General features: G+C 72.2%; 51 protein-coding genes and 1 pseudogene (1 of these 52 cut by a window edge). 33 read left to right on the top strand and 19 right to left on the bottom strand.

Annotated elements, in window-relative coordinates; all coding sequences use genetic code 11:
• Positions 1–165: 165 nt before the first annotated feature.
• Together IE318_RS24335 and IE318_RS24340 are read left to right on the top strand one after the other, a co-directional pair.
• Positions 166–1,752: a Na+/H+ antiporter gene (locus IE318_RS24335; RefSeq protein ID WP_189903668.1), complete on the top strand. Its 1,587-nt coding sequence runs from the start codon at positions 166–168 to the stop codon at positions 1,750–1,752.
• A 72-nt stretch (positions 1,753–1,824) separates the two neighbouring features.
• The gene (locus tag IE318_RS24340) at positions 1,825–2,565 is read left to right on the top strand and encodes an SDR family NAD(P)-dependent oxidoreductase (RefSeq protein WP_030167718.1); all 741 of its coding nucleotides are present in this window, start codon (positions 1,825–1,827) and stop codon (positions 2,563–2,565) included.
• On the opposite strand, the gene IE318_RS24345 is transcribed toward IE318_RS24340, so the two are convergent.
• Complete coding sequence (locus tag IE318_RS24345; RefSeq protein WP_189903670.1) at positions 2,537–3,625, bottom strand: mechanosensitive ion channel family protein; 1,089 nt, start codon at positions 3,623–3,625, stop codon at positions 2,537–2,539. The two genes, IE318_RS24340 and IE318_RS24345, sit on opposite strands and share 29 nt — an antisense overlap.
• Positions 3,626–3,704: 79 nt before the next feature.
• On the opposite strand from IE318_RS24345, the gene IE318_RS24350 reads away from it, so the two are divergent.
• A complete protein-coding gene (locus IE318_RS24350) occupies positions 3,705–4,274 on the top strand; it encodes a dienelactone hydrolase family protein (protein WP_189903673.1) in 570 nt (189 codons plus the stop codon).
• 23 nt (positions 4,275–4,297) lie between these two features.
• Here the strand turns inward: IE318_RS24350 and IE318_RS24355 are convergent, their stop codons facing one another.
• The 4 genes from IE318_RS24355 to IE318_RS24370 all read right to left on the bottom strand — a co-directional run bounded on the left by IE318_RS24355 (position 4,298) and on the right by IE318_RS24370 (position 9,093).
• Positions 4,298–5,968 (bottom strand): alkaline phosphatase D family protein, encoded by a 1,671-nt coding sequence (locus IE318_RS24355; RefSeq protein WP_189903675.1) that lies wholly within the window; start codon positions 5,966–5,968, stop codon positions 4,298–4,300.
• Between the two features lie 92 nt (positions 5,969–6,060).
• The gene (locus IE318_RS24360) at positions 6,061–6,873 is read right to left on the bottom strand and encodes a DsbA family protein (protein WP_030167708.1); all 813 of its coding nucleotides are present in this window, start codon (positions 6,871–6,873) and stop codon (positions 6,061–6,063) included.
• Positions 6,874–6,969: 96 nt separating this feature from the next.
• The gene (locus IE318_RS24365) at positions 6,970–7,674 is read right to left on the bottom strand and encodes a hypothetical protein (protein ID WP_189903676.1); all 705 of its coding nucleotides are present in this window, start codon (positions 7,672–7,674) and stop codon (positions 6,970–6,972) included.
• 69 nt (positions 7,675–7,743) lie between these two features.
• On the bottom strand, positions 7,744–9,093 hold the full coding sequence (locus IE318_RS24370) for a DUF2252 domain-containing protein (RefSeq protein ID WP_189903677.1): 1,350 nt from the start codon (positions 9,091–9,093) through the stop codon (positions 7,744–7,746).
• A 224-nt stretch (positions 9,094–9,317) separates the two neighbouring features.
• On the opposite strand from IE318_RS24370, the gene dnaE reads away from it, so the two are divergent.
• Entirely contained in the window at positions 9,318–12,857 is a 3,540-nt protein-coding gene (gene dnaE, locus IE318_RS24375) for a DNA polymerase III subunit alpha (RefSeq protein WP_030167702.1), read from the top strand.
• A 162-nt stretch (positions 12,858–13,019) separates the two neighbouring features.
• Here dnaE and IE318_RS24380 read toward each other — a convergent pair whose 3' ends face one another.
• The gene (locus IE318_RS24380; protein ID WP_189903678.1) at positions 13,020–13,193 is read right to left on the bottom strand and encodes a hypothetical protein; all 174 of its coding nucleotides are present in this window, start codon (positions 13,191–13,193) and stop codon (positions 13,020–13,022) included.
• A 261-nt stretch (positions 13,194–13,454) separates the two neighbouring features.
• On the opposite strand from IE318_RS24380, the gene IE318_RS24385 reads away from it, so the two are divergent.
• From IE318_RS24385 to IE318_RS24400, 4 genes are all read left to right on the top strand, one after another.
• Positions 13,455–14,669, top strand: coding sequence for an NYN domain-containing protein (locus tag IE318_RS24385; RefSeq protein ID WP_030167701.1), 1,215 nt, complete (start codon positions 13,455–13,457; stop codon positions 14,667–14,669).
• A gap of 161 nt (positions 14,670–14,830) precedes the next feature.
• Positions 14,831–15,805, top strand: a complete 975-nt coding sequence (locus tag IE318_RS24390; RefSeq protein WP_030167693.1) for an ABC transporter ATP-binding protein — start codon at positions 14,831–14,833, stop codon at positions 15,803–15,805.
• 50 nt (positions 15,806–15,855) lie between these two features.
• On the top strand, positions 15,856–16,704 hold the full coding sequence (locus IE318_RS24395) for an ABC transporter permease (protein WP_373311255.1): 849 nt from the start codon (positions 15,856–15,858) through the stop codon (positions 16,702–16,704).
• Between the two features lie 34 nt (positions 16,705–16,738).
• The gene (locus IE318_RS24400) at positions 16,739–17,434 is read left to right on the top strand and encodes an AAA family ATPase (protein ID WP_189903680.1); all 696 of its coding nucleotides are present in this window, start codon (positions 16,739–16,741) and stop codon (positions 17,432–17,434) included.
• 56 nt (positions 17,435–17,490) lie between these two features.
• Here IE318_RS24400 and ybaK read toward each other — a convergent pair whose 3' ends face one another.
• The 4 genes and pseudogenes from ybaK to IE318_RS24420 all read right to left on the bottom strand — a co-directional run bounded on the left by ybaK (position 17,491) and on the right by IE318_RS24420 (position 21,582).
• Positions 17,491–17,994, bottom strand: a complete 504-nt coding sequence (gene ybaK, locus IE318_RS24405) for a Cys-tRNA(Pro) deacylase (RefSeq protein WP_189903681.1) — start codon at positions 17,992–17,994, stop codon at positions 17,491–17,493.
• A gap of 16 nt (positions 17,995–18,010) precedes the next feature.
• Positions 18,011–18,751, bottom strand: a complete 741-nt coding sequence (locus IE318_RS24410) for an LON peptidase substrate-binding domain-containing protein (RefSeq protein ID WP_189903682.1) — start codon at positions 18,749–18,751, stop codon at positions 18,011–18,013.
• Between the two features lie 11 nt (positions 18,752–18,762).
• Positions 18,763–19,795: pseudogene (locus tag IE318_RS24415) on the bottom strand (hypothetical protein).
• A 212-nt stretch (positions 19,796–20,007) separates the two neighbouring features.
• Positions 20,008–21,582 (bottom strand): oxidoreductase, encoded by a 1,575-nt coding sequence (locus IE318_RS24420; RefSeq protein ID WP_189903684.1) that lies wholly within the window; start codon positions 21,580–21,582, stop codon positions 20,008–20,010.
• Between the two features lie 205 nt (positions 21,583–21,787).
• Between IE318_RS24420 and hisD the strand changes: the two genes are divergently transcribed.
• From hisD to IE318_RS24470, 10 genes are all read left to right on the top strand, one after another.
• A complete protein-coding gene (gene hisD, locus IE318_RS24425; RefSeq protein WP_189903685.1) occupies positions 21,788–23,113 on the top strand; it encodes a histidinol dehydrogenase in 1,326 nt (441 codons plus the stop codon).
• Positions 23,110–24,228, top strand: a complete 1,119-nt coding sequence (locus IE318_RS24430) for a histidinol-phosphate transaminase (protein ID WP_189903686.1) — start codon at positions 23,110–23,112, stop codon at positions 24,226–24,228. The genes hisD and IE318_RS24430 overlap by 4 nt, the downstream gene beginning before the upstream one ends.
• Positions 24,225–24,818 carry an imidazoleglycerol-phosphate dehydratase HisB gene (gene hisB, locus IE318_RS24435; protein WP_030167674.1) on the top strand — a complete coding sequence of 198 codons (594 nt, stop codon included), beginning with the start codon at positions 24,225–24,227 and terminating at the stop codon, positions 24,816–24,818. The genes IE318_RS24430 and hisB overlap by 4 nt, the downstream gene beginning before the upstream one ends.
• Before the next feature lie 3 nt (positions 24,819–24,821).
• A complete protein-coding gene (locus IE318_RS24440) occupies positions 24,822–24,986 on the top strand; it encodes a CG2302 family histidine operon protein (protein ID WP_030167671.1) in 165 nt (54 codons plus the stop codon).
• Entirely contained in the window at positions 24,986–25,627 is a 642-nt protein-coding gene (gene hisH / locus IE318_RS24445) for an imidazole glycerol phosphate synthase subunit HisH (protein ID WP_373311256.1), read from the top strand. Before IE318_RS24440 ends, hisH begins: the two co-directional genes overlap by 1 nt.
• Complete coding sequence (gene priA, locus IE318_RS24450) at positions 25,627–26,352, top strand: bifunctional 1-(5-phosphoribosyl)-5-((5-phosphoribosylamino)methylideneamino)imidazole-4-carboxamide isomerase/phosphoribosylanthranilate isomerase PriA (protein ID WP_030167665.1); 726 nt, start codon at positions 25,627–25,629, stop codon at positions 26,350–26,352. The genes hisH and priA overlap by 1 nt, the downstream gene beginning before the upstream one ends.
• Before the next feature lie 16 nt (positions 26,353–26,368).
• Positions 26,369–26,761 (top strand): RidA family protein, encoded by a 393-nt coding sequence (locus IE318_RS24455; protein ID WP_030167663.1) that lies wholly within the window; start codon positions 26,369–26,371, stop codon positions 26,759–26,761.
• A gap of 58 nt (positions 26,762–26,819) precedes the next feature.
• Complete coding sequence (gene hisF, locus IE318_RS24460; protein WP_189903688.1) at positions 26,820–27,575, top strand: imidazole glycerol phosphate synthase subunit HisF; 756 nt, start codon at positions 26,820–26,822, stop codon at positions 27,573–27,575.
• Between the two features lie 143 nt (positions 27,576–27,718).
• Entirely contained in the window at positions 27,719–28,306 is a 588-nt protein-coding gene (locus IE318_RS24465) for an ArsR/SmtB family transcription factor (RefSeq protein ID WP_189903689.1), read from the top strand.
• A gap of 23 nt (positions 28,307–28,329) precedes the next feature.
• On the top strand, positions 28,330–29,577 hold the full coding sequence (locus IE318_RS24470; RefSeq protein WP_229903727.1) for an MFS transporter: 1,248 nt from the start codon (positions 28,330–28,332) through the stop codon (positions 29,575–29,577).
• Positions 29,578–29,638: 61 nt separating this feature from the next.
• Here IE318_RS24470 and IE318_RS24475 read toward each other — a convergent pair whose 3' ends face one another.
• Entirely contained in the window at positions 29,639–30,274 is a 636-nt protein-coding gene (locus IE318_RS24475) for a TIGR03085 family metal-binding protein (RefSeq protein ID WP_189903691.1), read from the bottom strand.
• 82 nt (positions 30,275–30,356) lie between these two features.
• On the opposite strand from IE318_RS24475, the gene hisI reads away from it, so the two are divergent.
• Both hisI and IE318_RS24485 read left to right on the top strand, forming a co-directional pair.
• Positions 30,357–30,809: a phosphoribosyl-AMP cyclohydrolase gene (gene hisI, locus IE318_RS24480; RefSeq protein ID WP_189903692.1), complete on the top strand. Its 453-nt coding sequence runs from the start codon at positions 30,357–30,359 to the stop codon at positions 30,807–30,809.
• Positions 30,810–30,820: 11 nt separating this feature from the next.
• Positions 30,821–32,311, top strand: coding sequence for an anthranilate synthase component I (locus IE318_RS24485; protein ID WP_189903694.1), 1,491 nt, complete (start codon positions 30,821–30,823; stop codon positions 32,309–32,311).
• Positions 32,312–32,341: 30 nt separating this feature from the next.
• On the opposite strand, the gene IE318_RS24490 is transcribed toward IE318_RS24485, so the two are convergent.
• Positions 32,342–33,619 (bottom strand): S53 family peptidase, encoded by a 1,278-nt coding sequence (locus IE318_RS24490; protein ID WP_373311257.1) that lies wholly within the window; start codon positions 33,617–33,619, stop codon positions 32,342–32,344.
• Positions 33,620–33,875: 256 nt separating this feature from the next.
• On the opposite strand from IE318_RS24490, the gene IE318_RS24495 reads away from it, so the two are divergent.
• From IE318_RS24495 to lgt, 9 genes are all read left to right on the top strand, one after another.
• The gene (locus IE318_RS24495) at positions 33,876–34,523 is read left to right on the top strand and encodes a TIGR02234 family membrane protein (RefSeq protein WP_030167638.1); all 648 of its coding nucleotides are present in this window, start codon (positions 33,876–33,878) and stop codon (positions 34,521–34,523) included.
• 128 nt (positions 34,524–34,651) lie between these two features.
• Positions 34,652–34,879: an HGxxPAAW family protein gene (locus IE318_RS24500; RefSeq protein ID WP_189903698.1), complete on the top strand. Its 228-nt coding sequence runs from the start codon at positions 34,652–34,654 to the stop codon at positions 34,877–34,879.
• Positions 34,880–34,971: 92 nt separating this feature from the next.
• Complete coding sequence (locus IE318_RS24505) at positions 34,972–35,475, top strand: DUF2752 domain-containing protein (RefSeq protein ID WP_189903813.1); 504 nt, start codon at positions 34,972–34,974, stop codon at positions 35,473–35,475.
• A gap of 187 nt (positions 35,476–35,662) precedes the next feature.
• On the top strand, positions 35,663–36,472 hold the full coding sequence (trpC, locus tag IE318_RS24510) for an indole-3-glycerol phosphate synthase TrpC (RefSeq protein WP_030167630.1): 810 nt from the start codon (positions 35,663–35,665) through the stop codon (positions 36,470–36,472).
• A gap of 21 nt (positions 36,473–36,493) precedes the next feature.
• Positions 36,494–36,718, top strand: coding sequence for a tryptophan biosynthesis modulator TrpM (trpM, locus tag IE318_RS24515; protein WP_078916987.1), 225 nt, complete (start codon positions 36,494–36,496; stop codon positions 36,716–36,718).
• Between the two features lie 79 nt (positions 36,719–36,797).
• Positions 36,798–38,081, top strand: a complete 1,284-nt coding sequence (trpB, locus tag IE318_RS24520) for a tryptophan synthase subunit beta (protein ID WP_189903699.1) — start codon at positions 36,798–36,800, stop codon at positions 38,079–38,081.
• On the top strand, positions 38,078–38,896 hold the full coding sequence (trpA, locus tag IE318_RS24525) for a tryptophan synthase subunit alpha (protein WP_189903700.1): 819 nt from the start codon (positions 38,078–38,080) through the stop codon (positions 38,894–38,896). The genes trpB and trpA overlap by 4 nt, the downstream gene beginning before the upstream one ends.
• Before the next feature lie 157 nt (positions 38,897–39,053).
• Entirely contained in the window at positions 39,054–39,827 is a 774-nt protein-coding gene (locus IE318_RS24530; RefSeq protein ID WP_189903701.1) for a DsbA family protein, read from the top strand.
• A gap of 97 nt (positions 39,828–39,924) precedes the next feature.
• A complete protein-coding gene (lgt, locus tag IE318_RS24535; RefSeq protein ID WP_189903702.1) occupies positions 39,925–40,953 on the top strand; it encodes a prolipoprotein diacylglyceryl transferase in 1,029 nt (342 codons plus the stop codon).
• Between the two features lie 97 nt (positions 40,954–41,050).
• Here lgt and IE318_RS24540 read toward each other — a convergent pair whose 3' ends face one another.
• From IE318_RS24540 to IE318_RS24565, 6 genes are all read right to left on the bottom strand, one after another.
• The gene (locus IE318_RS24540; RefSeq protein ID WP_189903703.1) at positions 41,051–41,917 is read right to left on the bottom strand and encodes an HpcH/HpaI aldolase/citrate lyase family protein; all 867 of its coding nucleotides are present in this window, start codon (positions 41,915–41,917) and stop codon (positions 41,051–41,053) included.
• Complete coding sequence (locus IE318_RS24545) at positions 41,914–43,128, bottom strand: CaiB/BaiF CoA transferase family protein (RefSeq protein WP_189903705.1); 1,215 nt, start codon at positions 43,126–43,128, stop codon at positions 41,914–41,916. The genes IE318_RS24540 and IE318_RS24545 overlap by 4 nt, the downstream gene beginning before the upstream one ends.
• A complete protein-coding gene (locus tag IE318_RS24550; RefSeq protein ID WP_189903707.1) occupies positions 43,125–44,489 on the bottom strand; it encodes an ADP-ribosylglycohydrolase family protein in 1,365 nt (454 codons plus the stop codon). The genes IE318_RS24545 and IE318_RS24550 overlap by 4 nt, the downstream gene beginning before the upstream one ends.
• On the bottom strand, positions 44,477–45,667 hold the full coding sequence (locus IE318_RS24555) for an ADP-ribosylglycohydrolase family protein (RefSeq protein WP_189903709.1): 1,191 nt from the start codon (positions 45,665–45,667) through the stop codon (positions 44,477–44,479). Before IE318_RS24555 ends, IE318_RS24550 begins: the two co-directional genes overlap by 13 nt.
• An 8-nt stretch (positions 45,668–45,675) precedes the next feature.
• Positions 45,676–46,797, bottom strand: coding sequence for an ADP-ribosylglycohydrolase family protein (locus IE318_RS24560; protein WP_189903815.1), 1,122 nt, complete (start codon positions 46,795–46,797; stop codon positions 45,676–45,678).
• A 607-nt stretch (positions 46,798–47,404) separates the two neighbouring features.
• Entirely contained in the window at positions 47,405–48,514 is a 1,110-nt protein-coding gene (locus tag IE318_RS24565) for an ADP-ribosylglycohydrolase family protein (protein ID WP_189903711.1), read from the bottom strand.
• A gap of 273 nt (positions 48,515–48,787) precedes the next feature.
• Between IE318_RS24565 and IE318_RS24570 the strand changes: the two genes are divergently transcribed.
• The 4 genes from IE318_RS24570 to IE318_RS24585 all read left to right on the top strand — a co-directional run bounded on the left by IE318_RS24570 (position 48,788) and on the right by IE318_RS24585 (position 56,870).
• On the top strand, positions 48,788–49,519 hold the full coding sequence (locus IE318_RS24570) for a VIT1/CCC1 transporter family protein (protein ID WP_189903713.1): 732 nt from the start codon (positions 48,788–48,790) through the stop codon (positions 49,517–49,519).
• Between the two features lie 476 nt (positions 49,520–49,995).
• Entirely contained in the window at positions 49,996–54,507 is a 4,512-nt protein-coding gene (gene gltB / locus IE318_RS24575; RefSeq protein WP_189903817.1) for a glutamate synthase large subunit, read from the top strand.
• A complete protein-coding gene (locus IE318_RS24580) occupies positions 54,500–55,963 on the top strand; it encodes a glutamate synthase subunit beta (protein ID WP_189903715.1) in 1,464 nt (487 codons plus the stop codon). Before gltB ends, IE318_RS24580 begins: the two co-directional genes overlap by 8 nt.
• Positions 55,964–56,138: 175 nt before the next feature.
• Positions 56,139–56,870, top strand: coding sequence for a VWA domain-containing protein (locus IE318_RS24585; protein WP_189903717.1), 732 nt, complete (start codon positions 56,139–56,141; stop codon positions 56,868–56,870).
• Between the two features lie 4 nt (positions 56,871–56,874).
• On the opposite strand, the gene IE318_RS24590 is transcribed toward IE318_RS24585, so the two are convergent.
• A protein-coding gene (locus tag IE318_RS24590) for a hypothetical protein (protein ID WP_189903719.1) crosses the window boundary here: on the bottom strand, positions 56,875–57,136 show its 3' end. 638 nt of this gene lie beyond the right edge of the window; 262 of the gene's 900 nt are visible here — the last part of the coding sequence; its start codon lies off the right edge, out of view; the stop codon is at positions 56,875–56,877.

Consider the following 57,136-nt stretch of genomic DNA (forward strand, 5'->3'; position numbering starts at 1 on the left):
AGCCCGCCACTACCAAGCCCTGGTCACCCTCGCCTGCCTCCGACTCTGGCTGACCTGACTTTGCGGACACCCCCTAGGGCCGACGGCCGAAGGAACCGGTGGGGAGGATGACATGGCAGGCTTGAGGCCTGCCGTGTGCACGTCCGATCATCCGGAGCGCTGAGCGTGGACCAGTTGGCCCTGCTGTTCATCGTGTTGCTCGGGGCTGTGATCAGCGTCCCGGTCGGGGACCGGCTCGGCCTGCCCGCGCCGGTGCTGATGACGCTCCTCGGGATCGTCCTCGCGGTCCTGGACTTCGTGCCGAACGTCGACATCCCGCCCGAGCTGATCCTGCCCACCCTGCTGCCGCCGCTGCTCTATGCCGCCGTGCGGCGCACCTCCTGGCGGCAGTTCTCGGCGAACAGACGACCGATCTTCCTGCTGGCCGTGGCGCTGGTGTTCGTCACCACCGTCTGCGTCGCCGCCGTCGCCCACACCATCGTGCCGGGGCTGCCGCTCGCCGCCGCCGTGGCGCTCGGCGCGCTCGTCGCACCGCCCGACCCGGTCGCGGCGACCGCCGTCGCCGGGCAGCTCGGCCTGCCGCGCCGTCTGGTGTCGATCCTGGAGGGCGAGGGGCTGTTCAACGACGTCACGGCCATCGTGCTGTACCACGTCGCGATCGCCGCCGCCGTCAGCGGGGAGTTCTCGGCCTGGCACGCCGGTCTCGACCTGGTGCTGTCCGCGGTGGTCGCGGTGGCCGTCGGCATGGCGCTCGGCTGGGGCGCGAACAGGCTGCTGGGCCTGCTGGAGGACGCCACCCTCCAGATCGGGCTGACGCTGCTGGTGCCGTACGCGTCCTACGTCCTGGCCGAGGAGCTGCACGGCTCCGGCGTCCTCGCCGTGCTCACCACCGCGCTGTTCCTGGCCGAGTACGCCGCCGACGCCGACGACGTGATGACCCGGCTGGCCGGGCACACGGTCTGGGACGTGGTCGACACGCTCGTCACCGGGGTGGCCTTCGGGCTGGTCGGCCTGGAGCTGCACAACGCCATCCGGACCGCCTCCAGCCACTGGAGCGAGCTGCTCGCCTGGGCCGGGGTGGTCGTGGCCGTGGTGGTCTTCGTACGGCTGTTGTGGCTGCTGCCGGCGAGCTGGCTGACCAACCGCCTGCACGCGTCGCGGAACTACGAGGAGGACATCCCGACCGGCTGGCGGGAGACCGTCGTCATGTGGTGGTCGGGGATGCGCGGGGTGGCCTCGGTGGCGCTGGCGCTCGCCGTGCCGCTGAAGACGGACAGCGGCGCGCCGTTCCCCAATCGGGACGAGATCGTCTTCATCGCCTTCGGCGTGATCATGGTGACGCTGGTGGTCCAGGGACTCACCCTGCCGTGGCTGGTGAAGCGGCTGGGGGTGCGGGCGGACACCGAGCGGGAGCAGGAGTTCGAGAGGGAGCTGGCCGTGCGGGCGGCCAAGGCGGCCAAGCGGCGGCTGCGCGAGATCGAGTCGGTCGAGGACCTGCCGGACGAGCTGTCCGAGCTGATGCAGCGGCGGGCCTTCGAGATCGGGCTGCGCATCAACCCGCAGATCGGGGACGAGGAGCGCCGGGAGGCCCACGAGTACCGGGTGCGGCGGCTGAAGCGGGTGCGGCGGATCCAGGGCGAGATGCTGAGCGCGGCACGCCACGCGGTGCTGGCCGCGCGCAGCGAGCCCGGCGCCGACCCGGAGATCGTCGACCGGGTGCTGCGCCACCTCGACGTGCGCAGCCTGCGGTGAACTCCTGCCGCCGCGTCCGCCACCGCTTCCTGATCCGGCCTGATCGACGAGACACCCCCTAGGCTCGTGCTCATGACTCGCAATGTGGTGATCAGTGGTGGTGGTACGGGGATCGGGCTGGCCACGGCGCAGGTGTTCGCGGCCCACGGGGACCAGGTCCTGCTGCTCGGACGGCGGGAGGAGGTGCTGCGCAAGGCGGCGGTGCCGGGGGCGCTCACCTGCGCCGCCGACCTCAGCGACGTGGGCGGGGTGCGGCGGGCCGCCCGGTTCGCGGCCGACGAGCTGGGCGCCGTGGACGTGCTGATCCACAGTGCGGGAGGGTCCGGCAGGCTGGAGCCCCGGGTGGAGCGGGAGGACCCGCTCGAACTCGTCGCCGACAACTGGCTGGTCAACTTCCGGATCAACACCCTGACCGCCGTGCTGCTCACCGAGGCACTGAAGGACCACCTGGCCGAGCCGGGCGGGCGCGTGCTGTTCCTGAGCTCCATCGCCGCCTACCGCGGCTCCGGCAGCGGTGCCTACGCCGCCTCCAAGGCCGCCCTGCACCCGTACGTCCACGACCTGGCCCGCGAGTTGGGCCCGCGCGGGATCACGGTGAACGCGGTCGCCCCCGGCTACGTCGAGGACACCGACTTCTTCGGTGAGGCGATGGACGAGGCCCGCCGCGAGCGGCTCGTCGCGGAGACCTCCACCGGACGCCCCGGCACCCCGGGCGACGTCGCCGCCACCCTGCACTGGCTGGCCTCCCCGGCCGCCGGTCACATCACCTCCCAGATCGTCCAGGTCAACGGCGGTGCGGAGCGCGGTCACTGACCGGCGGGGCGATGCGCTGGCGCGGCAGCCCGGCTTCGGCCGTGGTGACGCGCGGCAGGGCGGAGGGGTGTTCCTCGCACAGCCAGCGGATCATCTCCTCGCGCACCGCGACCCGCACCGTCCAGATGTCGTCGGCGTCCTTGGCCGTCATCAGCGCCCGGACCTCGACGGTGGTCGGCGTCGTGTCCGTGATGTGCAGGTTGTAGGCGCGGCCGTCCCAGGCCGGGCACGCGCGCAGGATGTCGCGCAGCTTCTCGCGCATCGCCTCCAGGGGCACGGAGTGGTCGAGGTGCCAGAAGACGGTGCCGGTCATCTGCGGGGTGCCGCGGGACCAGTTCTCGAACGGGTTGGACGTGAAGTACGACACCGGCATCGTGATCCGGCGCTCGTCCCAGGTCCGTACCGTCAGGAAGGTCAGTGTGATCTCCTCGACCGTGCCCCACTCGCCGCCCACGACCACGGTGTCGCCGATGCGCACCATGTCGCCGAAGGCGATCTGCAGCCCGGCGAACAGGTTGCTCAGCGTGGACTGGGCGGCGACGCCGGCGACGATGCCGAGGACGCCGGCCGAGGCCAGCAGCGAGGTACCGGCCGTGCGCATCGCCGGGAAGGTCAGCAGCATGGAGGCCGCCGAGACGACGATGACGACCGCCGAGACCACCCGCATGATCAATTCGACCTGGGTGCGCACCCGCCGCACCCGGGCCGGGTCGCGGTGGGCGCGGGCACTGGCGTAGCGCGAGTAGGAGGTCTCGACGACCGCCGCCGCGATCCGGATGGTCAGCCAGGCCGCCGACCCGATCAGCACCAGGGTCAGCGTCCGTCCCACGCCGACCCGGTGCTCCTCCAGCAGCTCGGCCTGGTCGTAGGAGCCTCTGAGCAGCGCGGTGCACAGCACGAGCTGATAGGGCACGCGGGCCCGGCGCAGCAGTCCCCACAGCGGTGTCTCGTGATGTCGTTCGTCGGCCTTGCGCAACAGAAGGTCGGTGGCCCAGCCGATCACCAGGGTGACGACGACGGAGCCACCGACCACGGTCAGCGGCCGGAGTACGTTCTCCATGTCTGGGAAGTAACCGGCGGCGGCCGTGCCCGAACCTGTGACGTGTGTCGCCCCGGTGCCCGCCTGGCACCATGGGCGCATGAACATCGTGCTCTTCCACTCGACCCATGGCCTCAGACCTGCGGTGCGGGAGGCCGCGGACCGGCTGCGCGCGGCCGGACACGAGGTGTGGACGCCGGATCTCTTCGAGGGCCGTACGTTCGACTCGGTCGAGGAGGGCATGGCCTTCAAGGACGGCATCGGCAAGGACGAGCTGCTCAGGCGGGCCGTGCTGGCCGCCGCGCCCTACTCGGAGCGGGGCCTGGTCTACGCCGGGTTCTCGCTCGGCGCCTCCATCGCCCAGACCCTCGCCCTCGGCGACGACAAGGCCCGCGGGCTGCTGCTTCTGCACGGCACGTCGGACGTGGCGCCGAACGCACGGGTGGACGAGCTGCCGGTGCAGCTGCACGTCGCCGAGCCGGACCCGTTCGAGACGGACGACTGGCTGAGCGCCTGGTATCTGCAGATGCGCCGGGCGGGCGCCGACGTGGAGGTCTACCGCTACGCCGGGGCCGGCCACGTCTACACCGATCCGGAGCTGCCGGACTACGACGCGGAGGCCGCCGAGGCCACCTGGCGGGTGGCGCTCGGCTTCCTCGAAACCCTCTGAGCCCGCCCCGGCCGGAACGCGCCTCAGACCGGGTCGTACGTCCGCTCGACCTTCTGCGTGCCGCTGCGCGTGCAGTACGAACGGGTCCAGGCGGACGTCGCGTTCGGGCTGGTGCGGTCGGACAGGACGTAGTAGTCCAGCTGCGCCCGCTCGGCGGTGATGTCCAGGACGCCGTAGCCGTGCCGGTCGGTGTCGACCCAGTGGACGTGCCGGTTGGCGGCGCGGATCACCGGAGCGGCGATCGCCGAGACCGTGCCCTCGGGGACCTTGACGATGTCGTCGAGGTTGTCGGAGGTCACCGAGGTGACCACGAACTCCGTGGCGGCGGACGGCGACAGCGGGTACGTACCGGCGTCCACCGGCACGTCGTTGGCCCACGCCATGTGGATGTCACCGGTCAGGAAGACGGTGTTGCGGATGGCGTTGGAACGCAGGTGGGCCAGCAGCTCCCGGCGGTCGTCGGTGTAGCCGTCCCACTGGTCGGTGTTGACGGCCAGGCCCTCCTGCGGCAGCCCGAGCAGTTTCGCCAGCGGCTTCAGCAGGTCCGCGGAGAGCGAGCCGACGACGAACGGGGAGATCATCACCGAGTTGCCGACCAGCCGCCAGGTGGTGTCGGACGCCTTCAGCCCGGCCTTCAGCCAGTCGAGTTGGGCGCGCCCGGTGATCGTGCGGTCCGGGTCGTCGACCGAGCCGCTCGCCGTGGAGGCCTGCTGGGAGCGGAAGGAGCGCAGGTCCAGCAGGGACAGGTCGGCGAGCCTGCCGAAGCGCAGCCGGCGGTAGGTGGTGCCCTCGATCGCCGGGCGCACCGGCATCCACTCGAAGTAGGCCTGCTTGGCCGCCGCCTTGCGGGCGCTCCAGGTGCCCTCGGCGCCCTCGGTGTGGTTGACGGCGCCGCCCGACCAGGCGTTGTCGGCGAACTCGTGGTCGTCCCAGATCGCGACGACCGGCGCCGTGTGGTGCAGGGCCTGGAGGTCGGGGTCGGTCTTGTACCGCGCGTGCCGGACGCGGTAGTCGGCGAGGGTGATGATCTCGTTCGCGGGCGCGTGGGGCCTGACGACCTTGTCCCGGGCCGCGTACTCGCCGGACTTGTACTCGTAGATGTAGTCGCCGAGATGCAGCCAGGCGTCCAGGTCGCCGCGGGCCGCGAGATGGCGGTACGCGGTGAAGTAGCCGGCCTCCCAGTTGGCGCAGGAGACCACGCCGAAGCGCAGGCCCGCGACGGCCGCGTCGTGCGCGGGCGCGGTGCGGGTGCGGGCGACGGGGGAGTCGGTGCCGTCGGCCGAGAAGCGGAACCAGTAGTCGGTGGCCGGCTCCAGCCCCCGGATGTCCGCCTTGACGGTGTGGTCGGAGGCGGCCGTGGCGGTGGTGGACCCCTTGGCGACGACGTCCGTGAACGCCTTGTCCCTGGCCACCACCCAGCTCACCGCGGTGTCCGGGCCGAGCCCGGAGCCCGGCACCGCCTCGGCGGTGGGGGTCACCCGGGTCCACAGCAGAATGCCGTCGGGCAGTGGGTCACCGGAGGCGACGCCGTGCAGGAAGGCCGGTGCGTCCGTGGCCGCGCGCGCCGGAAGCGCGGCGGCGAGCGGCCCGGCCAGAACAGCACTCGCCGCCGCGGCCTTGACGACCGTACGGCGGCGGGGCGAAAGGGAGTTGAGGCCCTTGGATGCCTCGGAGGATCTGTGTCGACTGGTCACGACCGATCAGGTTACTGATCGGTATACGGAAGAGTGGGCGAACTCCGAAAGTTCGCCCACTCTTCTGGCGGTGGTCGACGTCCGACGGAGCGTCAGGCCTTGAGGGCCGCGTCGATCGCCTTGTCGAACTCGGCCACCGTCATGGGCGCGTTCTTGCCGTCGGAGCCCGTCAGCGTCTTGCCGTCCATCTTCAGGGTCGGGGTGCCCTGAATCCCGTCCTTGTCGAAGATCTTGGACTCTTCCAGCGCCCACCTGTCGTAGGTGCCGTCCTTCACCGCCTTCTGGAACGCCGCGTTGCCCTTCAGAGCGGGGACCGTGTCGGCGATCTTGATCAGATAGGCGTCGTCCTTGAACTTGTCGTCGGTCTCCTCGGGGTGCCACTTCGCCGAGTACATCGCGGCCTTGTACTCGAGGAACGCTTCAGGGCTGACGTTGAGCGCGGCGCCCAGGGCGCTGAGCGCGTTCTTGGAGCCCTCACCGGGCAGGTTCTTGTCGAGGAACGTGGCACCGACGTACTGGAGCTTGAACTTGCCGTCGTCGATGTCCTTCTTCACCGTCTCGCCGACGGTCTGCTCGAACTGCGCGCAGACCGGGCAGCGCGGGTCCTCGTAGACGACGAGGGTCTTCTTGGCGGTGCTCTTGCCTATGACGACGGTCGTGCCGTCCGCCCCGGTGGTGTTGGCCGGCTTGACCAGCTTCTGGTCCTTCGCGGCCTCCCAGTAACCGGGCTTGTTGGACTGGACAACCGCGTAGCCGATGCCGCCGGCCGCCGCCAGCACGGCGACGACCGAGCAGGCGACGATGATCTGCCGCTTGACCTTGGCGCGCTTGGCCTGGCGCTCGCGCTCGACGCGCAGCCGCTCCCGGGCCGCCGTCTTCGCCTGCTGGCTGTTCCGCTTGCTCATGGTGGTGTTCTCCTGTGGGACACGCGGCCGTGCCGCGCGGGATACGAAAAGGGAGGGACTGCTCGTGCTCGGCGTGCGCCACCGCCCGGCCGTCGCTCAGATGCGGGCGAGGGCGGGGGCGGGTGAGCACGGCGGTCCGCGCCGTCCCAGGGAGTACACGAGGAGGCGGGTGCGCGGGGCGCTGTGGTGGGGCGCGGAGTGGACCGGCCTGCGGGCCGTGCGGGTCCGCCGGACCGTGACCGCCGCGACGGCGATCAGCAGCGGCCGGAACGTGGTCGCGGCCGCCGCGCGCAGCAGCTCGGCCAGGGCCCGCTCGCCGCGGCGCAGCCAGCCGGCCGCGAGGAGGCCGACGCCGACATGGGCGGCGAGCAGCAGCCATGCGGTCGCCGGGTCGGCGTGGGCCAGCAGGGCCGCGAGGCGGTCGGTGTCCGTGCCCGTCATACGGGCCAGCGGGGTGCCGAGGGCCGTGTGGTTGCCGCACAGCACGTCCCAGCCGACCGAGCGCAGCGGCCCGGCGACCGGGCCGCCGGCGGGGCCGTAGCAGACCTGCTGGCCGGTGGTGAAGACGGTGTCGGCGGCCAGCTCCAGCGGGATCAGCAGGGCGGCGATCCGCCCGAAGCCGCGCTCGCGGCCGGAGAGGGCGTAGGCGAGCAGGAACACGGCGGCCGCGACGGCGGCCACCGTGTTCAACGGCAGGGGGACCCGGGACAGCAGCACGTGCGACGTGGTGCTGAGCGTCACGACCACGGCCGTGAACAGCGCCGCGCGCAGGGCTCTGAGCTGGGTCCCGGATATGTCCATAGCGAATGAAGAGTGTGTCACGTGGGCCGGTAAAGGGTCCTTAAAGAGACCCTGTGAGCGGCCTCCTTGTCACAGACCCGGAATCCGACCGTTGCGGAACAGGTCCAGGAAGATCTGGTGATCGGCACGCGCCCGTGCGCCGTAGCCGTGCGCGAAGTCCACGAGCAGCGGTGCGAAGCCCGCCTCGTCGGCCGCGATCGCCGCGTCGATGGCCCGCTCGGTGGAGAACGGCACCAGGGACTCGCCCGAGGTGTCGTCCGCCGCCGCGTGCATGGTGGCGGTGGCCCGGCCGAGGTCGGCGACGACCTGCGCGATCTCCTCCGGGTCGTCGATGTCGCCCCAGTCCAGGTCGACCGCGTACGGCGACACCTCGGCGACCAGCTGCCCGGCGCCGTCCAGCTCGGTCCAGCCCAGCCACGGGTCGGCGTGCGCCTGCAGGGCGCGCTGGGAGATCACCGTGCGGTGGCCCTCGTGCTGGAAGTAGTCGCGGATCGCCGCGTCCGTGATGTGCCGGGAGACGGCCGGGGTCTGGGCCTGCTTGATGTAGATCACGACATCGTTCTCCAGGGCGTCGCTGTGGCCCTCGAGGAGGATGTTGTACGACGGCAGCCCGGCCGAGCCGATGCCGATGCCCCGGCGGCCGACCACGTCCTTCACGCGGTAGGAGTCCGGGCGGGCCAGGGAGGAGTCCGGCAGCGTCTCCAGATAGCCGTCGAAGGCGGCGAGCACCTTGTAGCGGGTGGCCGCGTCCAGCTCGATGGAGCCGCCGCCCGGCGCGAAGCGGCGCTCGAAGTCACGGATCTCCGTCATGGAGTCCAGCAGTCCGAACCGGGTCAGCGAGCGGGCGTCACGCAGCGCGTCCAGCAGCGGACCCTGCGCGGTGTCCAGGGTGAAGGGCGGCACCTCGTCGCTCTTGGCGCCGGTGGCCAGGGCGTGGACGCGCTCCCGGTAGGCGGCGGCGTAGACCGTCACCAGCTCGGTGATCTGGTCGTCGCTCAGGGCCTTGGCGTAGCCGATGAGGGCGATGGAGGCGGCGAAGCGCTTGAGGTCCCAGGTGAAGGGGCCGACGTAGGCCTCGTCGAAGTCGTTGACGTTGAAGACCAGACGGCCGTTCGAATCCATGTACGTGCCGAAGTTCTCCGCGTGCAGGTCGCCGTGGATCCACACCCGCGAGGTGCGCTCGTCCAGGTACGGCCCGCTGATCCCCCTCCCGCCGCCCCACCCGGCGTTCTCGCTGTCCAGGTCGTGGTAGAAGAGGCAGGCCGTGCCCCGGTAGAAGGCGAAGGCCGAGGCCGCCATCTTCCGGAACTTCACGCGGAACGCGGCCGGGTCGGCGGCCAGGAGCTCGCCGAAGGCGGTGTCGAAGACGGAGAGGATCTCCTCGCCGCGCTGCTCGTCGTTGAGCTGGGGGACCGACATCGCTGGGTGCCTCCTGGTACGGGTGGTACGAGACGTATGGACTGATCCTTCGCGGATCCTCCCTCACCCCAACGTCCGGCGGGGCGGGGGAGTGCCCGCGTTTCTCCTCGCACGAAGGTACGCGGCGGACGGCGCCGAGTGTCAGTGCCGGGGCATAGACTTCGACGCTGTCCCCCAGACTGTCCGCAGCCCGTCGCCCAGAGTTCTCCTTGGAGGCCGAAGCCGTGTCGAAGCCGCCGTTCACGCACCTGCACGTCCACACCCAGTACTCGCTGCTGGACGGTGCCGCGCGGCTGAAGGACATGTTCAACGCGTGCAACGAGATGGGCATGACGCACATCGCCATGTCCGACCACGGCAACCTCCACGGTGCGTACGACTTCTTCCACTCCGCGAAGAAGGCCGGAATCACCCCGATCATCGGGATCGAGGCCTATGTCGCCCCGGAGTCCCGGCGCAACAAGCGCAAGATCCAGTGGGGCCAGCCGCACCAGAAGCGGGACGACGTCTCCGGTTCGGGTGGTTACACCCACAAGACGATGTGGGCCGTGAACAGCACCGGCCTGCACAACCTCTTCCGCCTCTCCTCGGACGCGTACGCCGAGGGCTGGCTGCAGAAGTGGCCCCGGATGGACAAGGAGACCATCGCCCAGTGGTCCGAGGGCATCGTCGCCTCCACCGGCTGCCCCTCGGGCGAGGTGCAGACCCGGCTGCGCCTCGGCCAGGAGGAGGAGGCCCTCAAGGCCGCCGCCGACTACCAGGACATCTTCGGCAAGGACAGGTACTTCCTGGAGCTGATGGACCACGGCATCGAGATCGAGCACCGGGTCCGTCAGGGCCTCCTCGACATCGGCAAGAAGCTCGGCATCCCCCCGCTGGTCACCAACGACTCCCACTACACGTACGCGCACGAGGCGGGCGCCCATGACGCCCTGCTGTGCATCCAGACCGGCAAGAACCTCTCCGACCCGGACCGCTTCAAGTTCGACGGCACCGGCTACTACCTGAAGTCCACGGACGAGATGTACGCCATCGACTCCTCGGACGCCTGGCAGGAGGGCTGCGCCAACACGCTCCTCGTCGCCGAGATGGTCGACACCACCGGCATGTTCGAGAAGCGCGACCTCATGCCCAAGTTCGACATCCCCGAGGGCTACACCGAGGTCACCTGGTTCAAGGAGGAGGTCCGCCGCGGCATGGAGCGCCGCTACCCGGGCGGCATTCCCGAGGACCGCCAGAAGCAGGCCGACTACGAGATGGACGTCATCATCTCGATGGGCTTCCCCGGCTACTTCCTCGTGGTCGCCGACTTCATCATGTGGGCCAAGAACAACGGCATCGCGGTCGGCCCCGGCCGTGGCTCGGCCGCCGGTTCGATCGTCGCCTACGCCATGGGCATCACCGACCTCGACCCCATCCCGCACGGCCTGATCTTCGAGCGCTTCCTCAACCCCGAGCGCATCTCCATGCCCGACGTCGACATCGACTTCGACGAGCGTCGGCGCGTCGAGGTGATCAGGTACGTGACCGAGAAGTACGGCGCCGACAAGGTCGCCATGATCGGCACCTACGGCACCATCAAGGCCAAGAACGCGATCAAGGACTCCGCGCGCGTGCTCGGCTACCCGTACGCGATGGGCGACCGGATCACCAAGGCCATGCCCGCCGACGTCCTCGGCAAGGGCATCCCGCTGTCCGGCATCACCGACCCCGAGCACCCCCGGTACTCGGAGGCCGGCGAGGTCCGCGGGATGTACGAGAACGAGCCGGACGTGAAGAAGGTCATCGACACCGCGCGCGGCGTGGAGGGCCTGGTGCGGCAGATGGGCGTGCACGCGGCCGGCGTGATCATGTCCAGCGAGACCATCACCGAGCACGTCCCGGTCTGGGTCAGGCACACCGACGGCGTGACGATCACGCAGTGGGACTACCCGAGCTGTGAGTCGCTCGGCCTGCTGAAGATGGACTTCCTCGGCCTGCGCAACCTCACGATCATGGACGACGCCGTCAAGATGGTGAAGTCCAACAAGGGGATCGACATCGATCTCCTCAGCCTGCCGCTGGACGACCCCACGACCTTCGATCTCCTCCAGCGCGGCGACACCCTCGGCGTCTTCCAGTTCGACGGCGGACCCATGCGCTCCCTGCTGCGCCTGATGAAGCCCGACAACTTCGAGGACATCTCCGCCGTCTCGGCCCTGTACCGGCCGGGCCCGATGGGCATGAACTCCCACACCAACTACGCGCTGCGCAAGAACGGCCAGCAGGAGATCACGCCGATCCACCCCGAGCTGGAGGCACCGCTCAAGGAGGTCCTGGACGTCACCTACGGCCTGATCGTCTACCAGGAGCAGGTGCAGAAGGCCGCCCAGATCATCGCCGGCTACTCGCTCGGCGAGGCCGACATCCTCCGCCGCGTGATGGGCAAGAAGAAGCCCGAGGAACTGGCGAAGAACTTCACCATCTTCCAGGAGGGCGCGCGCAAGAACGGCTACAGCGACGAGGCCATCCAGGCCCTGTGGGACGTGCTGGTCCCCTTCGCCGGCTACGCCTTCAACAAGGCCCACTCCGCCGCGTACGGCCTGGTCTCGTACTGGACGGCCTACCTCAAGGCCAACCACCCCGCCGAGTACATGGCCGCCCTGCTGACCTCCGTCAAGGACGACAAGGACAAGTCGGCGATCTATCTCAACGAGTGCCGCCGCATGGGCATCCGGGTGCTCCCGCCGAACGTCAACGAGTCCGAGTCGAACTTCGCCGCCCAGGGCGACGACGTGATCCTCTTCGGCCTCTCCGCCGTGCGCAACGTCGGCACCAACGTCGTCGAGTCGATCATCAAGTGCCGCAAGGCCAAGGGGAAGTACGCCTCCTTCCCCGACTACCTCGACAAGGTCGAGGCCGTGGTCTGCAACAAGCGCACCACCGAGTCGCTGATCAAGGCCGGCGCCTTCGACACCATGGGCCACACCCGCAAGGGCCTCACCGCGCAGTACGAGCCGATGATCGACAACGTGGTCGCGGTCAAGCGCAAGGAGGCCGAGGGCCAGTTCGACCTCTTCGGCGGGATGGGGGAGGAGACCAGCAGCGAGCCCGGCTTCGGACTCGACGTGGAGTTCTCCGCCGACGAGTGGGACAAGACCTACCTGCTCGCCCAGGAGCGGGAGATGCTCGGCCTGTACGTCTCCGACCACCCGCTCTTCGGTCTGGAGCACGTGCTCGCCGACAAGGCCGACGCCGGCATCGCCCAGCTCACCGGCGGCGAGCACGCCGACGGCGCGGTCGTCACCATCGGCGGCATCATCTCCGGCCTGCAGCGCAAGATGACCAAGCAGGGCAACGCCTGGGCGATCGCCACCGTCGAGGACCTGGCCGGCTCCATCGAGTGCATGTTCTTCCCGGCGACCTACCAGCTGGTGTCCACCCAACTCGTCGAGGACGCGGTCGTGTTCGTCAAGGGCCGCCTCGACAAGCGCGAGGACGTGCCCCGGCTGGTCGCGATGGAGCTGATGGTCCCCGACCTGTCCAACGCGGGCAGCAACGCGCCGGTGATCCTCACCATCCCCGCCCTGAAGGTGACCCCGCCGATGGTCAGCCGCCTCGGCGAGATCCTCAGCCACCACAAGGGCGACAGCGAGGTGCGGATCAAGCTCCAGGGCCCGCGCAAGACGACGGTCCTGCGCCTGGACCGCCACCGGGTGAAGCCCGACCCGGCCCTCTTCGGCGACCTGAAGGTCCTCCTCGGCCCGTCCTGCCTGGCGGGCTGAGGCCTGACAACCGGCGTTCCCTTACGGGCGAGTGAGCCGAAGGGGCTGGAGCGCCCGGAGGTGAACCGAGCCACCAAAAAAGAGGGCGTACCCGTGCGCATCGGGTACGCCCTCTCTTCGTTACCAGGTTCAGGGCTCAGTCAACAGCCCGGACGCCGGGCCTCAGTTGTGGCCGAAGCGCTTCTGACGGCCCTTGCGGGACATGTCCGTCGGATTGACCTGCGGGGCGTGGTGCTCGGGCTGCGACTCCGTCAGGGAGTGCTCCGTCTCCTGCGGGCCGTTCGCGGCCACGGACGCCTTCTGCCGGCTGCGGTCCTGCTTGCGGTTCTTGGCCATGGTGATCAGCCTCCTGTGGGGGATCTAGGGGCCAGGGCCGGGACCAGATTCACATATGCTGACAATGAACGCATGTCGGATAATTACCGTACGTAACAAGGGGCATCGGGCCCCGAGCCCTCGAAACGCCACGCCGAAGATCGAGTTCGGGCCGTTAACCCTGGCGCGGTCGGGCAGACTCGAACCAAGCCCGAACCAAACCCAAGGCAAACCCCGAAGATCCAAGCCCGAAGCAACCTCCCCGGAAAGAGGGTGGAACGCGTGGACCGCTGCATCGTCCTGGTGGACGCCGGGTATCTGCTGGGGGCCGCCGCGAGCCTCCTCGCCGGGGAGCCGTCGCGGTCCCGGATCACCGTCGACCACACCGCGCTCATCCAGGGCCTGCGCGAACAGGCCGAGTCCGACACCGAGCGCCCGCTGCTGCGCATCTACTGGTTCGACGGCGCCCCCGACCGCGTCCCGCAGCCCGAGCACCGCAGGCTCCGCGTGATGCCCCGGGTGACCGTCCGGCTGGGCGCGCTGACCCGCAGCGACGGCCGCTGGGCGCAGAAGGGCGTGGACGCCGCGATGCACGCCGAACTGACCGAGCTGGCCCGCAACCGCGCCTGCTCCGACGTCGTCCTCGTCACCGGCGACGGCGACCTGCTGCCCGGCATGATGGCCGCCAAGGAGCACGGTGTCGCCGTCCATCTGTGGGCCGTCCAGGCCGCCGACGGCGACTACAACCAGTCCGAGGACCTGGTCGCCGAGGCCGACGAGCGGCGCGTCCTGGACCGCACGTGGATCACCAAGGCCGTACAGGCCAAGGAGTTCGGCGGCATCTGCGCGCCGCCGCCCGCGCCCCGCCCCGAGATCGCCGCGATCCTCTCCGCGCCGCTGCCCGAGTCCTCCCTGTCCCAGGCCGCCGAGCGCCCCGCCGAGGAGCGTCCGCACCCGGCCGCCGCGGGCGTGCGGGGCGGCACCGAGGAGCGGATGCCCGCCAAGGGCGTCCCCACCCCCAAGGACCTCGCCGCTCTGCGCGCCCCCGGCGCCCATCCCGCCCAGCACCCCACCACCGCCACCCTGCGCTGGTCCTCCGACAAGGGCTGGGTCGACCGTTCCGGCGTGGCCGCCGAGCCACCCGAGGCCGCCTCCATGCCGACCCTCGCCCAGCTGACCACGGCCGAGCAGCGGTGGGCGGACCGGGAGGAGGACATCACGACCGTCGGCGGTGACCCGTACGAGGTCGGGCAGGTCTTCGCGCGGCGCTGGGTGGAGCGGCTGGGCGACCCGAGCCATCTGCAGAAGCTGTCGTCGATGTACCCGCGCGTCCCGCACCGCATCGACGGCGAGCTGCTGCGCTACGCCGCCCGGTTCGGGCTGCTCGCGCACAAGGACGACCAGATCGACGAGCACGACCGGTACGCCATCCGGGCCGGCTTCTGGCGGGAGATCGACGTACGCACCGGCACCGAGCACGCCCCGGCGGGCGACTGAGCGGGCGACCGGGCCCCGGAACGGCGGTGGTTGGTCGCGGACGGACGCGACGGAGGAACCGGGAGAGGTCGCCCCAAGGGCGAGTAAAGCCCACGGACCCCGTAGTCTCGTCCTTTGTGAGTACGCGCGCGGCACAGGCACTTCGGCACGGGGACGACGTCGTGTGCGCGGTGCGCGGACTGACCAAGACCTACCCGGCGGCCCGCGGTCGGCGCGGCACCCCCGGCACGCCCGAGGTGCGCGCCACCGACGACGTCGCACTCGACGTCCGGCGCGGCGAGATCTTCGGGCTGCTCGGCCCGAACGGCGCCGGCAAGTCCACCCTGGTCCGGCAGCTGACCGGCCTGATGCGCCCCGACCGCGGCACCGTCGAGATCCTCGGCCACGACATCGTGGCGCACCCCGAGCGGGCCGCGCGGATCCTCGCCTACCTCGGGCAGGAGTCCACCGCCCTCGACGAGCTGACCGTCTCGCTGGCCGCCGAGACCACCGGGCGGCTGCGCGGCCTGGACGTCCGGCGGGCGCGGGCCGAGCGGGACGCCGTCCTGGACGAACTGGGCCTCGCACCGATCGCCGGCCGCCCGCTGAAGAAGCTCTCCGGCGGCCAGCGGCGGCTCGCCTGCTTCGCCGCCGCGCTGGTCGGCGAGCGCCCCCTGCTCGTGCTGGACGAGCCGACCACCGGCATGGACCCGGTGGCCCGGCGGGCGGTGTGGTCCGCCGTGGACCGGCGGCGCGCCGAGTACGGCACCACCGTGCTGCTGGTCACCCACAACGTCATCGAGGCCGAGACGGTCCTCGACCGGGTCGCCGTCCTGGACCGCGGGCGGGTCATCGCCTGCGACACCCCGGCGGGGCTCAAGGAACGGGTCTCCGGTGAGGTACGGGTCGAACTGGTGTGGCGGGACAGGGCACCCCTGGAGGTGCCGGAGGTCGCCGCGCTGCGGGACCGGGCCGCGGAGTCCGGGCGCCGCTGGACGCTGCGGCTCGCCCCCGAGGAGGCCCGCGCCGCCGTCGCCACGGTCACCGGTGGTGCCGCCTTCGCCGCGCTGGACGACTTCACCCTCGCCACGCCCAGCCTGGAGGACGTCTATCTGGCGCTGGGCGGCGCCGCCCGGCAGGGGCTGGTGAAGGCGTGAGCGGCACTGGACTACGCCCTGGCGGCCGTAGGGAAGAGGAGCAGTTCGACGTGAGTGTCGTATCCGCCGACGCGCCGGCCGGCACGACTCCCGTGCAGGACGGCGCGACGGTCGTGCAGGACGGTGGCGCCGGCCGGGCCGCGGCCGTCGGCCTCGGGCCGCGGGCGCGGCTGTGGCCGTCCCTGGCGGCCGTGTACCGGGCCCAGCTGTCCCGGGCGCGGGTGGCGCGCATCCCGCTGCTGTTCGTGGCGACCTTCCAGTCCGTCGGCATCATGATCATGATGCGGGGCGTGGTCAGCGGCGGCGGTGAGGCCCGGTCCGTGGTGGCCGGCGCGTCGATCGTCGTCGTCGCCTACGTCGCCCTGAACCTGCTCGCCCAGTACTTCGGCCAGCTGCGGGCCAGTGGCGGGCTCGACCACTACGCGACGCTGCCGGTGCCGCCGGCGGCCGTGGTGCTGGGGGCGGCGGCCGCGTACGCGTCCTTCACCGTGCCCGGCACGCTGATCACCGCGGTCTTCGGCTGCCTGCTGTTCGGACTGCCGCTGGGCAATCTGTGGGTGCTGTTGGCGGTGATCCCGCTCGCGGGCGCCGCGCTCTCCGGGCTGGGCGCCGCCTGCGGGCTGCTCGCGCCGCGGCCGGAGCATGCCACCCTGCTCGGTCAGCTGGGCATGTCGGCGGCCCTGCTGCTGGGCGTGCTGCCGCCCGACCACATGCCGGGGGTCGTACGGCTCGCCCGCGATCTGCTGCCGTCGACGTACGGCGTGGAGGCGTACGCGCGCACCTTCGCGGCCCGGCCCGACTGGGTGTACGTGGGCGTGGACATGGCCGTGTGCGCCGCGGTCGGGGTGGTTTCGCTGGCTGTGGCCACCTGGGCGTATCGCCGGGCGGCCGTCCGGTGACGCGGCTGACAGACTCACCTGGCACGATGACAGGGTGACCTCACCGTTGACTCCACCGACACCGCCGCACCGGCGGCCCGCACAGTCCTCCCGGTCCGGCGAGGCCGAGCGGCAGCCCTGGCAGCTGCCCGCCTCGGGAACCGACGTGACCGGACTGACCGGAGCGACGGGAACCGCGTACGGACCGGACGGACAGGACGGCCCCGGGATGAAGACCGAAGTCCGGGAGGGCGCCGTGATCACGGTGGCCGTGGCGCTCGGCGGTGTGCTGATGGGCCTGCTGTGGCTGTGGCTGGCGCCGCGCGTGCCGCTGGTCGGGGACGTCACCGGGAACACCTGGGTGGTCTACCTCAAGGACTCCGAGGGGGAGCAGGCGGTCGGCGTGGACGGAACGTTCACGCTGCTGGCGCTGGCCTTCGGCGTGCTCAGCGCGGTGGCCGTCTTCCTCGTGCGGCGGCGAGGGGGTGTGCCGCTGGTGGTGGCACTGTGCGTCGGAAGCTTGCTCGGAGCGGTACTGGCGTGGCGGCTGGGGGTGTGGCTCGGGCCCCAGCAGGATGTGATCGCTCACGCGCAGGCCGTGGGGAAGGGGGTGACGTTCCCGGCGCCGCTGAAGCTGGGGGCGAAGGGGGCGTTGCTGGCCTGGCCGTTGGCCGCGCTGGTGGTGCATCTCGGGATCACGGCGCTGTTCGGGCCGCGGGATCCGGAGGGGTACGACTCCGTCTCCGCGTAGGTTTTCGACACCGCGCGGCTGCGGGCAGCGGCACCCCTCGAGCGGGGCCGGCCGGGTCAGTCGCGGGCGATCGGGGCCAGGGTCGCTGCTGTCAGCTTGGCCAGGTCCTCCGGGGCCAGTTCGACCTCCAGGCCTCTGCGGCCCGCCGAGACGCAGATGGTGGGGTGGGCCGTGGCGGAGGCGTCCAGGACCGTGGGGAGTTTCTTGCGCTGGCCGAGAGGGCTGATGCCGCCGCGGACGTAGCCCGTGGTGCGTTCCGCGAGGGCCGGGTCGGCCATGGCCGCCCGCTTGCCGCCGACCGCCGAGGCCAGGGCCTTGAGGTCCAGCGAGCCCGCGACCGGCACCACGGCCACCGTCAGTGCGCCGTCGACGTCCGCGACCAGCGTCTTGAACACCCGTTCCGGGGAGACCCCCATCGCCTCGGCCGCCTCCTCGCCGTAGGAGGGGTGGGACGGGTCGTGGTCGTAGGAGTGGACGGTGTAGTCGACGCCCGCCGCGGTCAGGGCCACCGTCGCGGGCGTCCCCCCGGACTGCTGCTGCTTCTTCGCCTTCTTCGCCATCCCTGCCTGTTCTCCCTCAGTTGAAGCTCGTCGGGCCGCGCGTCAGGTCCGGCGCCGGCAACGACGGCAGACTACGGATGATCGCCGACTCCGAGCGAAGCAGTTTCAGCTCGTCACGCAGCCGCGAGGAGGTGTCGGGCGCCTGGAGCAGCCGCTGCTTCGTCGGTGTGTCCAGCACCATCGCAGCCGCCACCAGGTACGACACCACGCTCGGCTCGTCCGGCAGCTCCGCCCCCGTGGACAGCGACCGCTCCCGCGCGCCCGCCAGCCGCTTCTGGTACTGCCGGAAGGACCGCAGCACCCCCTGGGCCAGCGCGCCCGCCTCGTCGCCGGGCTCCTCGGGCAGCTCCTGGAGCTCCGCGGTGAGGAAGGGGCCGGAGGCGTCCACCGACAGCAGCCGTACCCGGGTCGTGCCGGTCGCCAGCACCTCGAAGGTGCCGTCGGCGCGCTCCCGTATGGTCGCCGCGTCGGCCACGCAGCCCACGCCGTGGAACGCCCTGACCGGGTCGGGGCCGAAGCCGGCCGCGGGCCCGCGTTCGGGCTGTGCCGTCGGATCGGGCATGCCGGGATCGCTCGGTGCCACCTCGTGGCCGTCGCGGATCGCCACGACGGCGAACCGGCGCGGTGCGTCCTCGGGTGTCTTCAGCAGGGCGCGCATCATGGCGCGATAGCGCTCCTCGAAAACGTTCAACGGGAGCACCAGCCCCGGGAACAGCACCGAGTTCAGCGGGAAGAGGGGGAGCCGGACGGTCGTCACGGCGCAAAAGCCTAATGGTCGCGTGGGTGGGCCCGTCCGCCGCGCTCACTTTCGGGGATGCCGGGGCGGCCCGGCGAGCGGTTCCGCGCTCACGTCGGCGCGCAGTTTCAGGAACAGGCCCAGTGGGTCGTCCGACACCCGGTCCCAGGGGAAGGAGGTGGCGTACGGGCCGATGAGGCGCAGTTGCACACGGGCGTCCTCGCGGCGGTCGAGCCGGATCAGGACGTAGGTGAGCAGGTTGCGGATCTCCGCCGGCCAAGGCGTGGCCGCGGGGAGCCGGACGGAGAGTCCGATCGCCCGGTCCGCCGCCGCCTCAAGTCGCTCGCGCGGCACCTCGGGCCCGCAGCCGTCGGTCAGGTAGGAGAAGGCGGCCCGCACGGGCAGGGCCTGCACGAGCGAGTCCGCGGGGGCGTCCTGGGCGGCCAGGTCGGCGAAGTCGAAGCACTCGCGGTGGGAGCCGTGCCAGGAGGCGGCCAGGTACCGCAGGGCCGCCACATGACAGCCGTAGTGGTGCGGGGCGCGGCGGACCGCGGCCTCCCACAGCTCCTCGAAGTAGGTGTGCCCGGCGCGGCTGCCACGCGCGTGGTCCAGCGCGACCCGCCACGGCACCGGGTCCCGGCCGTCGGCGCGGGCGGCGGCCGTGATCAGGGGACTGACCTCGCGCAGCAGCTCGGTCCGGCCCGGCGAGGGCCAGGCGCGGTCCACGGCGAGCTGGGCCGCGACCAGCAGCGCGTCCGGGTCGTGCGGGGCGGCGGTGCGCCAGGCGTCCAGCCACTCGGCGCGGGAGCGCGCGAACGCGGCCAGCCGCAGCGCGTACCGGTCGCGGTCCTCCCACTCGGCCCGCTCCCGGGTGGCAGCGAGCAGCGCGGCTGCGGGCCCGTACCTGCCCTGGGCGGCGGCGACCAGCGCCGGACCCAGCCGCTCGTCGGGCGCGTCGAGCAGCACCTCGTCGTCGGCGGGGAGCTCGGCGACTGGGCGGGACACGGTTCTTGTCATCCGGGTGGGGCGGATGAACGGGGGAAGCAGAGCCATGGTGTCGACCATTGAAAGTCCGCAGGTCGGGGACGCGCCAGAGGGCCGAGGCAAGCCGGGGAAAGTTGTACGCCGGGCGGTCAAGGTCGAGTAAAAAGATGAGACTTCAACAATATCCCTCGCGTGCCCCTCGCAGCAGTTCCGGCGGTGCCGGCGGTGGCATCAGTGCCAGTAGTGCCGGCAGTGGTACCCGTGCCAGTAGTGCCGGCAGGCCCCGCAAGGACCTACCCCCGCCGCAGCAGCCGGGTCGCGCCCGCCGCCACCGTGGTGGCCAGGGTCCAGCCCAGCAGGACCAGCGCCGCCGCCAGCCATTGCCAGGCGCCGCTCAGCTGCCACTGGCCGGCCTGGCCGAGGTCGACGACCGGCAGCAGCAGGTCCAGCGCGAACAGGGCGGGGTTCCACTGCGGATGCTGGCCGGGGTTGACCGGGGGGTGGGCGGCGTGCGCGAAGGCGAGCGAGCCAGCCGCCCACAGCACCGCCATCCACACCGCGGCCCGGCCCGGCCGGTACCCGTAGGCCACCGTGCCGTCCTGGACGTACCCCCAGAGCTTGCCGGCCGGCGGCAGGGTCTCGCGGCGGCGGCGCTGCTTGGCGAGCAGCACCTCGCGTGCGTCCTCGTCCTCGCCGGCCTCGCGCAGCACCGCGGCCAGCCGCTCGTACGGCTCCGGGTTGTACTCGGCGGTCGCCGCGGCCACCCAGTTCAGCCGCTCGGCCAGCGGGAACGGGCCGCGCGGCACCAGGTTGCCGTAGACGAAGCCGCCCATGTGCAGACCGCCCGGACCGGGCCAGCTGGTCGCCCGGTCGACGAGGGTGACGATCCGCGCGCCGGACAGCAGCACCTGGCCGCGCTGCGGCCGCTCCCCGAGGAAGCGCAGCTCGGGGGCCTGTATCCGGCGCAGCGACAGCACCTGGTCGTCGGTGAAGGTGAACCGGGCCCGGTCCAGGTCGACCGCGTCGCCGAACCGCCCGTCGTCCAGCCGCACCCCGCCCTGGCTCTCGAAGTCCTCGATCCGCGTCCCGCGCGCCGGGGTCACCCCGCTCGGCGCGCTGCCGACCCCGGCCGGCGTGAGGTACAGCGTGCGCTCCACGGTCAGCTGCGGCGCGTTCAGCGCCCACGGCGTGTACGGGCTGGCGAGTTTCGCACCGCGCAGGCTCAGCGACACGCCGATCTTCGCGCCGCGCAGGCTGATCTCGCCGTGCGACCGGAGCAGCTCCGCCTGGAGGTCCTGGCCCACCGTCATCCCGTCCGCGGAGATCGACCGGCCGGTGCGGTCGCGGTGCACGGTCGCCTGGTTGAGCAGCAGGTCCGTGCCGATGTGCGCGTCGGTGAGCCGTATGCCGCCCAGGAAGCGGCAGCGGGGTAAGTGCAGGTCGCCCTCGGTGCGCACCCGGGCCGCCTCCAGCCGGGGCACCGAGCAGTCCACCAGCCGCACGGTCGTGAAGTGCGCCTCCGGCAGCCGTACCTCCTGCTCGAACCGGCAGCCCTTCAGCTCCACGTACGGGACCACGGTGCCCCCGGACAGGTCCACGGTCCCCGCGATCCGCAGTCCGGTCAGCTTCAGGGACGACACCCGCCCGGCGAGCGCGGGCGGGCCGTCCAGCAGCAGCCAGCACACGACCCGCGCCCGGACCGTCCGCTCGGGCCCCCAGGGCTGCCCGCCGTGCGGATCGTCCACCGCCGCGTCCCCGCTGCGCAGGTCGTACACGCTGCCGTTGCGGAAGGCCTGCCACATCCCGGCCTCGACATCGGTCAGGTCGTCCGGCAGGTCCCCGGCCCGGCTGCCGGTCCCCTCGGTCACGGATCTTCCCTTCTTCCCCAACTACTCGCGGGTTCGGTCGGTTCGTACAACCGGTGATGCCCGTTGTGTGACGATCTGAACGCGCAAAGTGAATGGAGTCTTCCGCACCGATGGCGGACCCCCGGACACCGCGATCCGGGTGGTTCTGTATCAGCCATTGATACGGGCGGACGGTGCTCGTGTGCGGTCTGAGAGAATTGGAACCGTGATCTCCCGAATCGATCTGCGCGGCGACGCCCTTCCCGAGGGCCCCGCCCTGCGCGACCTGCTGCCCCGAGCCGACTTCGACGTCGCGGCCGCCCTGGAGAAGGTGCGCCCGATCTGCGAGGCCGTGCATCATCGTGGCGACGCGGCACTGATCGACTTCGCCGAGAAGTTCGACGGCGTACGGCTGGAATCCGTCCGGGTCCCGGTCCAGGCCCTCAAGGACGCGCTGGAGCAGCTGGACCCCGCCGTGCGCGCCGCCCTGGAGGAGTCCATCCACCGCGCCCGCCTGGTCCACCGCGAGCAGCGCCGCACCACCCACACCACCCAGGTCGTGCCCGGCGGCACGGTGACCGAGAAGTGGGTGCCGGTGGAGCGCGTCGGGCTGTACGCGCCCGGCGGCCGCTCGGTCTACCCCTCCTCCGTGGTCATGAACGTCGTACCCGCCCAGGAGGCCGGCGTTCCGTCCATCGCGCTCGCCTCCCCGGCCCAGGCCGAGTTCGGCGGCCTGCCGCACCCGACGATCCTCGCCGCCTGCGCCCTGCTCGGCGTCGACGAGGTGTACGCCGCCGGCGGCGCCACCGCCGTGGCGATGTTCGCCCACGGCACCGAGTCCTGCCCGCCCGCGAACATGGTCACCGGCCCCGGCAACATCTGGGTCGCCGCCGCCAAGCGGTACTTCACCGGCAAGATCGGCATCGACGCGGAGGCCGGCCCCACCGAGATCGCCGTCCTCGCCGACGCCACGGCCGACCCGGTGCACGTCGCCTCCGACCTGATCAGCCAGGCCGAGCACGACCCGCTGGCCGCCGCCGTCCTCGTCACCGACTCCGTCGAGCTCGCGGACGCGGTGGCCAAGGAGCTGGAGCCCCAGGTCGCGGCCACCAAGCACATCGAGGACCGGATCCGCCCGGCCCTGTCCGGCAAGCAGTCCGCGATCGTCCTGGTCGACGGCATCGACGAGGGCCTGCGCGTGGTCGACGCCTACGGCGCGGAGCACCTGGAGATCCAGACGGCCGACGCGGCGGCGGTCGCCGACCGCGTCCGCAACGCCGGCGCGATCTTCATCGGCCCCTGGGCGCCGGTCTCCCTCGGCGACTACGCGGCCGGCTCCAACCATGTGCTGCCCACCGGCGGCTGCGCCTGCCACTCCTCCGGCCTGTCCGTGCAGTCCTTCCTGCGCGGCATCCACATCGTCGACTACACCAAGGACGCCCTCGCCGAGGTCGCGCACCACGTGGTGACGCTGGCGGAGGCCGAGGACCTGCCCGCGCACGGCGCGGCGATCAAGGCGAGGTTCGGCTGGAAGGTGCCCGAGAGCAAGTGAGCGACGTGAGGATCGACGATCTTCCCGTACGGGACGAACTGCGCGGCAAGTCCCCCTACGGCGCGCCCCAACTGGACGTCCCCGTACGGCTGAACACCAACGAGAACCCCTATCCGCTGCCCGAGCCGCTCGTCGAGCGGATCACGGAGCGGGTGCGCGAGGCGGCCCGCGGCCTGAACCGCTACCCGGACCGGGACGCGGTCGAGCTGCGCACCGAGCTCGCCAAGTACCTGACGAAGACCGGCGGCCACCCGGTCGGCGTGGAGAACGTCTGGGCGGCCAACGGCTCCAACGAGGTCATCCAGCAGCTGCTGCAGGCCTTCGGCGGTCCCGGCCGCACCGCGATCGGCTTCGAGCCGTCGTACTCGATGCACGCGCTCATCGCGCGCGGCACCGGCACCGGCTGGATCTCCGGGCCCCGCAACGAGGACTTCACGATCGACCTCGCCGCCGCCGAGAAGGCGATCGCCGAGCGCAAGCCGGACGTCGTCTTCATCACCACCCCCAACAACCCCACCGGCAACGCGGTCGCGCCCGAGACGGTCCTCGCCCTGTACGAGGCCGCCCAGGCGGCGAAGCCGTCCATGGTGATCGTCGACGAGGCGTACATCGAGTTCAGCCACGGCGCCTCGCTGTTGCCGCTGCTTCAGGGCCGGCCGCACCTGGTGATCTCGCGCACCATGTCGAAGGCGTTCGGCGCCGCCGGCCTGCGCCTGGGCTATCTCGCCGCGCACCCGGCGGTCGTGGACGCCGTCCAGCTGGTCCGGCTGCCCTACCACCTGTCGGCGATCACCCAGGTCACCGCGCTGGCCGCGCTCGAACACACCGACACGCTGCTGAAGTATGTCGAGCAGCTCAAGAGCGAGCGCGACCGGCTGGTCGGCGAGCTGCGGGCGATCGGCTACGACGTCACGGAGTCGGACGCGAACTTCATCCAGTTCGGCCGGTTCGCCGACGCCCACGAGGCCTGGCGCAAGATCCTCGACCGGGGCGTCCTCGTCCGGGACAACGGCGTACCGGGATGGCTGCGGGTGACGGCCGGGACCCCGGCGGAGAACGACGCGTTCCTCGATGCGGTGCGCGATCTGAAGAAGGAACAGGAGCAGAGCGGATGAGCCGCATCGGGCGCGTGGAGCGCACCACCAAGGAGACCTCCGTCCTGGTCGAGATCGACCTCGACGGCACCGGCAAGACCGACATCGCCACCGGCGTCGGTTTCTACGACCACATGCTCGACCAGCTCGGCCGGCACGGTCTGTTCGACCTGACCGTGAAGACCGACGGCGACCTGCACATCGACTCCCACCACACCATCGAGGACACCGCCCTCGCGCTGGGCGCCGCCTTCAAGCAGGCGCTCGGCGACAAGGTGGGCATCTACCGCTTCGGCAACTGCACGGTCCCGCTGGACGAGTCCCTCGCCCAGGTCACCGTCGACCTCTCCGGCCGTCCGTACCTGGTGCACACCGAGCCGGAGAACATGGCGCCGATGATCGGCGAGTACGACACGACCATGACCCGGCACATCCTGGAGTCCTTCGTCGCCCAGGCACAGATCGCCCTCCACGTGCACGTGCCCTACGGGCGCAACGCGCACCACATCGTGGAGTGCCAGTTCAAGGCCCTCGCCCGGGCGCTGCGGTACGCCTCCGAGCGGGACCCGCGCGCGGCCGGCATCCTCCCGTCCACGAAGGGCGCGCTGTAGAGCATGAACGGCCTGTCCACCATCCTGATCGTCGTCGGCCTCTTCCTGGTCGGCGGCATCGTCTCCTTCGTCAAGCAGCAGATGCCGAGGAGCCTGATCGTGCTCCTGTCCATCGGCGCCGCGATGTGCCTCGTGGCGGGCGTGATGCGGCTGGAGGTGTGGAGCTGATGAGCAGCCCGAAGAAGGTCGTCGTCTTCGACTACGGCTTCGGGAACGTCCGCTCCGCCGAGCGCGCCCTGGCCCGCACCGGCGCCGAGGTCGAGATCACCCGTGACTTCGACGCGGCGATGAACGCCGACGGCCTGCTGGTGCCGGGCGTCGGCGCCTTCGCCGCCTGCATGCGCGGCCTGAAGGAGGCCCGCGGCGACTGGGTCATCGACCGCCGGCTGTCCGGCGGACGCCCGGTCATGGGCATCTGCGTCGGCATGCAGATCCTCTTCGCGCGTGGCATCGAGCACGGCGTGGAGGCCGAGGGCCTGGACGAGTGGCCCGGCACCGTCGGGCCCCTGGCGGCCGACGTGGTGCCTCACATGGGCTGGAACACCGTCGACGCGCCGGCTGACTCGGAGCTGTTCGCCGGCGTGGACACCGACGCCCGCTTCTACTTCGTGCACTCCTACGCCGTCCACGACTGGCAGCTCGAGACGACCAACCCGGCGATGCACCCGCCCAAGGTCACCTGGGCCACGCACGGCAAGCCCTTCGTGGCGGCCGTGGAGAACGGCGCCCTGTGGGCCACCCAGTTCCACCCCGAGAAGTCCGGCGACGCCGGAGCGCAGCTGCTGAACAACTGGATCGGAACCCTGTGATGGCTTCGAAGCTCGAACTCCTCCCCGCCGTCGACGTCCGGGACGGCCAGGCCGTCCGTCTGGTGCACGGCGAGTCCGGGACCGAGACGTCCTACGGCTCCCCGCTGGAGGCCGCCCTCGCCTGGCAGCGGTCGGGCGCGGAGTGGCTGCACCTGGTCGACCTGGACGCCGCGTTCGGCACCGGCGATAACCGCGCGCTGATCGCCGAGGTCGCCAAGGCGATGGACATCAAGGTGGAGCTGTCCGGCGGCATCCGCGACGACGACACCCTCGCCGCCGCCCTGGCCACCGGCTGCACCCGCGTCAACCTCGGCACGGCCGCCCTGGAGACCCCCGAGTGGGTCGCCAAGGTCATCGCCGAGCACGGCGACAAGATCGCGGTCGGCCTGGACGTCCGCGGCACCACCCTGCGCGGCCGCGGCTGGACCCGCGACGGCGGCGACCTGTACGAGACGCTGGACCGCCTCAACAAGGAGGGCTGCGCCCGCTACGTCGTCACCGACATCGCCAAGGACGGCACGCTGCAGGGCCCCAACCTGGAGCTTCTCAAGAACGTCTGCGCGGCGACCGACCGCCCCGTGGTGGCCTCGGGCGGCGTCTCGTCCCTGGACGACCTGCGGGCCATCGCCGACCTCGTCCCGCTCGGTGTCGAGGGCGCCATCGTCGGGAAGGCCCTGTACGCGAAGGCGTTCACTCTGGAAGAGGCCCTGGAGGCTGCATCTTGAAAAAGGACACAGTGTCATGACGTCCGATGCCGTGCGGCGTGTGCAGAGCGGAGTTCCCTGGGAAGAGACGTTCGGCTTCGCACGCGCCGTGGCGGCGGGCGACCGTGTCCTGGTGGCGGGTACGACCGCCTTCCGGGGCGACGTACTGTACGGGGAGGGGGACCCGTACGAACAGGCCAAGGTGGCCTTCACCAGCGCGATCGAGGCGATCGGCGAGTTCGGGCTCGGCGTGGACTCGGTCATCCGTACGCGGATGTATCTGAGCCACGCGCGGGACGTGGACGCTGTGGGCCGGGCCCACAAGGAGCTGTTCGACTCGGTGCGTCCGGTCGCGACTCTGCTGATCGTGCAGGGCTTCATCGACTCGCGCGTGCTGGTGTCGGTGGAGCTGGAAGCCTGCAGAGGCTAGAAGACCCTCAGATTCTTGTTCGTGTTCTTGTGTGTGCTGGTTGAGGAGCCGTGAAGTCATGACCCTGGCGGTCCGAGTCATTCCCTGCCTGGACGTGGACAACGGCCGGGTCGTCAAGGGCGTCAATTTCCAGAACCTGCGCGACGCGGGCGACCCCGTCGAGATGGCGAAGGTGTACGACGCCGAGGGCGCCGACGAGCTGACGTTCCTGGACATCACCGCGTCCTCGGGCAACCGCGAGACGACGTACGACGTGGTGCGCCGCACCGCCGAACAGGTGTTCATCCCGCTGACGGTCGGCGGCGGCGTCCGCACGGCCGAGGACGTGAACCGGCTGCTGCGGGCGGGCGCCGACAAGGTGGGCGTCAACACGGCCGCGATCGCCCGCCCGGACCTGATCCGGGAGATCGCCGAACGCTTCGGCCGCCAGGTCCTGGTCCTGTCGGTCGACGCCCGCCGCACGCCGTCCGGCAGCTTCGAGGTGACCACCCACGGCGGCCGGCGCGGCACCGGCATCGACGCGGTGGAGTGGGCGCACCGGGCGGCCGAGCTGGGCGCGGGCGAGATCCTGCTCAACTCCATGGACGCGGACGGCACGAAGGACGGCTACGACCTGGAGATGATCAGCGTCGTCCGCAAGCACGTCACCGTCCCGGTCATCGCCTCCGGCGGCGCCGGCAAGCTCACCGACTTCCCTCCGGCCGTCGCGGCCGGCGCGGACGCCGTCCTCGCGGCCTCGGTCTTCCATTTCGGCGACCTCCGCATCGGCCAGGTGAAGGAGACGCTGCGGGGGGCGGGGCATCCGGTGAGGTGACGCCCGCGCAGGGCCGCACAGAAAGCCCCGGTCGCCTTGCGGTGGCCGGGGCTTTCTGCGCGGCGGACAGGAAAGAGAAGTTGCGCAAAGTCTGTTGCGCAATATCTGTTGTGCAGTTTTTCTTTCGCATCTACGGTGGGGGCATGCCGCGCGAGGAGAACCGCTACGTCACCGATCTGGGCACGCTCAAGGCGCTCGCCCACCCGCTGCGCATGAAGCTGTACCGGCTGCTGTTCGTCGCCGGGACGGCGACCGCCTCGCACCTGGCCGAGCAGGTGGACGAGGCCGTGTCGCTGGTCAGCTACCACCTGCGCAAGCTCGCCGAGCACGGACTGATCGAGGAGGCCGAGCCGCGCAGCGCGGACGCGCGGGAACGCTGGTGGCAGCCCGCCTCGGACGGTGTCTCCATCCGCGACAAGGACTTCCAGGACGCCCCGGAGAAGGTGGCGGCGCACCTGGCGGCCTCCCGGCTCTTCCTGCAGCAGCGAGCCGAGATGTACCGCACCTACCTCGACGAGCGCGCCCACTGGGGGCCGGAGTGGAACGCGGCCGCCCACGACGGTGAGTCGCTGCTGCGGCTGACGGCGGCCGAACTGGCCGAGCTCAAGCAGGCCATGCAGGACCTGCTGAAGAAGTACGACGACCAGGGCCGCGCCCGTGAGGCGGCCGGCGACACCGAGGGGCGCGAGCACGTCGCGCTGCACGTGTACGGATTCCCGTTCCGCGTCTGAGAGAGGCCGCCACAGTGACCACCGTGTCCGCGACATCCGCCGACGCACCCGTCGTCGAACGCCCCGCGCACCGCGATGCCAACGTGTTGCGCTGGCTGGCCGCCTACACCGCGTCGATGGCGGGGGACAACATCTACTACCTCGCCCTGTCCTGGGCGGCGGTCCGGGAGGGATCGCCCGCACAGGCCGGGGCCGTGATGGCGGTGAGCGCGCTGCCCAGGGCGCTGCTGATGCTGGGCGGGGGAGTGGTCGCGGACCGGCTCGGTCCGCGCCGGGTCGTCATCGGCAGCGACGCCGTGCGGTGCGCCGCCGTGCTCGCCGTGGCCGCCCTGCTGGGGCTGACCAGCCCCGGGCTGTGGCCGCTGACCGTGCTCGCCCTGGTCTTCGGCACCGTCGACGCCGTGTTCATGCCCGCCGTGGGTGCCCTGCCCGCACGCGTGACGAGCCGGGGCCAGCTCGCCCGCGTCCAGGGCATGCGGGGCCTGGCGATCCGGTTCGCGAGCGTCGTCGGCGCCCCGCTCGGCGGGCTGTGTGTCGCACTCGGCGGTGCGGCGGCCGCCTTCGGACTCGCCGGGCTGCTGATCGCCGTCTCCGTGCCGCTGCTGGTCTCCGTACGGATGCGGGACCTGCCCCCGGACGACACCGTCGGGGCCCGTGACACCACCCCCTGGCGCGACATGGTCGCCGGCCTGGGCTACATACGGCGGCACCGCGTCCTGGCCCCGCTGATGCTGGCCATCGCCCTCGGCGACCTCGGCTTCACCGGTCCGCTCAACGTCGGCCTCACCCTGCTGGCCGACGAACGCGGCTGGGGCGCCTCCGGCATGGGCTGGATACTGGCCGGGTTCGGCACCGGGGCGGGCGCCGCCTCCCTGCTGCTCGCCGTGCGCGGGCGGCTGCCCCACGCGGGACGGCTGGCCGCGTACCTGATCTTCGCGGGTTCCCTGGCCATCGGCGCCCTCGCCTACGCCCCCGGTGTCGTGGCGGCCGTCGTGGTGGCCGCGCTCATCGGCCTCCTCGCGGGACTCAGCGGCGCGCTGTGCGGCGCGCTGCTGCAGACCCACGCCGACCCTGCCTGCCTGGGCCGGGTCACGGCCGTGGCCGGCCTGGTCAGCCTGGGCCTCGCCCCGCTCAGCATGCCGCTGTCCGCCGCCGCGATCGGGGCGTTCGGAACCGGTCCGGTGTTCGTCGTCAGCGCGGCGGTGTGCGCCCTGGGCGGCGTCGTCGCCCTGGCCGCCCCCGGCCTGCGCCACGCCCAACTACCCCGCTGAGCCACCGCCCGCCGGACCCCGCAGACCTGACCACCGCCCGCCGGACCGGACACCGGTCCGCTCAGAACCCGAGCTGCTTCGTCTCCGACACCTTCGAGATCGCGTCCTGTTCGCCCTCCAGCTCCACGCGGGCCGCGTTCTGCCGGCCGAACGCGAACAGCAGCAGTTCCGACGGTTCGCCCGTCGCCGTCACCACCGGGGTGCCGCGGTGCGCGACGGCGGTCTGGCCGTCGGGGCGGCGCAGCACCAGGCCCGTCGGGATGCCCCGTCCCAGCAGCCGGGCGGTGCGCTCGAGCCGGGACCACAGGGCGTCCTGGAAGACGGGGTCGAGCTCGCGCGGCGTCCAGTCGGGCTGGGCGCGCCGGACGTCCTCCGTGTGGACGTAGAACTCGACCGTGTTGGCCGCCTCGTCGACCTGCTTGAGCTGGAAGGGGGAGAAGCGCGGCGGTCCGGTGCGGATCAGCTGGATCAGCTCCTCGTACGGCTTCGCGGCGTACTCCTGGAGCACCTTCTCCAGGCGGGGCGCGAGCGGTTTGATCAGCGCGCCCCCGGCCGCGTCCGGGCGCCGCTCGCGCACCACCACGTGCGCGGCGAGATCCCGGGTGAGCCAGCCCTCGCAGAGAGTCGGCGCCTCCGGACCCGCGGTCTCCAAGAGGTCGGCGAGCAGAAGCCGTTCACGCTTGGCAAAGGTCGACATGGAGTCAGCCTACGACCACGGTGCGCGTCCGCGCACCGGACGCGCCCCCGGGCTGTCACCGCCGCGCGGCACAATGGCATCCATGACCAGCACGCCCGGTACTCCCGCCCGTCACCCGACCACCGCCCCTCGTCAAGGCGCTTCGCGCCACAGTGTTCCCCCCAGCAGCCTCGACCCCGAGATCGCCGCGCGCCTCAAGCGCAGCACCGACGGACTCATCCCCGCGATCGCCCAGCAGTACGACACCGGAGAGGTGCTGATGCTGGGCTGGATGGACGACGAGGCGCTGCACCGCACCCTGACGACCGGCCGCTGCACCTACTGGTCGCGCAGCCGCCAGGAGTACTGGGTCAAGGGCGACACCTCCGGGCACTTCCAGTGGGTGAAGGCCGTCGCGCTCGACTGCGACGCCGACACCCTGCTGGTCAAGGTCGACCAGGTCGGCGCCGCCTGCCACACCGGCGCCCGCACCTGCTTCGACGCCGATGTACTGCTCAAGGACGGCGATTGCGCCGCTCCGGCGTCCGGTCAGTAGGGTCAGCGGCCATGGACCTCGAGACCTTCCGCAAGCTCGCCACCGACCGGCGCGTCATCCCGGTCACGCGCAAGCTCCTCGCCGACGGCGACACCCCGGTCGCGCTCTACCGCAAGCTCGCCGCCGAGCGCACCGGCACGTTCCTTCTGGAGTCGGCGGAGAACGGCCGCTCCTGGTCCCGGTACTCCTTCGTGGGCGTCCGCAGCGCCGCCACCCTGACCGAGAAGGACGGCCGCACCCACTGGCTGGGCGCGCCGCCGGTCGGCGTCCCCGTCGAGGGCGACCCGCTGGCCGCCCTGCGGGCCACCGTCGAGGCCCTGCACACGCCCCGCGACCTCGCCCACGACCTGGGCCTGCCGCCCTTCACCGGCGGCATGGTCGGCTATCTGGGCTACGACATCGTGCGCCGCCTGGAGAAGGTCGGCCCGGGCGAGCGGGACGACCTGCGGCTGCCCGAGCTGACCATGCTGCTCACCTCCGACCTCGCCGTCCTCGACCACTGGGACGGCACCGTGCTTCTGATCGCCAACGCGATCAACCACAACGACCTCGACACGGGCGTCGACGAGGCGTACGCGGACGCCGTCGCCCGCCTCGACGCGATGGAGGCGGACCTGTCCCGGCCGGTCGCCCAGCCCCCGGCCGCGCTGCCGCCGTCCGCACTGCCCGAGTACACCGCGCTGTGGGGCGGCGAGGACTTCCAGTCGGCCGTCGAGGACATCAAGGAGCGCATCCGCGCCGGCGAGGCCTTCCAGGTCGTCCCCTCGCAGCGCTTCGAGACGCCGTGCACGGCGAGCGCGCTGGACGTCTACCGGGTGCTGCGGGCCACCAACCCCTCGCCGTACATGTACCTCTTCCGCTTCGAGGGATTCGACGTCGTCGGCTCCTCGCCGGAGGCCCTGGTCAAGGTCGAGGACGGGCGGGCCATGGTCCACCCCATCGCGGGCACCCGCCCGCGCGGCGCCACTCCGCAGGAGGACCAGGCCCTCGCCGAGGAACTGCTCGCCGACCCCAAGGAGCGCGCCGAGCACCTGATGCTCGTCGACCTCGGACGCAACGACCTGGGCCGGGTCTGCGAGCCGGGCTCCGTCGAGGTCGTCGACTTCATGTCCATCGAGCGGTACTCGCACGTGATGCACATCGTCTCGACCGTCACCGGGCGGGTCGCCGAGGGCCGTACCGCCTTCGACGTGCTGACCGCCTGCTTCCCCGCGGGCACCCTGTCCGGCGCGCCCAAGCCGCGCGCCCTGCAGATCATCGACGAACTCGAGCCGTCCCGGCGGGGGTTGTACGGCGGCTGCGTCGGCTACCTCGACTTCGCCGGCGACTCCGACACCGCCATCGCCATCCGCACCGCCCTGTTGCGCGGCGGCACGGCGTACGTCCAGGCCGGAGCCGGCGTGGTCGCCGACTCCGACCCGGTCGCGGAGGACACCGAGTGCCGCAACAAGGCGGCGGCGGTCCTCCGCGCGGTGCACACGGCCAACCGCCTCACCTCGTAGGGAGGTTCGGCGGTCGGGCGGTGCGGCGGCTCAGCCGGTGAAGGCGGCCGTGCCGTTCGGGACGCCGAGCCCGGACGGGCCGTCGTACCCGGTGGTGCCGGTGCACAGGTACGAGCCGGAGCAGCTGCCGTTGGAGCCGCTGGTCACGTCGTACAGCGCCGAGGTGTGGGCGTACGGGAACGAGGCCGGGTACGAGCCGGAGGACGGGGAGCCCGCCAGCGCGTAGGTCGCCGCTATCAGCGGGGCCGAGGCGCTGGTGCCGCCGAACACCATCCAGCCGGTGGCCTGCCGGTAGCTGTCGTACACGGCCACACCGGTGTTGGGGTCGGCCACCGCCGAGACGTCGGCGACGGTGCGCTTCGCGCAGCCGCTGTCGGTCTGCCAGGTGGGCTTGGCGTCGTAGGCGGAGCAGCCCGAGCCCGCGCCGCTCCACACGGTGTCGGTCCAGCCGCGCGAGTTCGACGCGGTCCTGAGGGACGTACCGCCCACCGCCGTCACGTACCGGGACGCGGCCGGGTACTCGACGCCGTATCCGTTGTCACCGGAGGAGACGGTGATGGCGACACCGGGGTGGTCGAAGTACTGGGTGTCGAAGGTCGGGTCGCTGGAGGACTCGCCGCCGCCGTAGCTGTTGGAGACGAACTTCGCGCCCAGCCTGACCGCCGTGTTCACGGCCGTGCCGAGGTTGGTCATGCTCGCCGAGGAGGCCTCCACCAGCAGGATCTTGCAGTTGGGGCAGGCCGCGCTGACCATGTCGAGGTCGAGGGAGATCTCCTCCGCCCAGCCGGAGTCGCCCCGGGGATAGCTGGTTCCGCCGTTCTGGTCGGCCTTCCTGAAGCAGCCGTTGGCCGTGGTGCAGGCCGGCAGCCCGTACTGCGAGCGGTAGACGGCGAGGTCGGCCTCGGCGTTCGGGTCGTCGTAGGCGTCGACGATCGCGACCGTCTGCCCCGAACCCCCGTCGGCGGAAGGCAGGTTGTAGGCGGCCTGCAACGAGGCGGGGCCGTACCCGGACGGCGCGGCGGCGGCCGTCAGGTCGCTCTCGGCGTGTGCGGACCTGGGGGTGCCCGCGACGACCTTCAGCGCGTTGCACGCCATGACGTTCTTCTGCGTCGGGGCCGCACAGGAGTGCGCGACGCTGACGCCGTGCGCCGTCGACGTCGTGGACGTCGAGGGCGCGGCCTGGCCGAGCGGGGCGGACAGGGCCAGGCCGGCCGCGGCGAGCGTCGCCACGGCGGCAGCAGAAAGGGTTCTGCGCAACGTAGTCCTCCACGAGGTGGGTGAACCGGGAGAGGTGTGGGGGGTGCGCACTGCAACCGGTCGCGCTGGGTGGGCGCGCCGGTCGCGCAGAACGTATGTGTGGCCCGTACACGTCAACAAGAAGGAAGTTGAACGTGGGGCTTTCCTTTGCTCGTTGCTGAAGATCTCCGCGCCGCTCCCGGGAAGATCATGGGGAAACGATGACGTCGCCATGGGTTGACGGACGCCGAGGGGCTCGACGGGCGCCGAGGGGTCCCGAGGGGCGTTGGCGGACCCGGGTGACGGTTTCCCGGGGGTTCGGGTGATAGTGGAGTACGTGACAGCCGTACCTCACCCCCGCATCGAAGCCGCCGCCTCCGCCCGGTCCGGCCGCCGCAGCCTCGCCGTAGCCCTGCTGTGCGGCGCCCTCGGCGCGGCCGTGGCGCTGCTGGCCTCCCGGCAGCGCTGGGCGGCGGGCACCGCCGCGGTGGCCGGCGGCGACTACACCCTGACCGCCAAGGGCAGCGAGGTCACGGGCGTGCCCGCGGCGCTCGCCATAGTGGGCCTGGCGGCGCTCGTCGCCGTCTTCGCCGTCCGCCGCTCCGGCCGCCTGCTGGTCGCGGGTCTGCTCGCGCTCTCCGGCGCCGGGACCGTCGGCGCCGCCCTGACCGGCGCCGCGAACCGCGCCGCGCTCGACGAGAAGGCGGCCCAGGCCTCCGGCGACACCGCGGCGACCGCCGCCTCGCTCACCCACACCGGCTGGCCCTACGTCGCGGCCGCCGGCGGGGTGCTGATCCTGCTGGCCGGACTCCTCGCCCTGCGCTACGGCCGACTCTGGCCGGCCATGAGCGGCCGCTACGAGCGCTCCGGTGCGCCCCGCTCGCGTGCCACCCGTCCGGTCGATCCCGACCGCCCCGAGGACCTGTGGAAGGCCCTGGACCGCGGCGAGGACCCGACCGGCACCGATTCCGCCTGACCGCGGCGGCCCGCCCCCGGCCGAAGGGCCACGCCAGGAGCCACCCCCGATCACGTCGCGTGCACGCGTACGGGACAATGACTTCCGAGCGTCCGGCTCAGACACGTACAAGCAACGAGGAGCAAGTCATGGCGGGCAGCAGCCACGGTCACACCCCGGCCGCCTGGACCGGTGTCATCATCGCCTTCATCGGTTTCTGCGTCGCGGGCGCCTTCATGGTGATGGCCCAGCCGGTCGGCTTCTGGGTCGGCATGGGTGTCGTGCTGCTCGGCGGTGTCGTCGGTGGCGTCATGCGCATGATGGGCCTCGGCCAGAAGGGCGAGCACCCGGTGCACCAGCTCGCCACCAAGAGCTGACGAACCGAACATGAGGGGCGGCTCCGGCCGCCCCTCACGCACAGCCGCGGGCAGCCACCCCGCACGCGCGCATGCGGCCCGTGCGGGGCAGAATGCGGGGTGTGAACGCCGACAGTCGCAGGGGGACGTACGGCCGCGCGGTCGTACCCGGTCCGAGGCGTGCGTACGAGGACCCGCCGGCACCGCCGATGCACGCCGCCGCCGTCCTGGGACGGCTGGCCGTCCCCGCCGCCGTGCTGGCCGCCGTCGCCGGCGCCTTCGCGTACGTGGGTGCGGTGGATCCCAACGAGTCCGGCCACTACCCCGTCTGCCCGCTGCTGCGCTACACCGGCCTGTACTGCCCAGGCTGCGGCGGCCTGCGCAGCGCGCACGCCTTCGTCCACGGCGACCTCCTCACCGCCCTGCACGACAACGCCCTGGCCGTCGCGGGCTATCTGGTCTTCGCCGTGGTGTGGATCGCGTGGGCGGTCGGCGCGGCGCGCGGCCGGCCGCCGCGGATCGGGCTCGGCCCCGCGTACCTGTGGAGCCTGGGCGCGCTGCTCGTCGCCTTCACCGTTGTCCGGAACCTGCCCTTCGGTGGCCTGCTCCACCCTTGATCGGCCGGCGTATGTCCAGGTAGTGGGACCGCCGTCCTCCGGATGCGAGGCCTTCGCCCTCCTCCGGATACCATCGCAGTGACCGCCGGTTTCCGACCCGCTCGATCCGCCCGATCCGCGTGACGCGGGCCGCCGGGGGCCGCTCGATCCGCTGGAACATCACACCGTCTGGAAGGGGGCCGCTCGCGTGAGTGTGCTCGACGAGATCATCGACGGAGTCCGTGCCGACCTTTCGGAGCGGCAGGCGCGCGTCAGCCTCGACGAGCTCAAGGAGCGCGCGGCGAAGGCTCCGGCCGCCAAGGACGGAGTGGCCGCGCTCAAGGGCGACGGCGTCAAGGTGATCTGCGAGGTCAAGCGCTCCAGCCCGTCCAAGGGCGCCCTCGCCGCGATCGCCGACCCGGCCGGGCTCGCCGCGGACTACGAGGCGGGCGGCGCGGCCGTCATCTCGGTGCTGACCGAGCAGCGGCGCTTCGGAGGCTCGCTGGCCGACCTGGAGGCGGTCCGCGCCCACGTGGACATCCCGATCCTGCGCAAGGACTTCATCGTCACGTCGTACCAGCTGTGGGAGGCCCGGGCCTACGGCGCCGACCTCGCCCTGCTGATCGTCGCCGCCCTCGACCAGCCGGCCCTGGAGTCGCTGATCGAGCGCGCTGTGTCCATCGGACTCACCCCGCTCGTGGAGGTCCACGACGAGGACGAGGCGGAGCGCGCGGTCGACGCGGGCGCCAAGGTCATCGGCGTCAACGCGCGCAACCTCAGGACGCTCGAGGTCGACCGCGACACGTTCGAGCGGGTGGCCCCGGAGATCCCCGACGGCATCGTCAAGGTCGCCGAGTCCGGCGTCCGCGGCCCGCACGACCTGATCGCCTACGCCAACGCCGGAGCCGACGCCGTCCTGGTGGGCGAGTCGCTCGTCACCGGCCGCGACCCGAAGACGGCGGTCGCCGACCTGGTGGCCGCCGGAGCCCACCCGGCGCTGCGCCACGGCCGGAGCTGAGAAGCCGGTAGGGTGACGCCGATGACTCTCACCGTGACGACCGTGGACCGGCACGCCCGCCTCGCGCGCGGCTGCCGCCCGAGGGGCTGCCGTGCCCCCGCGAGGCGTGTCCACGGCCGTCGCGTGCGCTACGTCATCGGTGACGAACCCGGCCAGGTGAACGGCCGTCGATGGCAGCGCCCCTCCGGGGGCGCGGGGCTGCGTCCGACGCGCGGCCACCGCCGCGCGGGCGTGAGCGACCACTGACGGCCCGCGGCTGACGGACCCATCCCCGCCCCCACGGCGAACAGTGTCTTTCCGCACACACTCACCGTGAGGTTCTGGCATGCCCAGCGATTTCTTCTTCCCTGACCCGGAAGGTCAGGTCCCCGGCGCCGACGGCTACTTCGGCGCATACGGCGGCAAGTACATCCCGGAGGCGCTCGTCGCCGCCGTGGACGAGGTCGCCGTCGAGTACGACAAGGCCAAGAGCGACCCGGCCTTCGCCCGCGAGCTGGACGACCTGCTCGTCAACTACACCGGCCGGCCCAGCGCCCTCACCGAGGTGCCGCGGTTCGCCGAGCACGCCGGTGGCGCCCGCGTGTTCCTCAAGCGCGAGGACCTCAACCACACCGGCTCCCACAAGATCAACAACGTCCTGGGCCAGGCCCTGCTCACCAGGCGCATGGGCAAGACCCGGGTGATCGCCGAGACCGGCGCCGGCCAGCACGGCGTCGCGACCGCCACCGCGTGCGCGCTGTTCGGCCTCGAGTGCACGATCTACATGGGCGAGATCGACACCGAGCGGCAGGCCCTGAACGTGGCCCGCATGCGCATGCTCGGCGCCGAGGTCGTCGCCGTGAAGTCCGGCAGCCGCACGCTGAAGGACGCCATCAACGAGGCCTTCCGCGACTGGGTCGCCAACGTCGACCACACCCACTACCTGTTCGGCACCGTCGCCGGGCCGCACCCCTTCCCGGCCATGGTCCGCGACTTCCACCGGGTCATCGGCGTCGAGGCCCGCCGCCAGCTCCTCGAGCGCGCCGGGCGCCTGCCCGACGCCGCGATCGCCTGCGTCGGCGGCGGCTCCAACGCCATCGGCCTCTTCCACGCCTTCATCCCCGACGAGGGGGTCCGGCTCATCGGCTGCGAGCCGGCCGGCCACGGCATCGACACCGGCGAGCACGCGGCCACCCTGACCGCCGGCGAGCCCGGCATCCTGCACGGCTCCCGCTCCTACGTCCTCCAGGACGACGAGGGCCAGATCACCGAGCCGTACTCCATCTCGGCCGGCCTGGACTACCCGGGCATCGGCCCCGAGCACTCCTACCTCAAGGACTCCGGCCGCGGCGAGTACCGCGCGGTCACGGACGACGCCGCGATGCAGGCCCTGCGCCTGCTGTCGCGCACCGAGGGCATCATCCCGGCGATCGAGAGCGCCCACGCCCTGGCCGGCGCCCTGGAGGTGGGCCGGGAACTCGGCCCGGACGGGTTGATCGTCGTCAACCTCTCCGGTCGCGGCGACAAGGACATGGACACCGCCGCCCGCTACTTCGGCCTGTACGACACCGACGCCGAGGTGGCCGCCGACGAAGCCGACACCGCCGAGATCGAGGGGGACGCCAAGTGAGCGGGAACATCCGACTGCTGAACGACACCCTCGCCGGCGCGAAGGCGGAGGGCCGGTCCGCGCTCATCGCCTACCTGCCCGCGGGCTTCCCGACGGTGGACGGCGGCATCGAGGCGATCAAGGCCGTCTTCGACGGCGGCGCCGACGTCGTCGAGGTCGGGCTGCCGCACAGCGACCCCGTCCTGGACGGGCCGGTCATCCAGACCGCCGACGACATCGCCCTGCGCGGCGGCGTCAGGATCGCGGACGTCATGCGCACGGTCCGCGAGGCCCACGAGGCCACCGGCAAGCCGGTGCTGGTCATGACGTACTGGAACCCCATCGACCGCTACGGCGTCGAGCGGTTCACGGCCGAGCTCGCCGAGGCGGGCGGCGCCGGGTGCATCCTGCCGGACCTGCCGGTCCAGGAGTCCGCCCTGTGGCGGGAGCATGCCGACAAGCACGGCCTGGCGACGGTCTTCGTCGTCGCCCCGAGCAGCAAGGACGAGCGGCTGGCCGAGATCACCGGGGTGGGCTCCGGCTTCGTCTACGCCGCCTCGCTGATGGGTGTCACCGGCACCCGCGAGTCGGTCGGCGCGCAGGCCGAGGACCTGGTGCGGCGCACCCGCGCCACCGGCACCGCCCTGCCCGTCTGCGTCGGCCTCGGTGTCTCAGACCGCGCCCAGGCCGCCGAGGTCGCGGGCTTCGCCGACGGCGTGATCGTCGGCTCGGCGTTCGTCAAGCGGATGCTGGACGCCCCGGACCACGCGGCCGGCGTCGCGGCCGTCCGGGACCTCGCGGGCGAACTGGCGCGCGGGGTGCGCGGACAGGCGTAGTGATGCGGGAGCGGTCGGGCGTCGTGCCGGCCGCGAGGGGCGGTGGCCGCCGCGCCACGAGAGGGCCGCGGCGGTCACTTCGAAGCACATGATCACCCGAACGGGTGGACCTGGGACCGGGGAGGCGCAATGCGCCTCCCCGGTTCGTTCTGGTGGTGTGAGCAACAAGAACGATGAGGGAAGGCGCACCGCCCGCCAGCGGCTGGCGGTCGAGCGTGAGAAGCAGAAGGCCTCGGAGCGGCGGCGGCGCACGCTGATCGTGGCCGTCAGCGTGGTCTGCGTGCTGGGCCTGGCGACGGTGATCGGCGTGCTCGCGGCGAACTCCGGCAAGAAGAAGGGCGCCAGTACCGGCCCGGTCGTGGCGCCCTCGGGGGCGCAGGGCAAGGACGCCCTCGCGATCCCGGTCGGCAAGGACGGCGCCAGGTCGACGCTCACGGTGTGGGAGGACTTCCGCTGCCCGGCCTGCCAGGCCTTCGAGGCGGCGTACCGCCCGACGATCCACCAGCTGACCGACGCCGGCAAGCTCAGAGCCGAGTACCACATCGTCCGGCTGATCGACGGCAATCTCGGCGGCACCGGCTCGCTTCGCGCGGGCAACGCCGCGGCCTGTGCCCAGGACGCCGGAAAGTTCCGCGACTACCACGACGTGCTGTTCGAGAACCAGCCCAAGGAGACCGACGACGCCTACGCGAACAACGACAAGCTGATCGCGCTGTCGGGCAAGGTGAGCGGCCTGGACACGCCGGCCTTCACCCAGTGTGTGAAGAAGGGCACGCACGACAGCTGGGTCGACAAGTCCCACAAGGCGTTCCAGGCCCGCGGCTTCTCGGGCACCCCGACCGTGCTGCTGAACGGCAAGAACATCGCCCAGGACCGCACCATGACCCCCGCGAAACTGAAGCAGATGGTGGAATCGGCCGCCAAGGGCTGACCGCCTGGTGACGCCCTGGAGCGGGCCGCCCGTTATGGACCCGTGTCCGGGCGGCCCCACGTGGCTCCGCTCCGGCTGCGGTAGCGTCGACCTTGCCATGGAACTTGCCTACATTCCCAGCCCGTCGCGCGGTGTGCTGTACCTCGGACCGATTCCGCTGCGCGGCTATGCGTTCTGCATCATCATCGGCGTCTTCGTCGCCGTCTGGCTCGGCAACAAGCGCTGGATCGCCCGCGGCGGACGGGCCGGCACGGTGGCGGACATCGCCATCTGGGCCGTGCCGTTCGGCCTGGTCGGCGGCCGGCTCTACCACGTGATCACGGACTACGAGCTGTACTTCAGCGCGGGCCGTGACTGGGTGGACGCCTTCAAGGTGTGGGAGGGCGGCCTCGGTATCTGGGGTGCGATCACGCTCGGCGCGCTGGGCGCGTGGATCGGCGCCCGGCGCCGGGGCGTCCCGATGCCCGCCTACGCCGACGCCGTCGCGCCCGGTATCGCCTTCGCGCAGGCGATCGGCCGCTGGGGCAACTGGTTCAACCAGGAGCTGTACGGGCGCGAGACGCACGTTCCCTGGGCGCTGCACATCACCTCCTCGGCCGACGGCCGGATGCCGGGGTACTACCACCCGACGTTCCTGTACGAGTCCCTGTGGTGCGTCGGCGTCGCCCTGCTGGTCATCTGGGCCGACCGCCGCTTCACGCTGGGCCACGGCCGGGCGTTCGCGCTGTACGTCGCCGCGTACTGCGTGGGCCGCGGCTGGATCGAGTACATGCGCGTCGACGACGCCCACCACATCCTCGGTCTCCGTCTGAACGACTGGACCGCGATGATCGTGTTCCTGCTCGCGGTGACCTACATCGTGGTGTCGGCGAAGAAGCGGCCGGGCCGGGAGACCGAGGTCGAGCCGGGCCTGTCCGCCGCGGGCGAGGGAACCGAGGCACCGGCCGCCACGGACACGGACGCGAAGGCCGCCGGCCCGGACAGCCCGGACAGCTCCGACGCGAAGACGGCCGCCGACACGGAGGACCAGGCCAAGGACGAGGTGCCGCAGGACGAGGACCCCGGGAACGCCGGGTCCGAGGACGCCGCCGTCAAGGACGGGGCCGGGTCGGCCAAGAAGGGCTGACGCCGGCCGCACGGCCGTACGCGCACGAGGGCGCTCCCGGGATCCGGGGGCGCCCTTCAGGTCATGCGGACGTCACGGACGTCGCCGTGCGGCGCCCTCAGCATCGGCGGGCCAGCGCCAGCGTCCGGCGCGCCGCCGCCACCACCGCCGCGTCGACGAAGCGCCCGTCGGCGAGCGCCTGCGCACCCTGGTCCACGGTGGCCGCCTTGACGATCGTCTCGGCCTCCTCCAGTTCCCGGTCGGTCGGCAGATAGGCGCGCTCGATGATCGGCAGCTGGCGGGGGTGGATGGCCGCGCGGCCCAGGAAACCCAGGGCGCGGCCGTGGGCGCAGGAGGCCGCGAGCCCCTCCAGGTCCCGGATGTCGGGGTGGACGGACTGGGCGGGCGGGGCGAGACCGGCCGCGCGGGCGGCGACGACGATCCGGGCCCGGCACCAGTCGAGGCCCCCGTCCTGCCGTACCCCGAGATCGGCCCGCAGATCCGCCTCACCCAGCGAGACACCCCGCAGGGACGGATGCGCGCGGGCGATGGCGTAGGCGTGCTCGATGGCCAGGGCGCTCTCCAGCAGGGCGTACAGCGGCGGCCCCGAGCCGCGGGAGGCCGCGGAGCGCCCCGCGGCCCCCGCCCGCTCCGTCCGCCGCGCGACCCGCACCACCTGCCGCGCCGACGTCACCTTCGGCAGCCGCAGCCCGGCCAGCCCCGGCCGGGACGCCACCGCGTCCAGGTCGGCGTCGGCGAGCGGCCCGTCGACCGCGTTGACGCGCACATGGACCGGGACCGGCGGCGGCTCGGAGAGCAGTTCGGCGGTGGCGGCGCGGGCGTACGCCTTGCGGTGCGGGTCGACCGCGTCCTCCAGGTCGATCACCACCACGTCGGCGCCCGAGGCCAGGGCCTTGCCGACCACGTGGGGGCGGTCACCGGGGGCGTAGAGCCAGGTGAGCGGGAAGTGGGCGGTGGCCGTCACAGCGCGCCCTCCGCGCGCAGCGCGGCCAGCTCCTTCGGGGTGAGGCCCAGCTCGGTCAGCACCTCGTCCGTGTCCGCGCCGTGCGGGCGGCCCGCCCAGCGGATCGCGCCCGGGGTCGCGGAGAGCCGGAAGAGGACGTTCTGCATGCGCAGCCGTCCCAGCTCCGGGTCGTACAGCGTGGCGAAGGTGCCGAGGGCCTGGTACTGCGGGTCCGCCAGCACGTCCCGTACGTCCTGGACCGGCGCGATCGCCGCCTGGGCCTTCTCGAAGGCGGCCAGCACCTCCGTGCGGGTGTGCCGGGCGATCCAGTCGCCGACCGCCTCGTCCAGGACGTCGGCGTGGGCGGCCCGTCCGGTGCCGGTCGCGAACCACGGTTCGTCGGTCAGCTCCGGGCGGCCCACCAGGCGCATCACCCGTTCGGCGACCGACTGCGCGGAGGCGGACACGGCGACCCAGGTGCCGTCGCAGGTCCGGTAGGTGTTGCGCGGGGCGTTGTTCTCGGTGCGGTTGCCGGTGCGGGGCTGGACGTAGCCGAGCTGGTCGTACCAGAGGGGCTGGGGGCCGAGGGCGGTCAGGATCGGCTCGATGATCGCCAAGTCGACGATCTGGCCGGCGCCGGTGCGCTCCCGCGCCGCCAGCGCGGTCATCACCGCGTACGCCGTGGCCAGGCCCGCGATGGAGTCGGCGAGCCCGAACGGCGGGAGCGTCGGCGGCGCGTCCGGCTCGCCGGTGATCGCGGCGAACCCGCTCATCGCCTCGGCCAGGGTGCCGAAGCCGGGCCGGGACGCGTACGGGCCGAACTGGCCGAAGGCGGTGACCCGGGCGAGGACCAGGCGCGGGTTGGCCGCCGACAGCTCCGGCCAGCCCAGCTCCCACTTCTCCAGGGTGCCGGGGCGGAAGTTCTCCACGATCACGTCGGCGCCGGCGGCCAGCCGCAGCAGGGTGGCGCGGCCGCCGGGCGTGGACAGGTTCAGGGTGATGGTGCGCTTGTTGCGGCCCAGCAGCTTCCACCACAGGCCGACGCCGTTCTTCGCCGGGCCGTGGCCGCGGGCCGGGTCGGGCTTGGCGGGGTGTTCGACCTTGATGACCTCGGCGCCGAAGTCGCCGAGCATGGTGGCGGCGATCGGCCCGGCGAAGAGGGTGGCGAGGTCCAGGACGCGCAGACCGGCGAGCGGCGCCGGTGCCTCCGGCTCGGGTGTGTGCGGCGTCATGGGCGGGACGCCTCCCGATGGGTGAGGTGGGCCAGGGTGTCGAAACCGGTGCCGTGGAACTCGCCGACGGACGTGGCCAGTCGGTTCTTCAGCGGGGCCGTCCAGCGCTCGGGCAGCGCGGCGGGGGAGCCGGCCAGCAGACCGGTGACGGACCCGGCCGTGGCGCCGTTCGAGTCGGTGTCCCAGCCGCCGGAGACCACCCGGCAGATGGCGCCCTCGAAGTCGCCGTCGGCGTGGGTGAGGGCGGCGGCGATCAGCGCGGTGTTCGGCACGGCGTGCACCCAGTGGCAGGTGGCCGAGTGGGTGGCGTGCAGGGCGTCCACCACCGTGTCGAAGTCCTCGTGGGAGCGGGCCAGCCGGACGGCCTGCCGGACCGCCCGGGCGAGCCGGGAGCCGGGCGGCACCACGGTCAGGCCGGTGGCCAGACAGCCGTGCACGTCGTGCGCGCCGGTCGCCGCGGCCGCGATGACGGCGGCGGTGAACATCGCCGCGTAGACGCCGTTCGCGGTGTGCGTGAGGGTGGCGTCGCGGTGCGCCTGCTCGGCGGCGGCCGCCGGGTCGCCCGGGTTGGTCCAGCCGTGCACGTCGGCGCGGATCAGGGCGCCGATCCACTCGCGGAAGGGGTTGCGGTGGCGGGCGGTGCGCGGAGGTTCGATGCCGAGGAGGAGGTTGCGGTAGGCGACGCGTTCGGCGGTGAAGGTGCGGCCGGCGGAGAGCTCCTCCAGCCAGAGCCGGGCGACGTCGGTGGTGGTGAAGGCCCTGCCGTGGCGTTGCAGCAGGAGCAGGTTGATCAGCGGGTAGTCGAGGTCGTCGTCCTCGGGCATGCCGTCGATGTTCTCGGCGAGGCAGCAGGACGCGGAGCGGCGGTTCCACGGGTACCGCGCCGCCAGGTCCTCGGGGACGCCACGGGCCGTGAACCAGGTGTTCAGGGGCCAGTTGCCGGTGACCCGGGCGAGCTGGCGGATGCCGTCCAGCGGGAGCTTCTCGACGGGTTTGCCGAGCAGACAGCCCGCCGCCCGGCCGAGCCAGGCGGCCTCGAAGCGGGCCTGGTCGGTCGCCGCGGGACGGTCGGCCGGCGCCGGCCAGTCCGGGCACAGCGCCTTGATCGCGGCCAGGTCCGTCGGTTCCGCGTCCGCCAGCCGGCTCGGCAGCTCGGCCAGTTCGTCCAGGAGGTCCTCCGCGAGCAGACGCAGATAGCGTGAGGCGGGCTCCGGGGAGGCACCCGCCCGCGCCGGCGCCTCGGGGCCGCCCGCCGCCCGCCACCGTGCCGCGATCGCCGACGGCTCCCGGCCGTCCTGCACCGCCTGGCGCAGCTCGTGACCCAGCAGGTCCTCCGGCTGGACCCAGGTCAGTCGGAGCATCCCGGACCTCCCATCTGGGCGAACGCCCGCTCGTGGGCGCGCCGCCGTCGTACGTCCCTGTCGAAGATCTCCCGGGTCACCCCGGTCAGCGTGCGCGCCGGCTCCCACAGGTCCAGCCGGCTGGCCTCCGACACCGTCTTCGCCCAGTCCTCCGGGACCGGCGAGCCCAGCGCCCCCGCAAGCGCCCCGGCCATCGTCGCGATGGAGTCGCAGTCGCGGCCGTAGTTCACCGCACCGAGGACGGCCTGGCGGAAGTCGCCGCGCGCCACCGTCAGCATGCCCAGCGCGACGGGCAGTTCCTCGATGGCGTGCAGCCGGGACGGCCGGCGGGCGCCGAGCGAGGGGTTGCGGTAGTCCGGGCCGACCGTGTCGTACGGCGCGACCGCCGCCCGCAGCGGGCCCAGCGCCGACTCGAAGTCCGTGTGAGCGCGGGCCACTTCGCACACCTTCTCGATCGCCGCCCGGGTGCCGTCCTTCGCCAGGGACAGACACGCCGCCACCACCGAGTCGGGCGTCGCCCCCGGCGTGCAGGCGGCCGCCACTGCGGCGGCGAGGACACCGGCCGCCTCACGTCCGTACGACGACTGGTGGGCGCCGGCGACGTCGAGGGCCTCGGCGTACGCGGCGGCCGGATCGGCCGCGTTGACCAGGCCGACCGGGGCCATGTACATCGCGGCACCGCAGTTGACGATGTTGCCGACACCTGCCTCGCGCGGGTCCGCATGGCCGTAGTGCAGCCGGGCCACCAGCCACTTCTCCGCCAGGAACACCCGGTGCAGCGGCAGCGCCTCCGCCTCCAGCTCGGGGATCCAGCGGGCGTTCGTCATCAGGTCGGGGACCAGGTGGTCGGCGATCGCGTGGGCGTCGAGATGGTCGCGGACCCGGGCGTACACGCGGACCAGCGCGTGCGTCATCAGGGTGTCGTCGGTGACGTGGCCGTCCCCCTTGTGGTACGGCGCGAGGGGACGGGCGGTGCGCCAGTCGTCGCCGTGCCAGGGGCCGACGACACCGTGGATCCGGCCGCCGTGGCGCTGGAGGATCTGGTCGGGAGAGTAGCCCTCGACGGGTCCGCCGAGGGCGTCGCCGACGGCCGCGCCGACGAGCGCCCCGGTGATCCGCTCCTCCAGACACGCCTCGCGGCGGCCGGGTCCCCGGGTTTCTTCTGCTGTGGGCGTCATGCCCCGAATCATCCTCCTGGCGCGGCCGGTTGTGCGGCTTCCAGAAGCCCGGCGAGTTCCACCAGATCGGTGCCGGTGAGGCGGGGCAGCACACAGCCGGACAGGGTGCGGCAGGCGTCCCGCCAGGACTCCGGGATGGCCTCGGCCCCGCCGAGAGCACCGGTGAGCGCGCCTGCCAGGGCAGGGGCGGAGTCGGCGAGACGGGACAGGCACACCGCGGCGGGCAGGGCCCGGTCGATCCGGCCGCCGGCCGCGGTGGCCAGGGCCAGGGCCACCGGAACCGTCTCGGCGGCGGCGATGCCGTAGCTGTAGACGTGGTCGACGATCTGGTGCTCCAGCAGCGGCACCAGCGCGAACGCGCCGTCGCTGTCCTCGGCCAGCTTCAGCGCGTGCCGGGCGTTGCGGCCGATCTCCGTGCCCTCGGGGAGTTCGGCCAGCGCGGCCGTGACGCAGTGCTCGACGCCGGCACCGGCGAGGGCCGCCGCGAGCGCCGCCGCCATCGCCCGGGCGCCGTGCACACCGTCGCCGTCCTGGGTGTAGCGGGCGTCGAACTCGGCGAGTTCGGCGGCGCGGCCGGGGTCGCCCGGGTGGGCGACGGCCAGCACACACGCTCGTACACAGGCCGCGTCGTCGAAGTAGTGCGGGTTGTCGTGCCCGGTGGCGGGCGGACGCAGGCCGGTGGCCAGGTTGCCCAGACCGGCCCGCACCGAGATGCGGGCGCGCAGCGGCAGCACCGCGGACTCCACCTCGGGCGCGCGTTCGGCCGCCGCGGCGACCTCGCTGGCCACCGCGTTCCAGGTGAGGTCGATCGCGGCCCGCACCCGCCGTTCCCGGCTGAGGTCGCCCAGCGCGTCGTCGTCCCCGGCCCGCAGCACGGCCTCCGCCGCGAACACCGCCCATTCGGCGTCGTCGGACGGGCCGAGGCACAGCGGCTCGGGCGGCTGGTTGAGGGCGATCGGGACGGGCAGCGTGGTCGTCGCGTTCTGCTCGGCGAAGGTGTCCAGCTCACGGGTGAGCCGCCGGGTCCACTCGGGCATCCGCGCGGCCCGGTGCCGCCCGGCCGGCCACCCGGCGGCGTCACCGGCGGCCAGCCCCAGCAACAGCCCTTCGATCCGTCTCCGGCTTCTCATGCTCATGCAACCACCTCCATCTGGTCGTAGGTGAGGACGAGGGACCTGAGTGGCGGGGCAGGGGAGGACCGCGCGGACGGTGGGAGTAGGAGTGGGAGTGGGATGTGTGTCGTGTCGCGCACCGGGGACAGGAGGCGCGTCATGCCGTGCGATGCCGCACGGCCGGTGGGTGGGGCAGCGTGACCATTCGGCCCGCCCGGGCACACGGACGGCCCGGCGCCGCCCGCCGGAGGGCGTGGCGGCGAGGTCTGCGTCCGCCGGCGCGGGCGGGGGTCTTTCGGTGTGTCGTCGGTGTCTCATGGCGGCCGCCTCGGTCGGGGGCTTCCGGCGGGGAGGTGTGCGGTGTGTGGGGGCGAGTGTCGCGGTGGGGTCCGCCCGGGCACACGGACGGCCCGGCGGCGCCTGCCGGACGGTCTGGCGGCGGGGTCTGCGTCCGCCGGCGCGGGCGGAAGGCTTTCCGTGTGGCGTCGGTGTTTCGTGGTCGCGGCCTCGGTCGGGTGGCTTCCGGCCGGGAGGTGTGCGGTGTGCCGCCGGGTGGGGCTTCCGTCCGCGTCGGTGTGTGCGGTCGTCGGACCGGGCGGGAGTCCTTCGATGCGTGGTCGGCCTCTCATGCTCCGATCTCGCTCTCGTCGCCGGTGAGGGTGCGGGCGGCGGGGCAGAGGAGGGCGGCGCGGCGCACGGAGGCGTCCGGACGCAGGGCGTCCCGGCGAGCTGTCGGCCCGGCTCCCCGCGCCCCGCTCCCGGCCGTCTCCACCAGGAGGTCCGCCAGGTCCAGCACGTGCCGTCCGGCCATGGACGGCAGGCAGCTGCCGCGTGCCGGGCCGATGGCCGCCGCCCAGTCGGCCGGGATGGCGGTGGCACCCTGGGTCGCTCCGGCCAGGGCGCCCGCGACCGCCGCCGTGGTGTCGGCGTCGCGGCCCATGTTGACGGCCGTGAGGACCGCGTCGCGGAAGTCGCCGTCGGCGGCGGCGTACGCGCCGAAGGCGAGGGCCACCGCCTCGGGGGCCAGGTCGGTCCAGGGGTAGCCGCCGATGACCACCGCGCGGCGCACCGCCCGTTCGCCGTGGTGGGCGGCGGCCGTGGCCCGGCGCAGCGAGCGGGCCGTCCAGGAGTCGTCCGGTACGACGGCGAGGGCGGCGGCCACGACCGCGACCGGGGCCGCGCCCGCCATCGCCGCCGCGACCCCGGCCGCCACCGCCCGGCCGCCGTGGATGCCCTCGCCCTCGTGGCTGACCGAGCCGTCGATGGCGACCAGCCGGGCCGCCTCGGCGGGCCGCCCCGCGGCGAACACCCCGAACGGCGCCGCCCGCATGGCCAGGCCGTCGCTCCAGGCGTGCCGGTGCTGGGCCGAGATGGGCGCGGCCAGGCCCCGGCGGAGGTTCTCCAGGGTGCCCCGCTCGCTGAACCCGGCGCCGCGGAAGGGGCCGTCGGCGCGGTCGGCGATGTGCTCGTGCCAGGCCGCCTCCGCATGGGCCGGGGTGAGCGCGGATCCGTGCCGGGCGAGCAGCAGCCCGGAGAAGAGGGCGTACTCGGTGTCGTCCGTGCCGGCCGGGTGCTCGGTGACGTAGCCGGTGATCCGGCCCCAGCGGGCGCGGATCTCGGAGGGCTTCAGGTTCTCCGCGGGCGCCCCGAGGGCGTCTCCGACGGCGAGGCCGAGCAGCGCGCCGCGCGCCCGGTCGCGCAGGGCGGCCGGAGGATCACCGGCACTCGATGCCATCGCGGGCTCTCCTCTCCAGGGCGCCGAGACGGGCGCAGAACCCTTTGCGGAACTGTCCCCGGTCCGCGACGCCACGCAGCCTCGCCGAGCGCACCATCACCCGTACGACATCTGTGCGGACCCCCTCTCGGATGAGCGCAAAGGGGTGAAACCGCAGGTTAGCCCAGCCTTTCCTTGCTGGCGGCGGCGGAATTCCAGGCGTAGATTCAGTGTTGTCGAAAAGTAGAACTCGTCCAAAAGCAAGCCTTGCCTAATCCGCCTGGGGGACTGACCATGGCCATCCTCGACACCGAAGCGACACTGCACGAGGCGCACCGCGACAATCACACGCACCGCGACGTGAACGGCGGCTGGCTGCGCCCGGCGGTCTTCGGCGCGATGGACGGCCTGGTCTCCAACCTCGCCCTGATGACCGGTGTGGCCGGCGGTTCGGTGAGCCAGCAGACCATAGTCCTCACCGGGCTCGCGGGCCTGGCCGCCGGCGCCTTCTCCATGGCGGCCGGCGAGTACACCTCCGTCGCCTCCCAGCGCGAGCTGGTCGAGGCCGAGCTGGACGTCGAGCGGCGCGAGCTGAGAAAGCACCCGCAGGACGAGGAGGACGAGCTGGCCGCCCTGTACGTGGCGCGGGGCGTCGAGCCGCGGCTCGCCCGCGAGGTGGCCCGGCAGCTGTCGAAGGACCCCGAGCAGGCCCTGGAGATCCACGCCCGCGAGGAACTGGGTGTCGACCCGGGCGACCTGCCCTCGCCGCTGGTCGCCGCGGTGTCGTCGTTCGGCTCCTTCGCACTGGGCGCGCTGCTTCCCCTACTGCCCTACCTGCTGGGGGCCACTGTCCTGTGGCCGGCCGTGCTGCTCGCCCTGGCCGGGCTGTTCGCCTGTGGCGCGGTGGTGGCCAAGGTGACCGCGCGGACCTGGTGGTACAGCGGTTTGCGGCAGCTTGTCCTGGGTGGTGCCGCCGCCGGTGTGACGTACGCCCTGGGTACCCTGTTCGGAACGGCCGTAGGATGATGTGCATGGATCTTATGCAACGTCTCGCATAAGTAATCGTTACCCGCTGGTTTCGACCGCATGACCACCGGGCATGAGCCGTAAGCGCTGTGGGCAATGAGGCCTACCGTGCACCCGCGGGGCGGGCGACGACGCCGCCCTCCCCGTCCTTCACGGGCCGACGGGCGTGGCATCCGACCGATCCCGTCCTTCCCCGGCCCCCACACAAGACTTCACCGCCGGGCGCGGAAACCCCCCGCCGCCGACCCTGCGGTGTCCGCATGCTGGAACGGAATATCCGATTCCCGAGAACCGCTCCATCATGTAACCTGCACGAAATTTTGCACTTACGCAGAGGGCCAACGTCGTCCCTCGGCACCAGCACATGCCAGATGACGACGACGGGAGAGCCGATGCGTACGCCGCGCCAGCCGTCCCAGCACTCCGCGAACGGCCGAAACTGGTCGTTCATGGATGCTCGCCCTGCTGCGCAGGGTATGTACGACCCCCGCAACGAGCACGACGCCTGCGGCGTCGGCTTCGTGGCCACCCTCACCGGCGAGGCGAGCCACACGCTGGTCGAGCAGGCACTCACGGTTCTGCGCAACCTGGAGCACCGCGGCGCCACCGGTTCCGAGCCCGACTCCGGCGACGGTGCCGGCCTGCTCTCCCAGGTGCCCGACGCGTTCCTGCGTGAGGTGGCCGGATTCGAGCTGCCCGCCGCCGGCTCCTACGCCGTCGGTATCGCCTTCCTCCCCGAGGACGGCGCCGCGGACGCCGTCTCACAGATCGAGACGATCGCGGCCGACGAGGGCCTGACCGTCCTCGGCTGGCGCGAGGTCCCCGTCGCCCCCGAGCTGCTCGGCGCCACCGCCCGCTCCACGATGCCCGTCTTCCGCCAGCTGTTCGTCGCCGACGGCGTCAGCGAGGGCATCGCCCTGGACCGCAAGGCGTTCGTGCTGCGCAAGCGCGCCGAGCGCGAGGCCGGCGTCTACTTCCCGTCGCTGTCCGCGCGCACCCTCGTCTACAAGGGCATGCTCACCACCGGCCAGCTGGAGCCGTTCTTCCCGGACCTGTCCGACCGCCGCTTCGCGTCCGCGATCGCGCTCGTCCACTCCCGGTTCTCCACCAACACCTTCCCGAGCTGGCCGCTCGCCCACCCCTACCGCTTCGTCGCGCACAACGGCGAGATCAACACCGTCAAGGGCAACCGCAACTGGATGGTCGCCCGCGAGTCCCAGCTCGCCTCCGACCTCTTCGGGGGCAAGGACAACCTGGAGCGGATCTTCCCGATCTGCACCCCGGACGCCTCCGACTCCGCCTCCTTCGACGAGGTCCTGGAGCTGCTCCACCTCGGCGGCCGCTCCCTGCCGCACTCCGTGCTGATGATGATCCCGGAGGCGTGGGAGAACCACGACTCCATGGACCCGGCCCGCCGCGCCTTCTACGGCTACCACTCCACGATGATGGAGCCCTGGGACGGTCCCGCCTGCGTCTGTTTCACCGACGGCACCCAGGTCGGCGCCGTCCTCGACCGCAACGGCCTGCGCCCCGGCCGCTACTGGGTCACCGACGACGGCCTCGTCGTCCTCGGCTCCGAGGTCGGCGTCCTCGACATCGACCCGGCCAAGGTCGTCCGCAAGGGCCGCCTGCAGCCCGGCCGCATGTTCCTCGTGGACACCGCCGAGCACCGCATCATCGAGGACGACGAGATCAAGGCGACCCTCGCCGCCGAGCAGCCGTACGCCGAGTGGCTGGAGGCCGGCGAGATCGAGCTGGGCGACCTGCCCGAGCGCGAGCACATCGTCCACACCCACGCCTCGGTCACCCGCCGCCAGCAGACCTTCGGCTACACCGAGGAGGAGCTGCGCGTCATCCTCGCGCCGATGGCCAAGGCCGGCGCCGAGCCGATCGGCTCCATGGGCACCGACTCGCCGATCGCCGCGCTCTCCGAGCGCCCGCGGCTGCTCTTCGACTACTTCACCCAGCTGTTCGCCCAGGTCACCAACCCGCCGCTGGACGCCATCCGCGAGGAACTGGTCACCTCCCTGCGCAGCTCGCTGGGCCCCTCGGGCAACCTGCTGGAGCCGACCGCGGCCTCCTGCCGCAGCGTCGTCCTGCCCTTCCCGGTGATCGACAACGACGAGCTGGCCAAGCTCATCCACATCAACGCCGACGGCGACATGCCCGGCTTCAAGGCCGCGACCCTGTCCGGCCTGTACCGGGTCTCCGGCGGCGGTGACGCCCTCGCCGCCCGCATCGACGAGATCTGCGCCGAGGCGGACGCCGCCATCGACAACGGCGCCCGGCTGATCGTCCTGTCCGACCGCCACTCCGACGCCGAGCACGCGCCGATCCCGTCGCTGCTGCTCACTGCGGCCGTCCACCACCACCTCATCCGCACCAAGCAGCGCACCCACGTGGGCCTGCTGGTCGAGGCCGGCGACGTCCGCGAGGTCCACCACGTCGCCCTGCTCATCGGCTACGGCGCCGCCGCGGTCAACCCCTACCTGGCGATGGAGTCCGTCGAGGACCTGGTCCGCGCGGGCACCTTCCTCCCGGGCATCGAGCCCGAGAAGGCCATCCGCAACCTGATCTACGCCCTCGGCAAGGGCGTGCTGAAGGTCATGTCCAAGATGGGCATCTCCACCGTCGCCTCCTACCGCGGCGCCCAGGTCTTCGAGGCCGTCGGCCTGGACGAGACCTTCGTGGAGAAGTACTTCAACGGCACCACCACCAAGATCGGCGGCGTCGGCATCGACGTCATCGCCAAGGAGGTCGCCGCCCGTCACGCCAAGGCCTACCCCGCCTCCGGCATCGCCCCGGCGCACCGCGCGCTGGAGATCGGCGGCGAGTACCAGTGGCGCCGCGAGGGCGAGCCGCACCTGTTCGACCCGGAGACGGTCTTCCGCCTCCAGCACTCCACGCGCACCGGCCGCTTCGACATCTTCAAGAAGTACACCTCGCGCGTGAATGAGCAGTCCGAGCGCCTGATGACGCTGCGCGGCCTGTTCGGCTTCAAGTCCGACCGGCAGCCGATCCCGGTCGAGGAGGTCGAGCCGGTCTCCTCGATCGTCAAGCGGTTCTCCACGGGCGCCATGTCGTACGGCTCCATCTCCAGGGAGGCGCACGAGACCCTCGCCATCGCCATGAACCAGCTGGGCGGCAAGTCCAACACCGGTGAGGGCGGCGAGGACCCCGAGCGCCTGTACGACCCGGCCCGGCGCAGCGCGATCAAGCAGGTGGCCTCCGGCCGCTTCGGCGTGACCTCCGAGTACCTGGTCAACTCCGACGACATCCAGATCAAGATGGCCCAGGGCGCCAAGCCCGGCGAGGGCGGCCAGCTGCCCGGCCACAAGGTGTACCCGTGGGTGGCGAAGACCCGGCACTCGACGCCGGGCGTGGGCCTCATCTCCCCGCCGCCGCACCACGACATCTACTCCATCGAGGACCTGGCCCAGCTCATCCACGACCTGAAGAACGCCAACCCGCAGGCCCGCATCCACGTGAAGCTGGTCTCCGAGGTCGGCGTCGGCACGGTCGCGGCCGGTGTCTCCAAGGCCCACGCGGACGTCGTCCTGATCTCCGGCCACGACGGCGGCACGGGCGCCTCCCCGCTGACCTCGCTCAAGCACGCCGGCGGCCCCTGGGAGCTCGGCCTGGCCGAGACCCAGCAGACCCTGCTGCTCAACGGCCTGCGCGACCGCATCGTCGTGCAGACCGACGGCCAGCTGAAGACCGGCCGCGACGTCGTCATCGCCGCGCTGCTGGGCGCCGAGGAGTTCGGCTTCGCCACCGCACCCCTCGTCGTCTCCGGCTGCGTGATGATGCGCGTGTGCCACCTGGACACCTGCCCGGTCGGCATCGCGACCCAGAACCCGGTGCTGCGCGAGCGGTTCTCCGGCAAGGCCGAGTACGTGGTGAACTTCTTCCAGTTCATCGCCGAGGAGGTCCGCGAACTCCTGGCCGAGCTGGGCTTCCGCTCCATCGAGGAGGCCGTCGGCCACGCCGAGATCCTCGACGTCACCCGCGCCGTGAACCACTGGAAGGCGCAGGGCCTGGACCTGGACCCGCTCTTCCACGTGCCCGAGCTGCCCGAGGGCGCCGTGCGCCACCAGGTGGTCGCCCAGGACCACGGCCTGGAGAAGGCGCTCGACAACGAGCTGATCAAGCTCGCCGCCGACGCCCTGGCCGCGCCCGGCGCCACCGAGGCCCAGCCGGTGCGCGCCCAGGTCGCCATCCGCAACATCAACCGCACGGTCGGCACCATGCTCGGCCACGAGGTGACCAAGAAGTTCGGTGGCGCGGGCCTGCCCGACGACACCATCGACATCACCTTCACCGGCTCCGCCGGCCAGTCCTTCGGCGCCTTCGTCCCGCGCGGCATCACGCTGCGCCTGGAGGGCGACGCCAACGACTACGTCGGAAAGGGCCTCTCCGGCGGCCGGATCGTGGTCCGCCCGGACCGCGCGGCCGACCACCTCGCCGAGTACAGCGTCATCGCGGGCAACACCCTCGCCTACGGCGCCACCGGCGGCGAGATGTTCCTGCGCGGCAAGACCGGTGAGCGCTTCTGCGTGCGCAACTCCGGCGCACTGGTCGTCTCCGAGGGCGTGGGCGACCACGGCTGCGAGTACATGACCGGCGGTCACGCGGTCGTCCTCGGCGAGACCGGCCGCAACTTCGCGGCGGGCATGTCCGGTGGCATCGCCTACGTCATCGACCTCGACCGCGACAACGTCAACGTCGGCAACCTCGACGCGATCGAGGCGCTCGACGAGACGGACAAGCAGTGGCTGCACGAGGTGGTGCGCCGCCACCAGGAGGAGACGGGCTCCACCGTCGCCGAGAAGCTGCTCGCCGAGTGGGACACGGCCGTCGAGCGCTTCAGCAAGATCATTCCCAGCACGTACAAGGCAGTGCTCGCCGCCAAGGACGCCGCCGAGCGAGCCGGTCTGTCCGAGACCGAGATCACCGAGAAGATGATGGAGGCGGCGATCAATGGCTGACCCGAAGGGCTTCCTGAACCACGGCCGCGAGGTCGCCAAGACCCGTCCCGTCGGTGAGCGCGTCAAGGACTGGAACGAGGTCTACGTCCCCGGCTCCCTGCTGCCGATCATCTCCAAGCAGGCCAGCCGCTGCATGGACTGCGGCATCCCGTTCTGCCACAACGGCTGTCCGCTCGGGAACCTGATCCCCGAGTGGAACGACTACGCCTACCGCGAGGACTGGACCGCCGCCTCCGAGCGGCTGCACGCCACGAACAACTTCCCGGAGTTCACCGGCCGCCTGTGCCCGGCTCCGTGCGAGTCGGCGTGTGTGCTCGGCATCAACCAGCCACCGGTCACCATCAAGAACGTCGAGGTCTCCATCATCGACAAGGCGTGGGAGGCCGGGGGCGTCGCCCCGCAGGTTCCCGAGCGCCTGTCCGGCAAGACCGTCGCCGTCATCGGCTCGGGCCCGGCGGGCCTGGCCGCCGCCCAGCAGCTCACCCGGGCCGGCCACACCGTCGCCGTCTACGAGCGCGCCGACCGCATCGGAGGCCTGCTCCGCTACGGCATCCCCGAGTTCAAGATGGAGAAGCGGCACATCAACCGCCGTATCGAGCAGATGCGCGCGGAGGGCACCCGCTTCCGCACCGGCGTCGAGATCGGCCGCGACATCAAGGCGGCCGACCTGAAGAAGCGCTACGACGCGGTCGTCATCGCCGCCGGCGCCACGACCGCCCGCGACCTGCCGGTGCCGGGCCGCGAGCTCAAGGGCATCTACCAGGCGATGGAGTACCTGCCCCTGGCCAACAAGGTCCAGGAGGGTGACTACGTCACCGCGCCCATCTCGGCCGAGGGCAAGCACGTCGTCGTCATCGGCGGCGGTGACACCGGCGCGGACTGCGTGGGCACCGCCCACCGCCAGGGCGCGGCCTCCGTCACCCAGCTGGAGATCATGCCCCGCCCGAACGACGAGCGGCACCCCACCAACCAGCCCTGGCCGACCTTCCCGATCCTGTACAAGGTCACCTCGGCCCACGAGGAGGGCGGCGAGCGGATCTACGCCGCCTCCACCACCCACTTCGAGGGCGACGAGGACGGCAATGTGCAGTGGCTGCACCTGGCCGAGGTCGAGTTCGTCGACGGCAAGCTGACCCAGAAGCCGGGCACCGAACGCAAGATCCCCGCCCAGCTGGTCACCCTCGCCATGGGCTTCACCGGCACCGACCGGGTCAACGGCCTGGTCGAGCAGTTCGGCCTGGAACTCGACGAACGCGGTAACATCGCCCGCGACGCCGACTTCCAGACCAACGTGCCGGGTGTCTTCGTCGCCGGTGACGCCGGCCGCGGCCAGTCGCTCATCGTGTGGGCGATCGCCGAGGGCCGCTCGGCCGCCCGCGGCGTCGACCGCCACCTGACCGGCGCCAGCGACCTGCCGGCCCCGATCCGCCCGACGGACCGCGCGCTGATGGTCTGACACGCGGTCACGAAAGAACGTCCCGTACAACGGCGTACGGAACACAGTCGGCGCCTGCCCGCCCGTCCCCGACCGGACACGAGGGCAGGCGCCGTCGCATGTCGTCGCACGTCCCGGAAACCGTACGAGCCCTCACCGGCGTCCCCGTCCCCGACCGACAGGGGAGGAGCGGGACATGGCCGCGATCAGCCTGAGCAAGGTGGAGGAGACCGCGCCCGCGCTGGTCAGCCTCTACAAGAGCGCGGGGGCCTCGCTCGTCGAGCACGGCCTCGAGGAGCAGCAGGCCGCCGTGTACCTCGTGCTCGACCACTCCGGCTCCATGAGGCCGTACTACCGCGACGGCAGCGTGCAGGCGCTCGCCGACCGGGTGCTGTCGCTCTCCGCGCATCTCGACGACGACGGGCGCGTCCCGGTGGTGTTCTTCTCCACGGACGTCGACGCCGTCGGTGAGATCGCCCTCGACGACCACCAGGACAGCATCCGGCGCATGGCGGCCGGCCTCGGCCACATGGGCCGCACCAACTACGAGGCCGCCATGGACGCCGTGATCGACCACTACCTCGACTGCGGCGCCACGGACCCGGCCCTGGTCGTCTTCCAGACCGACGGCGCCCCCTCCAGCAGGACCGCCGCCGAACGCCACCTGTGCAAGGCCGCGAAGCTTCCCCTCTTCTGGCAGTTCGTGGGCTTCGGCAGCGCCCGCAGCCACCAGTTCGACTTCCTGCGCAGACTCGACGAACTGGCGGTGCCGGGCAGACGTGTCGTCGACAACGCGGGCTTCTTCCCCGCCGGCCGCGATCCGCGGCGCCTGTCCGACGCCGCGCTGTACGACCGCCTCCTCGCCGAGTTCCCGCTGTGGCTGGCGGCGGCCCGCGCGCAGGGCATCGTCGCACAGGCGGAGCCGTGACCTCCTACGTGTCGCACTCCAGCACCGTCCGGCACAGCGCACACCGCGCACGCATCCGGCCTCGCACCGGCACCCTGATCCGCTGATGGCAGGTCGGGCAGGGGAACGACACCCGCAGCGGCTCCGGCCCCGACGACGTGAAGGAGTACGACGCTTCCGGCGCGGCCAGCGGCCCCCGGCCGAGCTCCTGGGCGTGCCGCCGGTCCCGGGCGTAGCGGCGCCGGCCTGCCCAGCCGGCGGCCGTCAGCGGCGGCTGCTGCCCGTCA

The organism is Streptomyces spiralis (genome assembly GCF_014654675.1).
GTDB lineage: Bacteria > Actinomycetota > Actinomycetes > Streptomycetales > Streptomycetaceae > Streptomyces > Streptomyces spiralis.

Excerpts from the sequence above, each read along its gene's own strand:
- IE318_RS24340 (WP_030167718.1), top strand. The coding sequence starts at position 1,825 with ATGACTCGCAATGTGGTGATCAGTGGTGGTGGTACGGGGATCGGGCTG.
- IE318_RS24345 (WP_189903670.1), bottom strand. The coding sequence starts at position 3,625 with ATGGAGAACGTACTCCGGCCGCTGACCGTGGTCGGTGGCTCCGTCGTC.
- IE318_RS24350 (WP_189903673.1), top strand. The coding sequence starts at position 3,705 with ATGAACATCGTGCTCTTCCACTCGACCCATGGCCTCAGACCTGCGGTG.
- IE318_RS24360 (WP_030167708.1), bottom strand. The coding sequence starts at position 6,873 with ATGAGCAAGCGGAACAGCCAGCAGGCGAAGACGGCGGCCCGGGAGCGG.
- IE318_RS24365 (WP_189903676.1), bottom strand. The coding sequence starts at position 7,674 with ATGGACATATCCGGGACCCAGCTCAGAGCCCTGCGCGCGGCGCTGTTC.
- IE318_RS24370 (WP_189903677.1), bottom strand. The coding sequence starts at position 9,093 with ATGTCGGTCCCCCAGCTCAACGACGAGCAGCGCGGCGAGGAGATCCTC.
- IE318_RS24380 (WP_189903678.1), bottom strand. The coding sequence starts at position 13,193 with ATGGCCAAGAACCGCAAGCAGGACCGCAGCCGGCAGAAGGCGTCCGTG.
- ybaK (WP_189903681.1), bottom strand. The coding sequence starts at position 17,994 with ATGGCGAAGAAGGCGAAGAAGCAGCAGCAGTCCGGGGGGACGCCCGCG.
- hisB (WP_030167674.1), top strand. The coding sequence starts at position 24,225 with ATGAGCCGCATCGGGCGCGTGGAGCGCACCACCAAGGAGACCTCCGTC.
- IE318_RS24440 (WP_030167671.1), top strand. The coding sequence starts at position 24,822 with ATGAACGGCCTGTCCACCATCCTGATCGTCGTCGGCCTCTTCCTGGTC.
- hisH (WP_373311256.1), top strand. The coding sequence starts at position 24,986 with ATGAGCAGCCCGAAGAAGGTCGTCGTCTTCGACTACGGCTTCGGGAAC.
- priA (WP_030167665.1), top strand. The coding sequence starts at position 25,627 with ATGGCTTCGAAGCTCGAACTCCTCCCCGCCGTCGACGTCCGGGACGGC.
- IE318_RS24455 (WP_030167663.1), top strand. The coding sequence starts at position 26,369 with ATGACGTCCGATGCCGTGCGGCGTGTGCAGAGCGGAGTTCCCTGGGAA.
- hisF (WP_189903688.1), top strand. The coding sequence starts at position 26,820 with ATGACCCTGGCGGTCCGAGTCATTCCCTGCCTGGACGTGGACAACGGC.
- IE318_RS24465 (WP_189903689.1), top strand. The coding sequence starts at position 27,719 with ATGCCGCGCGAGGAGAACCGCTACGTCACCGATCTGGGCACGCTCAAG.
- IE318_RS24475 (WP_189903691.1), bottom strand. The coding sequence starts at position 30,274 with ATGTCGACCTTTGCCAAGCGTGAACGGCTTCTGCTCGCCGACCTCTTG.
- hisI (WP_189903692.1), top strand. The coding sequence starts at position 30,357 with ATGACCAGCACGCCCGGTACTCCCGCCCGTCACCCGACCACCGCCCCT.
- IE318_RS24485 (WP_189903694.1), top strand. The coding sequence starts at position 30,821 with ATGGACCTCGAGACCTTCCGCAAGCTCGCCACCGACCGGCGCGTCATC.
- IE318_RS24500 (WP_189903698.1), top strand. The coding sequence starts at position 34,652 with ATGGCGGGCAGCAGCCACGGTCACACCCCGGCCGCCTGGACCGGTGTC.
- IE318_RS24505 (WP_189903813.1), top strand. The coding sequence starts at position 34,972 with ATGCGGGGTGTGAACGCCGACAGTCGCAGGGGGACGTACGGCCGCGCG.
- trpM (WP_078916987.1), top strand. The coding sequence starts at position 36,494 with ATGACTCTCACCGTGACGACCGTGGACCGGCACGCCCGCCTCGCGCGC.
- trpB (WP_189903699.1), top strand. The coding sequence starts at position 36,798 with ATGCCCAGCGATTTCTTCTTCCCTGACCCGGAAGGTCAGGTCCCCGGC.
- lgt (WP_189903702.1), top strand. The coding sequence starts at position 39,925 with ATGGAACTTGCCTACATTCCCAGCCCGTCGCGCGGTGTGCTGTACCTC.
- IE318_RS24545 (WP_189903705.1), bottom strand. The coding sequence starts at position 43,128 with ATGACGCCGCACACACCCGAGCCGGAGGCACCGGCGCCGCTCGCCGGT.
- IE318_RS24550 (WP_189903707.1), bottom strand. The coding sequence starts at position 44,489 with ATGCTCCGACTGACCTGGGTCCAGCCGGAGGACCTGCTGGGTCACGAG.
- IE318_RS24555 (WP_189903709.1), bottom strand. The coding sequence starts at position 45,667 with ATGACGCCCACAGCAGAAGAAACCCGGGGACCCGGCCGCCGCGAGGCG.
- IE318_RS24560 (WP_189903815.1), bottom strand. The coding sequence starts at position 46,797 with ATGAGAAGCCGGAGACGGATCGAAGGGCTGTTGCTGGGGCTGGCCGCC.
- IE318_RS24565 (WP_189903711.1), bottom strand. The coding sequence starts at position 48,514 with ATGGCATCGAGTGCCGGTGATCCTCCGGCCGCCCTGCGCGACCGGGCG.
- IE318_RS24570 (WP_189903713.1), top strand. The coding sequence starts at position 48,788 with ATGGCCATCCTCGACACCGAAGCGACACTGCACGAGGCGCACCGCGAC.
- gltB (WP_189903817.1), top strand. The coding sequence starts at position 49,996 with ATGTACGACCCCCGCAACGAGCACGACGCCTGCGGCGTCGGCTTCGTG.
- IE318_RS24580 (WP_189903715.1), top strand. The coding sequence starts at position 54,500 with ATGGCTGACCCGAAGGGCTTCCTGAACCACGGCCGCGAGGTCGCCAAG.
- IE318_RS24585 (WP_189903717.1), top strand. The coding sequence starts at position 56,139 with ATGGCCGCGATCAGCCTGAGCAAGGTGGAGGAGACCGCGCCCGCGCTG.